We start from the raw sequence: 57,671 nt of genomic DNA, 5'->3' as shown, positions 1-57,671 counted from the left end.
CGTCCACCAGGTCCCGGACGGTCCGGTCGGCGAGCCGCACCCGCAGCGGGAGCGTGTTGATGAAGTTGCCCAGCATCCGTTCGATGCCGGGCACCGCCGCGAGGCGTCCCGACATCACGGTGCCGAACACGACGTCGTCCCGGCCGCCGGCCGCCGCGATGACGCGGGCGCACGCCGCGTGGTACAGCCACGCCGGGCTGAGGCCGAGCCGTCCGGACTCGGCCCGCAGCCGCCGGGTCAGCTCGGGGGACAGCGCGCGGCGCGGCTTGCGGGTGCGGCGGCCGTCGCCGCGCACGTTGGTCAGGCCGAACGGCACGGTCGGCTCGGTGACGTCGCCGAGGACGTCCCGGAAGTACGCCTCCGCGTCGCCCGTCCGCAGGTTGTGCAGGGTGTGGGCGACGAAGTCCCGGTAGGCGGGCGCCGGGCCGATCAGGTCGTCCCGGCCCGCCATGTGGGCCGCGAGTTCGTCGACGATCAGGCGCAGCGACGTCGCGTCCTCGATGAGGTGGTGGAAGTTGACCACCAGGAAGCGCCGTCCCGAGACCGGGTCGGGGACGAGGCGGACCTTCAGCATCGGCGGCCGGTCCGGCGGCAGGACGGCCGGGTCGGCGAGCAGCGCGCGGGCGTGCGCCTCGGCGTCCCCCACGGGCTCGATCCGCTCCACCGGCAGCGTCGCCGACCGGTACACGACCTGCACCGGCTCCGGGAGCCCGGCGGTGAGCACGGCCGTCCGCATCACGTCGTGGCGGTCGATGAGCGTCTGGAGCGCGTCCAGGAAGGCCGCGCACGCCGCCTCGTCGTCCGCGACGAACATGCCCGACATGACGTACGGGTCGTTCTCCGGGTCCATCAGGTGGTGGAACAGGATGCCGTCCTGCGAGGGCACCAGCGGATAGACGTCCTGGATGTTGGGCGCCCCGCCGGGGACGTGCGCCGCGATCGCGTCCAGGTACTCCTGGTCCAGCGCGACCAGCGGCAGCAGGTCGGGCGTCAGCCGCTCGCAGCCGTCGGGGACGAGGTTCGGCGGGACGACGGCCGCGCGTCCGGCCGGGGCGCCGTCGCCCGCGTCGATCAGGGCCGCGAGCGCCGCCAGGGTCGGGACGCTGAACAGGTCCCGCACGGTGAGGCCGGTGAGACCCTGCTCCCGCAGCCGGGCGGCGAGGACGGTGACGAGCAGCGAGTGCCCGCCGAGCGCGAAGAAGTTGTCCGCGACGCCGATCTGCCCGGCCGGGAACCCGAGCAGGTCGGCCCAGATGGCGGCGAGCGCCCGCTCGGTCGGGGTCGACGGCGCGACGTGCTCCCGTTCCTCCCGGTAGGAACCGATGTCGGGGACGGGCAGCGCGGCCGTGTCGAGCTTCCCGTTGGTGGTCAGCGGCAGCCGGTCCAGCAGGACGTAGGACGCGGGCCGCATGTAGTCGGGCAGCGACCGGCGCGCGAGGTCGTCCAGCTCCGCGCGCAGCCCCTCTGCGGCCTCGGCGGCGGGCACCACGTAGGCGACGAGCTGCCGCACGCCCGGCCGGTCCTCGCGGACCACGACCGCGCACCCGCCGACGCCGGGGTGGCGCCGCAGGGACGCCGAGATCTCGCCCGGCTCGATCCGGAAGCCGCGGATCTTCACCTGGTCGTCGTTGCGGCCGACGAACTCCAGCGACCCGTCGGCCCGGCGGCGGGCGAGGTCCCCGGTGCGGTACATCCGGGCGCCCGGGCGGAACGGGTCGTCCAGGAAGCGTTCGGCGGTCAGCTCCGGCCGGTTCAGGTAGCCGCGGGCCACGCCCGCGCCGCCCACGAACATCTCGCCGACGGCGCCCGGCGGCACCGGCGCGCCGTGGCCGTCGAGCACGTACACGTGCAGGTCGGGCAGGGGCGCGCCGATCGGGCTCGCGGAGCGCTCCGCGTCGGCCTCCGTGACGACCCGGCTGGTGACGTGCACGGTCGTCTCGGTGATGCCGTACATGTTCACCAAGGTCGTTGCGCGGTTGATGGGACGCGCGAACCAGGGGCGCAGCGCGGCAGTGTCCAGGGCCTCGCCGCCGAACACGACCGTCCGCAGCTTGTGCGGGCGGCCGTCGTCGCCCTGCGCGGCGGTGAGCTGGGCGAACGCGCTCGGCGTCTGGTTCAGGACGGTCACGCCCTCGGCGCGCAGCAGCGCGTAGAAGTCGGCGGCGCTGCGCGCGACCTCGTGCGGGACCACGACCAGCCGGCCGCCGTACAGCAGCGCGCCCCACATTTCCCAGACGGTGAAGTCGAACGCGAACGAGTGGAACAGCGTCCAGACGTCGTCTTTCCCGAAGCGGAACTGGTCCTCGGTGACGGTGAACAGCCGGGACGCCTGCCGGTGCTCGACCACCACGCCCTTCGGACGGCCCGTGGACCCGGACGTGTAGATCACGTAGGCGCTGTCGGACGCCGAGGCTCCGGGAAGCGGTTCCAGGTTCCCGTCCGGGCCGTCCCACGTCCCGGCCTCGACGTCGACCACGGTGACGTCGCCGACGTCCAGCCCGGCGGGCATGCCGCCCGCGACCAGCAGGACCTTCGGGGCGGAGTCCGTCAGGACGTGCCGGGCGCGCTCGGGCGGCGCCGCCGGGTCCAGCGGGACGTACGCGCCGCCCGCCTTCAGCACGGCCAGCGCGCACACGACCAGCCACTCGCTGCGCGGCAGGCACAGCGCCACCGGCGACTCGCGCTCGACGCCGAGCCCGCGCAGATGGCGGGCCAGCCGGTTCGCCCGCGCGTTCAGCTCGGCGTAGCTCAGCTCGCGGCCGTCGCACCGTACCGCCACCGCGTCGGCCCGGTCGCGCGCGACGTCCTCGAACCAGGCGTGCAGCGGCCGGGGAGGCGGCGCGGGGACGGCGGACGGCGCCGTCCACTCCCCGACGAGCCGGTCCGTCTCCGCCGCGTCCATCAGCTCCAGCCGGGAGACGCGCTCGCGCGGCCGGTCCGCGACGGCGGACAGGAGCGTGGTGAAGTGGCGGACGAAGCGCCGGATCGTCGCGCGGTCGTACAGGTCGGTGTTGTACTCGACCGCGCCCGTCAGGCCGTCGGGTGCCTCGCGCAGGTCCAGCGTGAGGTCGAACTTGGCGAGGTCGAAGGCGAAGTCGACCGGGTCGACCCGCAGGTCGCCGAGCCGCAGGTCGGGGTCCGCCTGGGCCTCTTGCAGGACGAGCACCGTCTGGAAGACCGGCGAGAGGCTGAGGCTCCGCTCGACCTGGAGGGCGTCCACGACGGCCTCGAACGGCACGTCCTGATGGTCGTAGGCGTGCAGGGCGGTCTGCTTCACCTGGGCGAGCAGGTCGGCGAACGTCGGGTCGCCCGCCAGGTCGTTGCGCATGACGAGCGTGTTGGCGAACAGGCCGATGAGCCCTTCGGTCTCGGCCCGGTTGCGGTTGGCCACGATGGTGCCGACGGCGATGTCCGTCCGCTGGGTGTAGCGGTGGAGCACGACGGAGTAGGCGGCCAGCAACGTCATGTAGAGGGTGGCGTCGTACCGTCCGCTCACCTGCCGGAGCCGTTCGAGCAGGTCGGCGGAGCACCGGAAGTGCTCCCGCGCGCCCGCGTGCCCCCGGACCGGCGGACGCGGACGGTCCGTCGGCAGCGTCAGCCCCGCCTCGGCCCCGGCGAGCCGGTCCTTCCAGTACTCGATCTGGCGGGTCTGGACGTCGCCGGTGAGCCATTGCCGCTGCCAGTGGGAGAAGTCCGCGTATTGCAGCGGCAGCGGGTCGAGCGCCGCGTCCCGGCCGTCGCGGGCCGCCTCGTACAGGGCGTTCAGCTCCCGGAACAGCACGCCGATCGACCAGCCGTCCGAGGCGATGTGGTGGATCGTCAGCACGAGCACGTGCTCGGTGTCGCTCCGCCGCAGCAGCAGCGCCCGGATCAGCGGGTCGCGGGCGAGGTCGAAGGGGTCCAGCGTCTCCCGGCGGCACAGCTCGGCGAGGTCGTCGGCGTCGGTCAGGTCCCGTTCGCGGACCGTGAAGTCGGACCCGTCGGCGACGCACTGGTACGGGACGCCGTCGCGGTCCTCGAACCGCGTGCGCAGCGCCTCGTGCCGGTCGACCAAGCCGGTCAGCGCGCGGCGCAGCGCGGCACGGTCGAGCTTGCCGTCCAGGCGGAGCGCGATCGGGACGTTGTACTGCGGGCTCGCCCCTTCGAGCTGGGCGAGGAACCAGAGCCGCTGCTGCGCGAACGACAGGGCGATCGGCTCGTCCCGGGGGACGCGCGGGATGAAGTCCAGCGCCGACACGTCGACGCCGCGCCTGCGCATGAGCGCGAGCACCGCGCTCTGCCGGTGCGCCGGCAGAGCCTGGAGTTTCCGGATCAGGTCGTGCCCACTGTCCGGCTGCGGTGTGCTCATCATCGCCTCTCTGCCTGGCTGTCGCTGTCGAGGAATGCGGTGTCGAGATCCAGGTCGCCGAGTTCCGCGTCGGTCAGGCTCTCGATGAGGCTGATGCTCTGGCTGAGCGCGTCCAGGTCCAGGTCGGGGTCCGGGCCGGACGTCTGGGACTCCACGACGGCCGCCAGGTCCGCCAGCCGGTGCGCGTCGAACACGGTCTGGACGCGCAGTTCGGCACCGGTCCGCTGCTTGACCATGTTGATCACGCGGGTGACCAGCAGGGAGTTGCCGCCGAGCGCGAAGAAGTCGCTCTCGGTGCTGAGCAGGGCCGGGTCGAGGTGGAGCAGGTCGGACCAGATCGCGGCGACGACGCGTTCGGCGTCGGTGCCGGGCGGCGTCTCGGGGCCGTCGGGCCGCCGCATCGCCTCGGGCTCGGGCAGCGCGCGCTGGTCGAGCTTCCCGTTGCCGGTCAGCGGCAGTTCGTGCAGCACCACGTACGCGGACGGCACCATGTACGGCGGCAGCGCCACGCGCAGGGCGGCGTCCAGCTCCGCCCGCAGGATCTGGTCGTCCGTCCACCGGGGCAGGCTGGTCGGACGCGGCGGCGGCGCGGCGCAGCCGGTGCGGCGGGCGTAAACGGTGTACCGGTCCGGGGCGTCGGCGTCGGGCTCGCTCGCGGCGTCGAAGCCGTGCTCCTTCAGCAGGGCCAGGACGGCGTCGTGGCGTCCCCCGTCGTCGCGGAGCCCGACGACCAGCCGTTCGACCACCGGCCCGGCCGACGCGACGGCGGAGCAGAGCACGTCGTGCCCGACGCGTTCGGCGTCCGCCAGGAGCAGGTCGATCCGGTCGGTTCCGGGCAGCTCCGCGCTGTCGAGGATCCCGACGTTCAGGCCGTACAGGGCGGCGTTGCGGCGGAGCGCGTCGCGGGCCTCCGGGTCGGGCTCGTAGGCGTGCACCGTGCCGTCCGGGCAGTGCAGCCCGGCGAAGAGAGCGCCGAGCCCGGAACCGGCGCCGAGGTCCACGACGCGGGCGTCCTCGGCGAGGGTGATGCCGTGGCGCAGCAGGTTCGCGTCGGTGAAGACCTTTTCCGAGCGGGTGTCGGCGCCGCGCTGGAACACCGGCAGGCCGTTGGGCAGTTCGCGCAGGTGCTCCAGCGCGTCGGGGTCGGTGACGGCGAGGCGCCGCAGTTCGCGCACCGGCCGCGCCGTCCGCGCCGAGGGCACCACGTAGGCGACCAGGCGGCGGTCGTCGCCGTCGCCGCGCACGACGACGCGGCTGTCCTCCACGGCCGGGTGGTCGTTGAGGCGCGCGGAGATCTCGCCGAGTTCGATGCGGTAGCCGCGGATCTTCACCTGGTCGTCGTTGCGGCCGAGGAATTCCAGCGACCCGTCCGGGAGCCTGCGGCCGAGGTCGCCGGTGCGGTACATCCGGGCGTCCGGGCCGTCCCGGAACGGGTCGGGCAGGAAGCGCTCGGCGGTCAGCTCCGGCCGGTTCAGGTACCCGCGTCCCACGGCGCCGCCCGCGATGACCAGCTCGCCCACGCCGCCGGTCGGCATGGGACGGCCGTTGCGGTCCAGCACGTACACGCCCAGCCCGGGCATCGGCGTGCCTATCGGACGGGTGGTCAGCCGGGTCTCGGACTCCTCGACCTCGCGGTAGTTGGTGACCACCGTCGTCTCGGTGGTCCCCCACATGTTCACCAGGGTCGTTTCGGCGTTCATCGGTCGCTCGAACCAGGGACGCAGCGCGGTCGCGTCGAGCGGTTCGCCGCCGAGCACGACGGTGCGGACCCGGTGGGGGCGTCCGCTCTCGTCCTGCGCCTCGATGAGCTGTCCGAAGCCCGTCGGCGTCTGGCCGAGCACGGTCACGCCCTCGTCGCACAGCAGCTCGTAGAAGGCGCGGGGGCTGCGCGCCACGTCCCGGGTGACGACCACGAGCAGGCCGCCGTGCAGCAGCGCGCCCCACATCTCCCAGACGGTGAAGTCGAACGCGAACGAGTGGAACAGCGTCCAGACGTCGCCCCGGCGGTAGCCGAACCACTCCTGGGCGGCGAGGAAGAACCGCGTCACGTGGCGGTGCTCGATCATCACGCCCTTGGGGAGCCCGGTCGAGCCGGACGTGTAGATCACGTACGCCAGGTCGGCGGCCGACGACTCCGCTTCCAGGTCACCGTCCGGGTGGTCCGTCCACTCCCTTGTCTCGACGTCGACCACGGCGGTGGCGTCGCCGACCGCCAGGCCGTCCGGGACGCCGCCGGCGACCAGCACGACCTTCGGGGCGGAGTCGCGGAGCACGTGGCCCGTCCGCTCGGCGGGGGCCGACGGGTCCACCGGCACGTACGCGCCGCCCGCCTTCGCGACCGCCAGCGCGCCCACCACCAGCCACTCGCTGCGCGGCAGGCACAGCGCGACTCTGGCTTCGCGTCCCACTCCGAGGTCGCGCAGGTGGCGGGCCAGGCGGTTGGCCCGTGCGTTCAGCTCGGCGTAGCTCAGCTCGCGGCCGTCGCACCGGACCGCGACCGCTCCGCCGCGCTCGCGGGCCACGTCCTCGAACCAGCGGTGCAGGGGACGGTCCGCGTCGCCCGCGTCCGCCACGGGCGTCCAGCCGTGCTCGACCAGTTCGCGGTGGAGCATCGCGTCGGACGTCACGGGCAGGTCGAGGGCTTGCCGGTCGGTGCCTTCCGCCAGGGCGTCGAGCAGCGAGGCCAGCGCGGTTTCGAGGCAGTCGATGACCGCGTCCGCGCTCTGCGCCCGGTGGATCTGCGCGTCGATCTCGAACGCGTCCCCGTGGTCGTCGACGGAGACGGTCACCGGGAAGTTGTTGCGCTGGATCGCCTCCGACAGCGGGGTGACGCCGACGCGGGCGAGGAGGCGGTCGATCCGCTCGTCGTCCGGGAGCTGCCGGTAGTTGAAGATGACGTTGAACAGGGGCGCCTCGGGGCCGGCCAGCCCGCTGTGGCTCCGGGCCTCGCCGAGCGGGACCTGCTCGTGGCGGACGAGGCCGTGCATCTGTTCCTCGGCGCGCGCCACCAGGTCCCGCGCGTTCAGTCCGGTCAGGTCGAAGCGCATCGGCAGCGTGTTGATGAACGTGCCGATCATCCGCTCGACCCCGGCCGGTCCGCGCATCCGGCCCGACATCACCGTGCCGAACACGATGTCGTCCCGGTTCGCGCAGGCCGCGACGACCAGCGCCCAGCCCGCGTGGAACAGGACAGCGGGGCTGGTGTGCAGCTCGGCCGCCACGGCTCTCACGCGTCGGCCCAGCGGCTCCTTGAGCGGGCGGCGCACGTCGAGGACCTGCCGTCCGTCGCCGTGGACATCCTGGAGGCCGAAGACGACGGTCGGCTCGTCCACGTCGCCGAGCAGGCCGGAGAAGAACGTCGCGGGGTCGAGGTCGGCGCGCTGGCGCAGCGTGTGGGCCACGAAGTCGCGGTAGGGCGGCGGTTCCGGCAGGGTCGCGGCCCGTCCCTCGGCGTGGGCGACGATCTCGCCGAACAGCAGGCCGAGGGAGGACGCGTCGTGGATGACGTGGTGCAGGCTCATCGCCGCGTGCCACGTCCCGGTGTCCGGGTGCCGTCCGACCCGCAGGCGGATCAGCGGCGCGCGGTCGAGGCGGATCGGCGGGGCCTCGGCGAGCAGTTCTTCGAGCTGGTCCGTGGCGGGACGTCCCGGGGTCAGTTCGATTTCTTCGACGGGGAGTTCCACGTCGCGCAGCACGACCTGCAGCGGGCGGTCGAGGCCCGCCGACAGGACCACGGTCCTCAGCGCGTCGTGCCGGGCGGTCACGGCCGCGAGCGCCGCGACGAACCGGTCCAGCGCGGCGCGGTCGGCGAAGGCGAACAGGCCGGACGAGACGTACGGGTCGTGCAGCCCCTCCTTGCTGTACAGGAGGTACATGCCCTCCTGCATCGGGGCGAGCGGGTAGGCGTCCTGGACGTTCTCCGCTCCGCCGGGGACGGCCGCCGCGACCGTCGCCCGCTCGTCCTCGGTGACGGACATCAGCGGGGCGTCCGCTTCGCCGGGCGATGTCTCCGGTGCGGCGGCGTCGGCGATGGCCTTGATCGAGCGGGCGCGGAGGACGTCGACCGGGTCGCAGTGGACGCCCCGGTCCCGCAGCCGCACGCTCAGCCGGTGCGCGAGCAGGGAGTGGCCGCCGAGGGCGAGGAAGTCGTCGGCGGCGGTGATCTCGTCCGGGCGGTAGCCGAGCACGTCGGCGACGGCCGCCAGGACGACGTCCCGCACCCCGTCGGCCTCTACGGTTTCGGGAGTTTCGACGGTTTCGGGGGCTTCGGGGGGCGGGGTTCGGTGCAGCCAGTAGGCGTTCCTTCGGAAGACGGTTCCCGGCAGGGGCAGCAGGCGTCGGCCCGGCGTGTGCAGTTCGTCCCAGGGGATCGTTACGCCGCGCACCCACAGGTCGGCGAGCCGGTCCAGGTCGCGGTCGGCGGCCAGCGCGGCGAGGAACGCCTCGCCGCGCGCGCCGTCGAGCATCGCGACGAGGGGGGCGGCGGCATCGTCGGCGGCGTCGCCGGTGCGCGGGACCGGGCCGGCGAACGCGGCGTCCTGTTCGTCCCCGGCCAGGTAGCGGGCGAGGCCGTCCCGGAGTTCCGCCACCGAGGCTGCGACGACGGCTAGCCGCGCCGGCATCGCTTCGCGGCCCCGTTGCAGGGTCGAGGCGACGTCCGCGAGGTCTGCGGTGTGGTCGTTGAGGTAGTCGTCCAGGCGTCGAGCGGCCGTCCGCAACCGGTCGGTGTCGGGGGCGGACAGGACCACGAGCTGGGGCCTCGTGTCCCGCTCCGCCTCCCGCGCGATCTCCGGCGGCGCCTCGACCACGAGGCTGACGTGGCTGCCGCCCGCCGCCACCGAGTTGATCAGGGCGCGCCGGGCCGTGCCGGAACGTTCCGCCCACGGCGTCAGCCGCTCGCAGAGCGTCAGCGGGCCGCCGTCCAGGCCGAGGTTGGGGTTGGGCGCGCCGATCTCCGTGAGCGGCGGCAGTTCCCGGTGCCGGAACTGGAGCGCGACCTTGGTGAGCTGCGCGACGCCCGACGCCGCCTCGGGATGCCCGAGGTTGGACTTGACGCTCCCGACCGCCACCGGCTCGGCGGCACGCGCGAACACCGTGCGCAGCGCGCTCAGCTCGATCTCGTCGGACATCGCGGTGCCGTTGGCCGACGACTCGACGTACCCGATCGTCTCCGGCGCGACGCCCGCGTTCTCCAGCGCGCGGCGCATGACCGCCTCCTGGGCCTTGCGGCTCGGCGCCAGGAACCCGTTGCCCCGGCCGCTGTGGGCCGACGCGGTGCCCTTGATGACGGCGTGGATCGTGTCGCCGTCGCGCAGGGCGGCGTCGAGCGGCTTGAGCAGCACCGCGCCGACGGCCTCGGCGGGCAGATAACCGTCGCCGTCGCGGAAGCTGCGGCTGCCCGCATGGCTGCCGAGCAGCCGCATCTCGGCGAGGCCCCGGAACTTGTCGGGGTGCGCCGCCAGGTTCACGCCCCCGGCGACGGCCAGTTCGGTTTCACCGCGCGCCAGGTCGGCGCAGGCGAGATGGATGGCCACGGTCGAGGACGTGCACATGCTGTCGACGGCCAGGCTCGGGCCCTCCAGCCCGAAGAAGTGCGAGACGCGGTTGGCGATGAGGTTGTAGGACGCGGTGGAGGTGAGCGCGGCCAGCGCGGGGTTCTCGGCGTCCGCGCGGTACAGCTGGTAGGCGGCGCCGACGTAGACGCCGACCCTCCGCTCGTACCGCCGTTGCAGGACGTCCTGGGTGACGCCGCAGGTCTCCAGCAGTTCCCAGACGGTCTCCAGGAACAGCCGCTGCTGCGGGTCCATCACCTCCGCCTCGCGGGGGGCGACGCCGAACAAGGCGGCGTCGAACTTGTCGATCCCGTCGAGGAAGCCGCCGAGCGAACCGGCTCCGGCGCGGCCGTCCCAGCGTCCGGCGGGCGGACCGGTCACGCAGTCCCGGCCGTCGCGGAGGACGCCCCAGAGCGCGTCCGGGTCCGCGGCCTGCGGATAGCGGCCGGCCATGCCGATCACGGCGACGTCCCCGGTCCCGCTTCGAGCCGCCCGTCCCGACGCGGCCGGTGCGGGCTCAGCGCGGACGACGCCGGGTGACGCGGACTGGGTGGGCTCGACGCGGACGACGGCGGGCGGGGCGGGCTCGGCGACGGCGGGCGGGGCGGGCTCGCCCACAAGGGTCCGCAGCGCGGGCGCGTGCTCGGCGACGAGGTATCCGGCCAGGTCCCGGAGCGTCGGCCACTCGAACAGCAGCGTCCGGGCGAGCGGGCCGAAGGCCTCTTCCAGGGAGGTGACCGTCTCGACGGCGAGGACGGAGTCCATGCCGTACCGCTCCAGCGGCGCGTCCGGGTGGATGCGCTCCGGCGCGATCTTCAGCACCCCGGCGAGCACCCGGCGGAGATGGGCGATCGTCCGCTCCTCCAACGCGGCGGAGGCACTGGTCGGCGGCGGCGCGGGGGCGGGGGGTGCGGTGAGGCGAGAGAGTGTCGCGCGGGTGCCGGAGAAGACGATCGTGCCGCCTTCGGCCGTGGCGTCGGCGTCGCTCATGATCCGGTGCAGGGCGGCCAGGCCGCGCGGGGTGTCGAGCGGGATGACGCCGAGGGCCCGGAGCCGGTCGGCGACCGCCGCGTCCGTTCCCATGCCGCCGTCCGCCCACAGCGGCCAGCCGACGGACACGCTCCGGCCGGTGCGCTCGCCCGCCGCGACCAGGCGTTCGCGGTGCGCGGTGTAGGCGTCGAGGAAGGCGTTGGCGGCGGCGTAGTCGGCCTGGCCCGGGTTGCCGAAGGCGCCGCTCGCCGAGGAGAGGCAGAGCAGGAAGTCCAGCGGCTCGTCGCGGCTCAGCTCGTCCAGGTGGACGAGCCCGGCGACCTTCGGGGCGAGGACGCGGTCCAGCTCGGCGGCCGACTTCGCCACGATGAGCCGGTCGTCGGTGACCCCGGCGCCGTGGACGATCCCGGTCAGCGGCCCGTGGTCGGCGCGGACGCCGGCCAGCAGCCGTTCGGTCGCGGCCCGGTCGGCGACGTCCGCGCGCCGGTGCTCGACGGTCAGCCCGGCGGCGCGCAGCGCGTCGAGCGCGGCGGCCTGTTCGACGGTGAGCGCGGACCGGCCGACGAGGACCACCGTCGCGTGCCGGACCGAGGCGGCGACGTCGGCGGCGATGATCCGGCCGAGCGCGCCGGCGCCCCCGGTGACGAGGTAGACGCCGTTCTCACGCCACGGCGCCGCAACCGGGCCGTCCGCGCCGAGTTCGTCCAGGACGGCCGTGTACCGGCGGCCGTCGCGGTACCGCACCTCGGGCTCGGCGTCGTCGGCCAGCCGGGCGGCCACCTCGGCGGCGGACGCGCCGTCGAGGCAGTCGAGCAGCTGGGTGCGCAGGCGCGGGTCCTCGAGGGACGCCGTCCGCAGCAGGCCGGTGAGTCCGCGCAGCCAGCCGAGCCCGCCCGGTTGCGGTCCGGTGAGCACTACTTGCAGGAGCGCCGGGCGCGGCCCGCCGTCCCGCAGCATCTCCTGGACGACGGCGAAGGTCTCCCGGACGGCCTCGGCGTACCGATCGGCGACGCTCCCGTCGGCGAGGTCGAAGAACCGGCATGTGGCGTCCGGCGGCAGCGCGGCCCGGAGCGTGTCGCGCTCGGCGGGGGCGAGCGCGCCGAACACGACCACGGCGCGGGCGGCGACCGCGTCGCCCGGCCGAGGGGCCTCGCGGGCGACCCAGCGGCGGCGCAACAGCACCACCTCGCCGGGCCTGTCCGCGCCGACCGTGACCGGCCCGTCGAGATCGACCCAGCAGCGTTCGCGGGCGAACGGGTAGCCCGGCAGCGGGACCCGGCGCGGCGGCCCGCCCTTGCGCACGGTCTCCCACGGCACCGTGGCGCCCGCCGCCCACAGCCGGAGCAGCGGCCCGGCGTCGTCTCGGGACCACGCGTCGACGGCCGCGGCGAGTTCGGCCTCGTCGGTGGCGACGTCCCGGTGGACGGAGCCGCGCGCCCAGTCGCCCGGCCGTCCCGGCGCGTCGGCGAACCGGGTCAGCAGCGCGCGGGCCTCGGCGATCGAGCCCGCCGCGAACGCGAGTCGCTCCTCCCGGACGAGCCGGCCGGTCTGGAGCGTCCAGGCCACGCCGGGAAGGTCGTCCTCGGTCAGCTCCCCGAGCCGGGCCGCCAGCCGCCGCGCCTGCTCGGCGAGCTGCGCCTCGCTCATCGCCGAGAGTACGAAGACCTGCGGCCCGCCCGGCGCGGGCGGCGGCGCGGGCTGCGCGTACTCGGCGACGACGACGTGCGCGTTCGCGCCGCCCGCGCCGAAACTCGACACGCCCGCGACGCGCGGGGCCCCGGCGGGACGCGGCCACGGCGCGAGGTCCTGCTGCACCCGCAGCGGGGTCCCGTCGAGGCCGAGGCGCGGGTTCAGGGTGGCGGAGTGCAGGCTCGGCGCGAGCTGCCCGTGCCGCAGCTGGAGCAGCACCTTGGTGAGACCCGCGATGCCCGCCGCGCTCTCGGCGTGGCCGATGTTGGACTTGACCGAGCCGATGGCGCACTGCTCCGGCGCGCCGTCCAGGGCCCGGAACGCCTTCGCCAGCCCGGCGATCTCGATCGGGTCGCCGAGCGAGGTCCCGGTGCCGTGCGCCTCCAGGTAGCCGACCGTCCGGGGGTCGACCCCGGCGTCCTGGATCGCCGCGACGATGACCTCGCTCTGCGCGGCGGGGCTCGGCACCGAGTAGCCGGTGGTGCGTCCGCCGTGGTTGACGGCCGTCCCCTTGATGACGGCGTGGACGTGGTCGCCGTCGCGGACGGCCTGTGCCAGCGGCTTGAGCAGCACCGCCCCGACGCCCTCGCCCGGGACGTAGCCGTCGCCGCCCGCGCCGAAGCTGCGGCACCGGCCGTCCGCGGCCAGGTAGTCGCGCTGCCCGAGCAGCAGGTACTTGCCGGGGTGGGACGTGAGGTTCACGCCGCCCGCGAGCGCGGCCCCGCACTGTCCGCTGCGGATCGCCTCGCAGGCCAAGTGGAGCGCGGTGAGCGAGGACGAGCACATGGTGTCGACGGTCATGCTCGGCCCGGTGAACCCATAGAAATAGGACACCCGGTTGGCCACCGACGCCGCGCTGGCCGACAGCGCGACGGGCAGCCCCCGCTCCTGGGCCTGCGCGCCGTAGAGCTGGTAGTCCTGGTACATCACACCGGTGAAGACGCCGACCGTGCCGCTGGTGCGGGTCAGCAGGTCGCCGGTGTATCCGGCGTCCTCCAGGACGTGGTGCGCGCATTCGAGGAACAGGCGCTCGTGCGGGTCGAGGTACTCGGCCTCGCGCTGGGAGATCTGGAAGAAGACCGGGTCGAACAGGTCGATGCCGTCCAGGAACCCGCCCCAGTGGTCCTCGCCGCCGGGCCAGCGGTCGGCGCGCGTCACGCAGTCCCGGCCGGAGCGCAGGTTCTCCCAGAACGCCACCAGGTCGTCGGCCTGTGGATAACGTCCCGCGACGCCGACGATCGCGATGTCGCCGTCCTCCGGCGCGGGGACCTCGGCGGGCGCGGCCGGCAGGGCGCGGGTGGCGAGGCCCGCCAGGTCCGCCGTGACGCGGCCGGTCGCGTCGAAGACGGTGACGTCCAGCAGCGGTTGCCGCGTGTCCGGGCCGTGGCCGTCGCGGTAGCGCGTCCAGGCGAACGCGCGGGCCGGGGTGGGGCCGTGCACGTCGATCCGTCCGACCGAGAACGGCAGGGCGGGGGCGGCGCCCTGTGGACGCAGGCCCGCCGTCGCCTGGAGCGCGCCGTCCAGGATCGCGGGGTGCAGGACGCATCCCGGCAGCGGGTCCGCCTCGCTGGGCAGGCTCAGCTCGGCGAGCGCCTGAGGATGGCCGGCCGCGTCGGTGCCGGTGCGCAGCGCGGTCAGGGACCGCTGGGCGGGACCGTAGGCGAGCCCGGCGCGGGCGTGGCCGTCGTAGACCTGCGCCACCGGGATCTCTTCGGTGCAGGCTTCGCGGGCCGCCGCGAGGCTCGCCTGGTCGCCGCCCGCCGCGAGGCTCGCCCGGCCGAGGCAGCAGGGGGCGCCGTCGTCGCCGGTGATCTCGAACTCGACGCGTCCGGCCGTGCCGCGCACGGCGACCCGCAGGTTCAGGCCGTCCGGGCCGGACGCGGCGGGCCGCAGCCAGGCGACGTCCTCCAGCCGCACCGCGTCCCCGGGTCCCGCGCCGAGCGCGGCGGCCGTCGCGGAACGTGCCAGCTCCAGGTGGACGACTCCGGGCAGCAGCGCGCGTCCGCCCACCCGGTGGTCCCGCAGGAACCCTTCGCTTCCGTCGAACCGCGCCTCGTGCACGACGCCGTCGCCGCTCTCCGTCCCGGCCCGCAGCATCGGATGCGCCGGGGCGCCGGGCAGCGCGGCGGCCAGTCCACCGGGCGTCGAGTGCGCGCCCGTCGGGACGGCCGGGGCACCATGCGGCGTCGCCGCGTGGTCAGCCAGTCCACCGGGCGTGGAGTGCGCGGGCGTCGGGACGGCCTGGGGACCTTGCAGCGCGGCCACGTGGTCGGCCAGTCCGCCCAGGGTCGGGTGCGCGGCGAGCACGGCGGGGGTGACCGCGAGGCCGTAGCGGTCGTTCAGCCACGTCACGAGGGCGGACCCGGCGGCGAGGTCGAGACCGATCTCGGTCAGGTCGGCGGCCTCGTCCAGTTCCGCTTCCGGCAGGCTCAGCAGCGCGGCCAGTTCGCCGCGCAGCTCGGCCAGGACGCGGTTCCCGGTCGGCGCGTCGCCCCGGAGGGTCGCCACGTGCGCGGCCAGTTCCGCGATCGTCGTGTACTCGAAGATGACCGTCGGCGACAGGGCGAGGGACAGCCGGTCTTCGAGCGCGGCCACCACGCCGACGAGGTCGGCGGAGGCGAGTCCGAGCTGGTAGTAGCCGACGTGGGCGCTCACGTCGGCGGGCCGCGTCCCGATGCGGGACGCCACGAGACCGCGCAGCAGCTCGACCAGGTCCGTGTCGTCCGCGTCGGTCGCGGGGGCCGGGACGGCGGGGGCGGGGGCCGGCGCGCTCCGGGTCCGCAGCGCCGAACCGGCCCGTACCCGCTTGGCGACGAACCGGTCGAGCCGGGCCACCGGCCGGCCCTCGGCGTCGAAGAACGTCAGCGGCATCCGGATCAGCTCGTCGTCCCGGTGCACCGCGTCGGCCGGGACCTCGACGTAGCACCGGTCGCCCAGCGGAGCCGTCGCCCGGAACGACTCGAACGCGAGCGGGAGGTAGAGCCCGCCGGGCTCGTCGGCGCCGTCGTACAGCATCCCGGCGGCGACGCCCGCGCCCAGCAGCCCCGCCTCGAACAAGGCCGGGTGGAAGAGGAACCGGTGCGCGCCGGAGCGCTGGTCCTCGGTCAGGCGCACCTCGGCGACCCAGCTTCCGGGGGTGCGACGCACCGTTCCGGTGGGTTTCATCATTCCGGAGTGGACCAGGTCGTGCTCGCGGCACCAGGCGTAGATCTCGTCCATCGGGATGTCCGCGGGGGCGTCCGCCGGCAGGTCGAGCCGCCCCGGCAGCGGCCCGGCGGTGCTCGGCTCGGCCACCGCGGTCGCGTGCAGCACCTCGGCGGCACCGGCGGCACGGCCCCGCACCTCGACCCGCACTCCGCCCGCGGGTGCGGGACTCCCCGCCAGCGTGACGGTGACGGGCGCGCCGGGCCGGACGACCAGCGGTTCCAGGATCACCAGGCTGCGCAGCCCCGCCTCGGCGAGCGGAAGGCCGTTGCGGGCGAGAACCTCCAGCACGAGTTCCACGTGGCCGACCCCCGGCAGAAAGGGCTCGCCGTAGACGACGTGCCCTCCCACCAGCGGATTCTCAGCGGTGATCTTGAAGGTCTCAACGAACATCCGTGGATCGGTCATCGGGTCCTTCCCGGGACGGCGTGCCGGCGCCGTCGAATCGCTGGAGATCGCCCGTCAACGAACACGCAAAAGTAGACCTCAGGCACTCTGCGTTATGGACCCAGTGATCGAATAACGCATTTCCCGAGGTCACCACACGTGCGAATGACGAATTAACACCATCGGCCATCGAGCAACCATTGGAAGTATCAATCACAGCCCTTTGCGCTTCAATGTGACATGGATCACTCGGCTTGTGATTGCGATTCTAGGTTATGGTGAGGCGCCAATTCGAGGTGGCAACCGGCCGCGATAGAAGTGAACAACAGGAGCATAACTTCCGTATTTATCGTGACCGACCGGCCGCGCCTTCGAAGCGGAACCCGATCCGAGGCGCCGCCGGCACCTCTCCTACGTGCACGAATCGGCTGCGCCACGGCCGGATGATCAATTGTTCGTCAAGACGGGCGCCGTGACCTGTAGCGATACCCGCGGTATTGACAGGGGGCTCGGCGACCCCCGAGAGGGAGGTTGCTCCACGTGCCGTTAACGGCCGTCCCGCCGGCGTCCCGTCCTCCGCCGACCCCTCAGGACCCACGCCGCGGGACCCTCCTCGCGGGCGCCGGGGCCGCCACGTCGGCCGATCTCGGCCGACCCGCCGCACGTGCAAGCACCCCATCCAAAGAAGGCCTGCCACTGCCATGTCACACAGCACGGCATCCGAGGTAATCGACGAGGTCAACCAGCTCCGGGAGAAGATCAAGGAGTCGCGCGCGTCCTTCCGCGACCCGGACTTCCTCGGCCGGCTCGCCCGGCAGATCGCGGACTCGCCCGCCCTGAGCCGCCAGCCGATCGCCCAGGCGCTGGTCGACGACCTGCGGAAACTCCCGTCAGAGCCGCGCCTGTCCGCGGTGAAGGCGCACATCAACGAGCGGCGGGACAACCATCTCTTCTCGCTGTTCGACGCCTCGTACTTCCCCGCCCTGTCGCTGGAGTACCTGACCTACGAGACGCTGCCGACCAATCCGCACCTGGCCGCCCGGTACGCGAGCAACACCATGCCCGTGACCATCGCGGAGTGCTCGGAGGGCTTCAAGTCCCGGGTGGTCGTCGCCCTCTTCCCGGAGAACCACGTCGACGGCCTCCAGGACGGCGACGACCTGATCTTCTACTTCATCGACAAGTTCGTAGAACGCCACAACCGCATCACCCGCAAGATGATCGACGCCGTTATGGCGGAGGGAAGCTTCCCCCTGCTGCGGGGCATCGACGACAAGACCGTCGAACAGGCGTCCTCCTGGTGGGTGCGGCTGCACGAGTACCACCACCGGCAGGGCGACATGCCGATCCCGGAGTTCCTTCCCTTCAAGAAGTTGAAACCTCTAGCAGGTCTGGAAGAACTGCGGGTGGACGTCTCGGGAATGCTGGCCTGCATGAACGACCCCGACCTGCCCGCCACCGAGGCGCAGCTGGCGTACGAGTACATCCTCTCCGAGCGGCTGCTCCGCTATTCGGTCGAGGGGATCCCGCGCCCGAACTACGACGCGGTGGCGTCCCAGCTCCTCTTCAACTACCTCTCCGAGCACGGCGGAATCGAACTCGACGGAGGTTTGATTCGTCTGCACCCCGAACTCCCCGCCGTACTGGCGGACTTCCTCGGGGAGATCGAACGCATCGAAAGCGAGATCCACGTGATCCCCGCCGAGGAGGTCCAGCAGAAGCTCCTCGCGTTCACCAACCGGTACACCGACTACGACCCCGAGGCCAAGGACTACCGGCACATCCCGTTCTTCGGCGAGATCAAGGCGCGCCTGGGCGTCTGACCAGCCCGCCCGGCCCGCCGCACGGCAGGCACGACCCCCAGGGCCGACCGGGCCGCCCCCGCAGCGGCCCAGGCCCCGGCGTCCACGCAAGGTGATGGACGCGGGGCCGCCCTGGAGCCGCCGACCGCCGCCAAACGCGACAAGGCGGCCGACACCGGCCGCCCAGGCGGCAGACCGTCACCCGCGCCATCACAGCGCCGGCAAACGACCGTCGGCGAACACCGCCCCGACGATGGCCGCACCTCACACCCGCGCTACCAGGCGACGGCCCGCCGCTCCCGACCTCGGCGAACGCGCCGTTCGACGGCGCGGCGGGCCACGTCAGCGCAGTAACCGACGGCCAGAACGGTCCTCAGGACCGACAGCGGCCCACCAGCGCTTCCCCTCACGGACCACGGCCGCCCCTCACCGGATCCTTCGCCCGCCGGGCGACCTCCCGACGCTTCCGGCCGTCCGCCACCGGCGCTCCACGCGCGAAACGTCGGATCTCTGTGCATCACCCACCCACCGGAACGGATCCGGAACCGGCCTGACCCACTGTGCTTACCGTTATCAACGCCCTGGCAAGGTTTATTCACGGGCCACCACCAATCGCCGTCCCTGCATGCATCGACGCGCTACAAACACCAGCAACCGGGCCATATTCGAACTCAACAACAGCACTTCTTCAGCCCGCGAGCACCAGTCCGAGCAACCGCCCATCGAAGGCGGGCCGACACAGCGACCGCCAAGCAACCAGACGAACTTCCGAGAGCCACCCACTGTCACGCTTACAGAAAAAGACACGACAGACATGCAATCACCATGACCACGCGACAGCCCTTACATGGCCAGAACCCGCACCAGATCCCCCGCCTCATTAGTGGCAACGAGCGGGCATTCACAGGCCACCTAACTGGGCACGTCTCCGCACGTCAGGCCGGTACGGACGGCGGTGACCATGATCGTTAGACATGGCGAGCACGTCGCGAGAACTCTTCACATCTGCAAAGATGACGCCTTCTACACCCAATCTGACCAGCCGAAACCACCGCTTTAGATTTTTTCCACAAGCGACAGTCCAGCCGTTCGCGATTGCAACCGAGCCTGGAACGCTCGACGAGGCGCCACCAGCGAGCCTTACTTCCCTTCCCCAAGCCCCGTCATCGCTTCGCGACGATCAACGCCAACCGCATCCCAGATGCCGACTCGAAGTGCGTCAGGTTCGAGGCTCACGCCAGGGCACACCGAAGACGCAACCCTTCTGAACCCGTCGCGGCTCGTCCTCGCCCCTCACAGCGACACCTTGGCCACGGTGAGGTCCACCGCGAAGAAGCACCCGATCCCCGCCCATATTCACTGTCACGCAACACTGAACCAGCACGCTCACCCAGCGTCCGCGCCCCACGAATCAGACCGACGTGCGCGAGTAAAATCCCCGGCACAGGAATCCACGAGCCGCCGATCAATAAGCGAAGGTTCGTACTACGTCCCCACGACCCTCACTCACTCCTCCGAACGAAGGCACAGCCTCCTCCCCGGCCCGAGACCCCGCACGAACCGCGCCGCGCGTCCCGGACCCCTGACGCCGCACGCCCCCTCCCGGGACGGCGACGTGGGTTGCCGGGAGGGGGCGGTGGGGTGGGGTCAGGTTGTTGATCTTCGGCGGCGGTACTCGTGGACGGGGAGGCCGCCGACTCCCCAGTCCTCCAGGGCTACCTCGTCGATGACGACGAAGGTTGCGGCCGGGTCCTTGGCGAGGACGCGTGCGAGCAGGTCGGTGACGCCTGCGATGATTTCGGCCTTCTGGTCGGGTGTGACGTCCTCGCGGGTGATCTTCACGTTCACGTAGGGCATGGGGGTCTTCTTTCGGGGGTCAGGGGCGGCCGGTGGTGTGGCCACCGTCCACGCGCAGGGCGTGGCCGGTGACGAACTCGGCGGTCGCCAGGTAGAGGACCGCGTCCGCGATTTCGGAGACTTCGCCTACGCGGTTGAGGAGTGCCAGGCCGCTGAAGGCGTCGACGTCCCAGGCCGCGTGGAGCGGGGTGCGGATCATGCCGGGGGCGACGAGGTTGACGCGGATGCCGTCCGTCGCGAGTTCGGCGGCGAGGCTCGTGGTGAGCGCGTGGACGCCGGCCTTGCTGATGATCGGCGCCGACGCGGTGATCCCCGCTACGGCGTGGTCGACCAGAACTGTGCCGATGTTGACGATGCTTCCGCCTCGGCCCTGTTCGCGCATCCGGCGGACGACGGCCTGGGTCGTCAGGTAGGTGCCCTTGAGGTTGGCCGTCAGGAAGCCGTCCACCTCGTCCTCCGTCACGTCGGTGAAGGGCTTCGTCGCGAACGTGCCGGCGTTGTTGACCAGGACGTCCACGCCGCCGAAGCGCTCCACGGCCGTCCGGACGAGGGCCGCGCCCGTCGCCGCGTCCCCGATGTCGCCCGCCACCTGCGCGACTTTTCCGCTCTGTCCGAGGTGGGCGGCGGCCTTGGCGAGACGGCCCGCGTCCCGTCCGTTGATCACGACGTCGGCGCCCCGGGCGAGGAACGCCTCCGCGATGGCCAGCCCGATCCCGCTCGACGCACCCGTCACTACGGCGGTGATGTTCTTCGGCACTTCGACCCGTCCTTCGTTCGCTGATTCCGACACCGGCGACGCTAGGACTGGCCGACGGATAACACCACGTCGAAGTTTGGAGCCTGCAATAAGGTGAAGTTATGGATGTGGACCTGCGCGACCTCGAACTGCTCGCCGCCACCGCCGAGTCCGGGTCGCTCACCGCGGCGGCCGAGCGGCTCTACGTCAGCCAGCCCGCGCTGAGCCAGCGGCTCACCCGCCTGGAGGACCGGCTCGGGATGCCGCTGTTCGACCGCGCCGGCCGCCGGCTCGTCCCCAACGCCGCCGGACGGCGCATGCTCGTCGCGGCCCACCAGGTTTTGAACGAGCTGCGGTCGGCGACCCGCGACGTCCGGGAGATCCGGGACGGCCGTGACCGCCGCGTCCGGTTCACCGCCGAGTGCAGCACCACGCTGCAGTGGCTGCCGCCGGTCATCCGCACCTTCCGCGAGCGGTGTCCCCGGGCGGAGGTGCGCATCGAGTCCGTCCCGGACGACGCGCCGGTCCCCGCGCTGCTCACCGACCACATCGACGTCGCGCTGATCACCAAGCCGCATCCGGAGATGGACCGGATCAGCCTGACCCGCCTCTTCGACGACGAGATGGTGGCCGTCGTCCCCGCCGACCACCCCTGGGCCGGACGCTCCCACCTCACCGCGCGCGACTTCACCGACGCCCATCTGATCCTGTACGACTCCTACGACCAGACCCGGATCCCGTCGATCCCCCTGCCGCTGCCGCCGCGCGCCCGTCCGGCCCGCATCACGACGATGCCCGTGGTCACCGAACTGCTCGTCGAGATGGTCGCCGCCGGCCAGGGGGCGACCGTCCTCCCCAACTGGGTCGCCGCGCCCTACGCCGGGTCGCACGGCCTGGCGCTCGTCCAGATCGGCGCCGTCCCGATGACCCGCACCTGGTATCTCGGCACCCGCCAGGGAACGCGTTCGCCGCTCCTGCAAACGTTCGTCGACGAACTCACCGCGCAGCTCGCGCGAAGCTGATCGGTGTTCCGGCCGGGAGCGCATTTTGTCGATCGGCCGGAAATCGACACGGAAAAGGGCCGCGTGATCGAAGAACAAAGGCGCGCGGAACTGATCCGGGACGGTCAGACGCGCGCCCCGCGGCGGATGCGGCGCAGCACCCGGCCGTTCGCGTGGTCGCCCGGACGGGCGGTCGCCGGAAGGGCGAACGCCACCTCGATGTCCAGCCCGCCGCCCGGACGCGGCCGGACGCGCAACGCCGCCCCGTGGGCCTTGACGATGGCCGCGACGATCGACAGGCCGAGCCCGAGACCGTCACTGTCGGTGCCCGTACGACCGGCGGCGAGGCGCTGGAAGGGCTGGAGCAGCCGGTCGATCTGTTCGGGGGGCACCACGGGGCCGGTGTTGGAGACCGTCAGGACGGCCTCGCCGTCCCGGACCCGGGTGGTGACCAGGACCTCGCCGCCCGCGACGTTGTGGCGCAGGCCGTTGTCCACCAGGTTGATCACGAGCCGTTCGGCGAGCCGCCGGTCCCCCGCCGCGGGCGCCGAGACGACGTCGGCGTCCAGCCGCAGCCCCTTGGCCTCCGCCAGCGGCTGCCGGGTCTGGAGCACGTTCGTCACGACGGCGGCGAGGTTGAACGGCTCCCGGTGGTCCAGGCCGCGCTGGCTGCGGGCCAGCGTGAGCAGCGCCTCGATCAGCCGTTCCTGCTGCCGTCCCACCTCCAGGACCTCTTCGCAGGTGGTCCGCAGGGACTCGACGGTCGCGTCCGGATCGGCCAGAGCCACCTCCAGCATGGCCTTCTCGGCCGCGAGCGGCGTGTGCAGCTCGTGGGACGCGTGCGCGACGAACCGCCGCTGCGCCTCGAACGCCTCCTCCATCCGGCCGAGGAGCCCGTCGATGGTGTCGGCGAGGTCCTTCAGCTCGTCGTTCGGCCCGCCCGCGTCCAGGCGCCGGTGCAGGTCGTCCTCGGAGATCTGCCGCGCGGTGGCGGTGACGACCCGCAGCGGACGCAGGATCCGCCCGGCGATCAGCCAGCCCAGCGCGACCGCGACGACCATCATCATCGCCAGCGCGATGCCGGACTCGACCATCAGCCGGTGCATGAACACGTCCTGCTGGTCGGCGACCTGGAGCTTGCCGGCGCCGCCGAGCCGGTCCACCTTGACGCTGATCGCGCCGCCCGTCCCGAGCGCGATGGGGGCGGGGTACCGCGCGTCGACCAGCACGTACGTGACGGTGAGCAGCGCGGCGCTCGCGGCGAGGAACACGCCGCCGTAGAGCAGCGTCAGGCGCAGCCGGACGGTCGGGCGGGGCAGCAGGCGTCGCGGGCTCATCGGATCTGGTACCCGGCCTGCGGGACGGTCGTGATCAGCGGGGGCTCGCCGAGCTTGCTGCGCAGCCGGTGGATCGTCGCCTTGACGGTGGTGGTGAACGGGTCCGCCATCTCGTCCCAGACCTTCTCCAGCAGTTCCTCGGCCGACACGACCCGGCCCCGTTCGGCGAGCAGCAGCTCCAGCACGGAGAACTCCTTGCGCGTCAGGTTGAGCTTGCGGCCCCCGCGGGTGGCCGTCCGGTGCGCCGAGTCGAGCCGCAGGTCGCCGTGGACGAGCTCGGGCGGCACCGGACGCCCGTTCCGGCGCCCGAGGGCGCGGATCCGCGCGACCAGCTCGGCGAACGCGAACGGCTTGGGGAGGTAGTCGTCGGCGCCGAGTTCGAAGCCGTCGACCCGGTCCACGATGGTTCCGGCGGCGGTGAGCATGAGGATCCGGCTCTCCAGCCCCTCGGCCGTCAGGATCCGGCAGACCTCGTCGCCGTGGACGACGGGCAGGTCGCGGTCGAGCACGATGACGCTGTAGTCGACGACGGTCGCGCGGTCGATGGCCTCCCGGCCGTCCCGGGCGACGTCCACCGCCATGCCCTCGCGGCGCAGCCCGGCCGCGACCGCGTCGGCGAGCTTCACATGGTCCTCGACGACCAGCACCCTCATGGTTCCCCTCCCGCTCGCGGCCCTTCCCTGGTGATGGTGCCCGATCGGCGGTCACACGGCGGTGACAGAGCGCGTGACGCCGGTGTGACCGGGGCTGATTTAGAACGGTCGTCCAGACGGACAACTAGACGGTACCCGGAGGTTCGATGTTCTTCCTGACGTACCTGCGGCGCGAACTCCGGCAGCGGACGCGCCAGGCGGTGTTCATCGCGCTCGGGCTGGCCGTCGGCGTCGGCCTGGTCATCACCGTCACGGCGGCGTCGGCCGGGGTGCGGCAGGCGCAGGCCAAGGTGCTGCACTCCCTCTACGGCATCGGGACGGACGTGACCGTGGCGGCCCCCGCGCCGAAGCGCCCGCCCAAGAAGGGGACGGGCGGGCTCTCGTTCAAACCGGGCGCCGCGACCCGCTACGAGGACATCCTCCAGCCGCCGACCGACCTCGGCGAGATGGACGCCGCGACGGTCGCCCGGATCGCCCGGCTGCACGGGGTCGCCGCGGCGGCGGGCGGGCTGAGCCTCGTGGACCAGCAGTTCACGGTGCCCTCCCGCGACCAGCTCAAGGGCAGGCCGCTGCCGCCGAGCGCCCTCATCCCGAACACGTTCGCGATCAACGGCGTGGACGTCGCCCACACGGGCCTCGGGCCGTACGGGTCGGGCACGCTCACGGCGGGCCGCTCGCTCGCCGCGTCCGACGCCGCCGCGAACGTCGCGGTGGTCGACGCCACGTACGCGGCGAACCACCGGCTCCAGGTCGGGTCGACGGTCTACGCGGGCGGCATGGCGTTCAAGGTCGTCGGGATCGTGCGGCAGCAGCAGGGGGGCGACGACGTCTACGTCCCGCTCGCCCGGGCGCAGGCCATGAGCGTGAACACGCCGTCCGACCTGCGCGGCAAGGTCAACCAGATCTATGTGGCGGCGGCCGGGGCGTCGTCCGTCCCGGCGCTGCGCGACGCGATCTCCGCGCTGCTGCCCGACTCGACGGTCACCACGTCCGGCAGCCTCGCGAGCGCGGTGAGCGGCTCCCTGGCCAACGCGAGCCGGCTGGCCGACGACCTCGGCCGGTGGACGGCGGTCGCCGCGCTGCTGGCCGCCTTCGGGGTCGCGGCACTGCTGACGATGGCGGCGGTGACCCGGCGCACGGCGGAGTTCGGCACCCTGCGGGCGCTCGGCTGGAGCGGACGGCGGGTGATCGCCCAGATCATGGGCGAATCGTTCGTCACCGGGGTCCTCGGCGCGGTCGCCGGGGTCGCGCTGGGCTTCGGCGGGGCGGGCCTGATCCGCCTGTTCGCCCCGTCGCTCTCCGCAACGGTCGCGCAGAACCCCGGATCGGCGCAAGGACCGGGGCTGGACGACCCCGCACGGACCGTGGACCTCCATCTGACCGCCCCGGTCACCCTGTCGGTGGTGCTGGTGTCGGTGGCCCTCGCCCTCGCGGGCGGGCTGCTCGCCGGGTCGCTCGGCGGCTGGCTGGCGACCCGGCTGCGTCCGGCCGAGGCGCTCCGCCGGGTGCGCTGAATTCTTTTACGCGCCGGACCGACCATTTTTGTCAGATGGACACCGCACGGGCGGCCGGATATTTTCGAACCCCAGATCCGGCCGCAGCGGACCCCATTTCCGCGCGCCAGGCCCGAGGAGGTCCAGTGGAGCAATTACCGGTGGCGCCGAACCGCCGAATCTCACTGTTCGACACGACGTTGCGCGACGGCGAGCAGGCGCCCGGAAACGCGATGCTGCCGGAGCAGAAGCTGCGGCTCGCGCTCACCCTCGAAGCCCTGGGCGTCGACGTCGTCGAGGCGGGCTTCCCCGCGTCCTCGCCGGACGACTTCACCGCCACGCGGCTGCTGACGACGCACCTCAGCACGAGCAAGGTCACGTCCTTCGCGCGGGCCTCCGTCGAGGACGTGGACACGGCGATCGAGGCCGGCGGCTGCGACGCCAACCACCAGGTGCAGATCCTCGCGACCGCCAGTGAACTGCACCTGGCGTACAAGCGCGGGATCGACCGGGCCGCCTCCGTGCGGGAGATCCGCCGGGCCGCCGAGCACGCCGCCGAGCGCGGGGTGCAGGACATCTCGATCGCCTTCGAGGACTCCAGCCGGGGCAGCGACGAACTGCTCCAGGAGTACGCCGAGACCGCCGGGGACGTCGGGGCCTCGACGGTCGTCGTCTGCGACACCTCCGGATCCCAGACCCCGGCGGAGTTCGGCGCGCTCGTCGCCCGGGTCCGGGGCTGGCTCCCCGAGCACGTGCGGATCTCGACGCACTGCCACAACGACATGGGGATGGCCGTCGCGAACGCGCTCGCCGGCATCCGCGCGGGCGCCGACCAGGTCCAGGTGACGCTGGCGGGGATCGGCGAGCGGGCGGGCAACACGGCGCTGGAGGAACTCGTCGCCGTGCTGGCGATGAAGGGCGACCTCTTCGGCGTCGACACGAACGTGCGCAGTGAGCTGCTGTTCGACGCCTACCACGTCCTCCAGGAGACGATCGGGCTCGTCATCGGCCGGAACAAGCCGCTGTTCGGGCAGAACGCCTTCGCGACGCAGGCCGGGATCCACCAGTCCGCGATCCTGCGCAACCCCGAGACGTACGAGTACCTGGACCCCGAGCGGTTCGGCCGCCGGCGGTCGCTGCTCGTCGGCCGCCACAGCGGACGCGCGGTCCTGCACCACCTGATCGGCGAGATGGGCCTGCCGTCCGACCCGGAGCTGGTGGACCGGCTCTACCAGGACCTCGTCGTCTCGCGCGGCAACGGCGAGTGCGACGACCTCGACACCCTGCGCGGCCGGATCCTCGATCACGGCCTGGTCCGGCGGGACGGGGCCGGGGACCCGAGCGCCATCGGCAGCCGGTGACCGCGCGCCGCGACGACGACCGAGCGGACGGGACCGGGGCGTCCAAGTGATCGAAAGAGTCGATTGGACGCCCCGGCGCCGCTCAGAACAGGGCGTGCAGGTCGACGGCCCGTCCCATGGCCTCGTAGCCGTCGCCGTTGGGGTGCAGGTGGTCGCCGGAGTCGTACGCGGGCAGCAGCCGGTGCGGGTCGGCCGGGTCGCGCAGCACCCGGTCGAAGTCGACGACCGCGTCGAACCCGTGGCCGTGCCTGATCCACGCGTTGACCGCCTGGCGCGTCCGCTCGTTCGCGGGGCTGTCGTAGTCGGAGCCCGCCAGCGGCGGGAGCGTGCCGCCGATGACCCGGATGCCGCGCGCGTGCGCCCGGGCGATGATCTGCCGGTAGCCGTCGATGAGCTGCCGAGCGGTGACCTCGGCGCGCGGCGCGAGGCAGGCGAAGTCGGGCAGGGCGGGGAAGCCGATGTCGCTGACGCCGTCCAGCACGATGAGCGAGCGGACGCCGGTCCGGTCGAAGACGTCGCTGTCCAGCCGGTCGAGCGCGCTGCGGCCGAAGCACGGCGAGCCGTTCAGCAGCCGGTTGCGCAGGATGCCCTCGTTCAGCACGCCCGCGGGCCGGCCGCGCTCGGCGAGCCGGCGGGCCAGCACGTCGGTCCAGCGGTTGTTGGTGGGCTCGGCGGCGGCCTGGACGCCGTCGGTGGTGCCGTCGCCGAGCGCGACGACCGCGGGCGTCCCGGGCGAGCGGACGTCGACCGACGACAGGAAGAACCAGTGGAGGACGGGCCGGAAGAAGGCGCCCCCGTCGGCCTCGCCGGTGTGGTCGCCGGGCTTGGAGATGTAGTTGATCTGGTTGGCGTAGCTGTGCTGCGTGGTCGGCCCGGTCGCCTCCGGCAGGAACAGGCTGACGGCGAGGTCGGTCAGCGGCGCCACCCGCAGCGGGACGGGATCGCTGACGATCTCCTTCCCGACCGGGATCGTCACGGTGTCGGCGCCCGCGAAGGTGATCTTCGCCGGGGGGCCGTCCAGCGCGGCCTCGCCCTTGTCGACGCCGACGGTCGCGTGGCCGATGACGAGGGGCTTGGTGCCGAAGGCGTTGGACAGGTGGATCCGCACGGCGGAACCGCCCGCGCTCGTATGGACGATCTCGCGCACCGTCTGGCCGTCGAACCCGGCGACCGTCGGATCGAACGGCGGGACGATCGTCGACGGCCACGGCGCCTGCGCGCTGGCCGACCAGGTGCCCACCCAGCCGTGCTCGAAGCGGCCGGGGGCCGGAGCGGCGGCGTTCGCGGACGGAAGAGGGGTCGTGAGCGCCAGGGGGAGAAGAAGGGACAGCCCGAGCGCGGCGCTACGCCGGTCAAAGCGGGGGAAACGGGTTAACGGCATACGTCCTCCTGCGTCCGTGGGGGCATACGGCATCGTGTGCCGAAATGTAGTTCTATCAGATGACGAGTTACTGGGGTATCGGACATGTTCCAGACGTTTGTGATCCTGACGCACGCCAGATCGGGAAGCAGCCTGCTGTCGGACATGCTGCGCCGCAATGGTTTCGGCGCACCGGAGGAGCACCTGAACGTACGTTTCCGCGACGACGCCGGAACATGGCACCCCGAGGGCGCTATCACGCGCGCTCGCAGGGCGGGCACCGGTGACCACTTCGGGTCAAAGGTGATGGCTCACTGGCTGGACGACCTGAAACGCTTCGCCGACCGGACGGAACTGTCCGACGACGGGTTCCTGCGCCATCTGTTCGGGGACCGTTTCGCCACGATCCATCTCTACCGGGAGGATTCCGTGGCCGCCGCCGTCTCGTTCACGATCGCCGAATTCTCCGACGAGTGGCACCGGGAGTCCGGCGCCGCGGCCCGGGAGTACGAACTGCCGCGCTGGGACGTCCTCAGTTCGCTCATCACCGACAACGTCGCGTGGTTCGACTGGTGCAAGAACCGGTTGCGCAGAGTCGCCTCCGCACTCGCCCCCGACGTCATCGAGATGAGTTATGAGGAACTGGCGCACGACCCGTCCGGCGAACTCGCCCGCGCCGTCGACCTGATCACCGGCGGGCGCGCGAAAGCGCACCGGCTCGTCGCCGCATCGGGATTGCGCAAACAGGGCGACGAGCGATCGGCCGAGATCTGCCGGCGGTGGCGGGCCGAGCACGGGAGCTACGCCGCCTACGGGTGAGCTAGCGGCGGCTCCGGTCGCCGAAGAAGCCGATGATCTGGGCGTTCACGGCGGCCGGGTCCTCCAGGTAGCCGTAGTGCCCGCAGCCGGGAAGCGTCACGAACGCGCTGCCGGGAATGGCGTCGGCCACTTCCCGGCACAGGTGCGGACGCACGATGAGGTCGTCCTCGAAGGCGACGACCAGGCACGGACATTTGATGCCGCGATAGACGTCCAGCCGGTTCGGGATCATTTCGAGGCCGAGCTGCGCGCGGACCGCGCCGGAACTCCCCGACGTCATCTCGAAAAGCTCCAGCCAGTCCCCGATCGCCTGCTCGTCGCTCAGCGTGCGCGGCGACAGGTAGTGCGTGGCGTGAATGGCCGCCGCGTAGCGCGGGGGCAACTCGATCCCGCTGCCGTGCAGTTCCGTCTCGCCCGCCGACATGGCGAGCGCCATGACGTCCGACCGGCCGCGGGTCGCCATGAGGACGGCGCGGCTCACGAGATCGGGACGCGCGGCCAGCAGTTCCTGGACGATCATTCCGCCCAGTGAGAACCCGACGATCCGGCACGGCGCCGCGTCGAGGAATTCGATCAGCCCGGCGATGTCGGCGACCATGTCGGCGAGCGTGAACGGCTCGGCCGCCTCGGTGGGCGGCACACCGCGATTGTCGACCGTGATGACGCGATATCCGGCGGCGGTGAGGGCGGGCACCTGGTGGGCCTGCCAGACGCGGCCGGGCGCCCCGGTCCCGGTGACCAGGACGAGCGGTTCACCGGCCCCGAATTCGGCGTAACCGAGCTTGATCCCGTTCACGGCGGCGATGGGCATCGGGCGTCCTCACATCAGTCGGGTGCCGAATTCGCGCGGCCTCCAGCATCGCTCAGCGGGCCTTTTCCGCACAAGGGCGGCGCTTTCTCCGGACACCGCGCAAACCCCGTCTCCCGGCGGTCCGTCCGTGTGACGACCGTGTGACCGCCTCCCCCCTACAAAGGTGACCAGGGACGCGGACCGCGCGGCCCGCCGAAGGCCGTCACCCAGGCGAGGAGACCGAGATGGACGAGATGGACAGGACCACGGCGCGCCCCCGGCGTCGGCGCGGCCGCTGGGCGGCGGTCGCGCTGGCCGGGCTGGCGCTGACCGTCACCGCCGCCTGTTCGGACGGGAACAAGCCGGCGGCGGGCGGCACGGACGGCGTGACGCCGCCGAAGCCCGCCGCGACGGGCAGCGGCCCCGTCACGATCGACAACGGCACCGGCGGCGGGGGCGACGGCGGCAGCCGAGGCGCGACCGGGACCTACTCGGCCGCGTTCGCCAAGTGCATGCGGGCGCACGGCGTGCCGAACTTCCCCGACTACAAGGCCGACGCCAACCCGTTCGCGCCGGGCAGCGGGATCAACCCGGCGTCCGCCGCGTTCAAGTCCGCCGTCGAGGGCCCCTGCAAGAAGGACGCGCCCGCGTGGCTCCAGTCCTCGGGGAAGGTCAGCCAGGGCGGCGGGCAGTGACCGTGCCACAGCGACCGTCCGCCCGGAGGCCCGCATGTTCTTCCTGACCTTCCTGCGCCGCGAACTCCTGCGGCGCATGCACCGCGCCGTCTTCGTGGCCCTCGGGCTGTCGGTCGGCGTGGGGCTCGTCGTCACCGTCACCGCCGCGTCCACCGGCGTCTCCAACGCGCAGACGAAGGTGCTGCACGCCCTGTACGGCATCGGCACGGACGTGACCGTCACCAAGGCCGCCTCGTCCAAGCGCGACGGGACGCTGTTCAGCTTCAGCCCCGGCAAGGTCCCGGTCCGGCACAACTACATGATCCCGCCGCCCGGCCTCGGCGTCATCGACGGCGCGGCGGTCGCGCGGGTGGCGAAGGTCCACGGCGTCATCGCGGCGGCGGGCGCGATGAGCCTGCTCGACACCGACATCACCGTCCCGTCGCAGAGCCAGCTCTCGGCGAGCGGGAAGCCGCCCGCCGGTTCCCTCGGGAACCACTTCACCGTCAACGGCGTGGACCTGGCGCACCTCAAGCTCGGCCCGTACGCGTCCGGGACGATCGGTTCGGGACGGAGCCTCGCCGCGTCCGACGCCCGGTCCGACGTCGCGGTGGCCGACGCGGGCTACGCGAACGCGCACGGCCTCAAGGTCGGGTCCACCATGAGCATCGCCGGGCACGACTTCAGGGTCGTCGGCGTCACCCGGCAGCCGCGCGGCGGCGGGTCGGCGGACTTCTACATCCCGCTGACCCGCGCGCAGGCGTACGCGTCGTCCCCGGAGACCAAGGCCGTCAGCGACAAGATCGACACGATCTACGTCGCGGTGACGAACACCGCCGCGATCCCGGCCGTGCGCACGGAGATCAACCGGCTGCTGCCCGGCACGACCGTCACCAGTTCGAGCAGCCTCGCCGACGACGTGACCGGGTCGCTCACCAGCGCGACGAGCCTCGCCACCGACCTCGGCCGCTGGCTGGCGATCGTCGCGCTCATCACCGCGTTCGCGGCGGCGAGCCTGCTCACCGCCGCGAACGTCGCCCGCCGGACGCGCGAGTTCGGCACCCTGCGGACGCTCGGCTGGCGGACCCGGCGCATCATCGGCCAGATCCTCGGCGAATCGGTCGTCACCGGGCTGGCCGGCGCGGTCGCGGGCATCGCGCTCGGCTTCCTCGGCGCCGCGCTCGTCGGCTGGCTGGCGCCCGAGCTGACGGCGACCGTGGCGCAGAACCCCGGCTCGCCGCCGAGCGAGAACATCACGCTCAACTCGTCCGGAATGCGCCGGTCCATCTCCCCGTACTCCACCCACACGATCAACGTCCATCTCGACGCGCAGGTCACGCTCGCCGCGATCGGCCTGGCCGTGGGCCTGGCGCTCATCGGCGGGATCATCGCCGGCCTGTACGGCGGCTGGCGCATCTCGCGGCTGCGTCCGGCCGAGGCGCTGCGCCGCGTCGAGTGAGCCTTCCACCGCCTTAGGAAAAGGAGTCCGATGTACACGCTCAGCGGAGTCGGCAAGACCTTTCGCAAGGGCGACGCCACCGTCGCCGCGCTGCAGGACGTCGACCTGACCATCGAGGACGGCGACTGGCTCACCATCCAGGGCCGCACCGGCCACGGCAAGAGCACGCTGCTCAACATCCTCGCCGGGCTGGACCGCCCGACCACCGGGACGGTAGAGCTGGACGGCCGCGACCTCGCCACGATGCGCGAGCGCGAGCTGACCGAGGTGCGCGCCACGTCGATCGGGTTCGTGTTCCAGAGCTTCAACCTGATCCCGACGCTGTCGGCGGCCGAGAACGTCGAGGCCGCGCTCGTCCCGCTCGGCGTCCCGACCGCCGAGCGGCGCACCCGGGCCGCCGAGGCGCTGGCGAGCGTCGGGCTCGGCGGCCGGGTGCAGCACCTGCCCTCGGAGATGTCGGGCGGTCAGCAGCAGCGCGTCGGCATCGCCCGCGCCCTGGTCAAGCGGCCCCGGGTGCTGCTCGCCGACGAGCCCAGCGGCAACCTCGACGAGGACACCCGCGACGAGATCATCCAGCTGCTCTCGACGCTGCGGGAGGAACGGAACCTCACGCTCGTCCTCGTCACGCACGACACGACGCTGGCCTACCGGGCGCCGCGCGTCGCGGTGATGCGGAACGGGCGCCTCATGATGCGCCGCGACAGCCGCACCGACAAGGCCGTGTCGGACTCATGACGGACGGGACGTCACTCCTCCCAGCCCACGGGCTCGGCCGCCTTCAGCCGGACGGGCAGGCTGCTGATGCCGGACAGGAAGCTGGAGTAGAGGCGGCGTTCCGTCCCGGCGGGCTCCATCCCGGCGACGAAGGTGCGCAGGCCGTCGAGCATGGCGTTGATCTCGACGCGGCCGAGGTGGGCGCCGATGCAGAAGTGGCGGCCGTAGCCGAGCGCGAGGTGCTTGTTCGGGGAGCGGGCCAGGTCGAACGTGTCGGGCGCGGCGAAGACCGACTCGTCCCGGTTGCCGGAGACGAGCCAGGTGGTGACCAGGTCGCCCGCCGCGATCGTCCGGCCGTCCAGCTCCACGTCCGCGACGGCCGCGCGCCCGAAGTGCATCGTCGGCGTCGTCCAGCGCAGGACCTCCTCGCCCGCGCTCTCGACGGTGACGGCCCGGTTCCGGAGCGCGGCCCACTGGTCGGGGTACGCCATGAACGCGTGGACGGCGCCGATCATCGCGAGCCGGCTGGTCTCGTCCCCGCCCATGATCAGGCTGTAGCAGTTGAGGACGATGTCGTCGTCGGAGAGCCGTCCGCCGGGCAGCTCGGCGGTCGCCATCAGGCTGATCGGGTCGGCGCCCGGCGACGCGCGGCGCTCCTTCACGAGGTCGGCGAAGTACAGCAGGATCTCGGCGCGCGCCAGGCGGTCCTCGCCCGCGTCGGGATCGGCGTAGTCCGAGGCCAGCGCCGACTTGGTGAGCGTCAGCAGCTCCCGCCGGTCGGCCTCGGGGACGTCGAGCAGGTCGCAGATCGTCGCCAGCGGGATGACCGAGGCGATGTCCCGGGCGAAGTCGCACTCACCGCGCTCGACCGCCTCGGTCAGCAGCAGCCGGGTCGCCCGGCGGACGCGGCGCGCGACGCCTTCGAGCGGGCGCGGCGCGAACGCGCGCAGCAGCAGCCGGCGCAGCTCGGTGTGGTGCGGCGGGTCGGTGACGGCGAGCATCCGGCCCGCGCCGGTGTCCCCGCCCGCGAGCATCGTGGCGAGGACGTTGCCCTTCTCGGAGGTGAACCGCGCGTCGTCGCGCAGCACCGCGCAGATGTCGGCGTACCGGCTGATCACCCAGAAGCCCGGGCCGCGCTCGGTCGCGGGGTGCCAGTGGACGGGGTCGTCGGCGCGGAACCGCCGCCAGACCTCGTCCATGTCGTTGTTCGCGTAGGTCCGCGGGTCGGTCAGGTCGAGGAGGTCAGGCACGGTCGGTCCCTTCGGGGTCACGGAGTTCTGCCGACAGCACGCGGCCGATCTCGCCGAACGCCGCCGGGCCGGTCAGCTCCCCGTGGGCGTGGTCGAGGAAGTGGCTCTCGATGCGTCCGTCGACGTACGGCGCCCATTCGGCCGGGGCCAGCTCGGCCGGCTTGGCCTCGGGGCGGCCCCGCGTCGACACGAACAGCAGCACGTCGCCCCGGAAGGAGGCGGGCGCGTGGTCGCCGCCGATGCGCCGGGAGTTGACGAGCGTGTCGCGGATCGCCGTCGCGATGTCGCCGGTGACGCGCGGGCGGCCGTCCGCGCCTCGCGACAGCTCGACGACGTCGCGGACCATCTGCTCCAGCTGGGCGTCCAGGTCGTGGGCGGGGCCGCTGTGGGCGACCACCTCGCCGCCTTCGGCGGGCTCGGCCGCGTCGGGGCGGCGGAAGCTCGGGTAGCCGTCGAGGATGGCCAGCATCCCGACCTCCTCGCCCTGCGCCTGGAGGTGCGTCGCGACGGCGTGGGCGATGACCCCGCCGAGCGACCAGCCGAGCAGGTGGTACGGCCCGGCGGGCTGGACGGTGCGCAGCTGCCGGACGTAGTCGGCGACCATCTCGTCCATCGTGTCCGGACGCGGCTCGCCGCCCGCGAGGCCGCGCGCCTGGAGGGCGTAGACGGGGTGGCCCGGCGGGAGGTGCTCGACCAGCCCGGCGTACCGCCAGCCGATGCCCTCGACCGGGTGGAGGCAGAACACCGGCGGGCGGTCGCCCTTGGCGCGCAGCGGCAGCAGGACGTCGAAGTCGTCGGCCGTGCGGTGGGTGCCGAGGGCGGCGGCGACCCCGGCGGGGGTGGGGGCGGTGAACAGGGCGCGGATCGGCAGGTCGGTGTCCAGGACGGTCCGGATCCTGGCGATCAGCCGCATCGCCAGCAGCGAGTCGCCGCCGAGGGCGAAGAAGCTGTCGTCCACGCCGACGCGGTCCAAGCCCAGGACCTCGCCGAACAGGTCGCACAGCGTCTCCTCGGCGGGAGTGCTCGGGCCGCGGTCGGTGACGGCGTAGTCGGGGGCGGGCAGGGCGGCCTTGTCGAGCTTTCCGCTCGGCGTGAGGGGGATCGCGTCGACGGGGACGAGCGCGGCGGGGACCATGTGCTGCGGGAGGACGCCCGTCGCGTAGGTCCGGACGTCGGCCGGGTCTGTGTTCGGCGCGACGATGTAGCCGATGAGGCGGCGGTCGCCGGGCTGGTCCTCGCGGACGATCACGGCCGCTTGGGCGACGTCGTCGTGGCCGAGCAGCGCGGTCTCGATCTCCGCCGGTTCGATGCGGAAGCCTCGGATCTTCACCTGGGCGTCGGCCCGGCCCGCGTAGACCAGGTTGCCGTCGCGGGTCCATCGGCCGAGGTCGCCGGTTCGGTACATGCGTTCGCCGTGGCCGTACGGGCAGGCGACGAACCGTTCGCCCGTCAATCCCGGCCGGTTCAGGTATCCGCGCGCCAGCCCGGTCCCGGCGACGTACAGTTCGCCGGTCACGCCCGCCGGGACGGGCTGCAGGAACCGGTCCAGGACGAAGACCCGGGTGTTGTCCAGCGGGGTTCCGATCACGCTGCTCGACCCTGCGGCGGCTTTCTCCCGATCGAGGCCGTGGTGGGTGACGTGGACGGTGGTCTCGGTGATCCCGTACATGTTCACCAGGACGCCCGCGTCGTGGCGGGCGTACCAGCCGTCCAACCGTGCCGGATCGAGCGCTTCACCGCCGAACACGACGTACCTGATGCTCAGTTCGGTGCCCGGGTTCTCCTGGTCGGCCTGCATGAGTTGGTAGAACGCCGACGGCGTCTGGCTGAGCACGGTCACGCCGGTGTCGGCCGCGAGGGTGAGGAAGTCGCGCGGGGAGCGCGTCGTCTCGAACGGGACGACCACCAGACGGCCGCCCAGCAGGAGCGCGCCCCACATTTCCCACACCGAAAAGTCGAACGCGTAGGAGTGGAAGAGACTCCACACATCGTCGCGGCCCAGGCCGAAGCGCTCTCCGGCTGCGGTGATGAGGGAGACGACGTTCCGGTGCGGGACGACGACGCCCTTCGGCTTTCCGGTGGAACCCGACGTGTAGATGACGTACGCCGGGTGGTCGGGCCGGGCACGCTCACCCAGATCGTCGGAACGACCCTCGGTCACGTCCTCCAGCACGACGACCGGTCCGGACGCCTGACCTCGCGTTTCCGCAGTGCACACCACGATCGCCGGGCTCGCGTCGGCCAGGGTGTAGGCGATCCGCGCTTCCGGGTAGTCCGGGTCCACGGGAACGTAGGCGGCGCCGGTTTTCACGACGGCCAGGACGGCGATCACCATTTCGGGCGAGCGGGGAAGCAGGAGCGCGACGCGCTGTTCCGGGCCGACGCCGTGATCCGCCAGGTGCCAGGCGAGGCGATTCGCCGCCGCGTTCACCGACGCGTACGACCATTCCTCGTCGCCGGAAACGATGGCGATCGCTTCCGGGTTTTCGGCCACCCGCGCCTCGAACAGGCCCGCCAGCGAAGCGGACGGCACCGGAACGGCGGTGTCATTCCATTCCTCGACCATCCGCGACCGCTCGTCCGGGCCGACGACCGAAACGCCGCTCACCGGAACGGAAGGGTCGGCGGTGACCTGGTCGAGCACGTCCACCAGGGCCGTCGCCATCATCTGCGCGGTCTCCCGATCGAACAGGTCGAGCGCGAAACCGACGCTTCCGCTCAGGCCCGCCGCCGACCCGTCCTCGGCCCGCCGCTCCTGGAGCGTGACCGACAGGTCGAACTTGGCGGCGGGCGCGCCGCCGGCCTGGGCGGGCCGCACCGACACGCCGGGCAGCCCCCATTCGCCCTTCTCCGCCGGGGCGTTCTGGAGGATGAGCATGACCTGGAACAGCGGGTGCCGGGCCATCGACCGGTCGGGGCTGAGGTCGTCCACCAGGCGCTCGAACGGGATGTCCTGGTGGGAGTAGGCGGCCAGGTCGGTGTCGCGGACGCGGCCCAGGATGTCGGTGAAGGCGGGATCTCCGCTGACGTCGGTGCGCAGGACCAGGGTGTTGAGGAAGAAGCCGACCAGCTCGTCCAGCGCCGCGTCCCCGCGTCCCGCCACCGACGTGCCGATCGGGATGTCCTCGCCCGCGCCCAGTCGGGAGAGCACGACCGCGAGCGCGGCCTGCACGACCATGAACACGGTCGTCCGGCTCTCGTGGGCCAGGTCCAGCAGCCGCGCGTGCGTCTCCGCGCCGACGCGGACGGGCACGACGCCGCCGCGATGGGACGCCAGCGCGGGACGCGGCCGGTCCGCGGGCAGCGGCAGCTCCGGCGGCAGTTCCGCCAAAGCCGCGCGCCAGTAGGCGAGCTGGCCGGAGACGACGCTGTCCGGGTCGTCCTCGGTGCCCAGCTCCGCGCGCTGCCACAGCGCGAAGTCGGCGTACTGCACCGGCAGCGGCGCCCAGCCGGGCGCGCGGCCCGCGCGGCGCGCCGCGTACGCCGCCGCCAGGTCGCGGATCAGCACGCCCATCGACCAGCCGTCGCCCGCGATGTGGTGCAGCACCAACAGCAGCACGTGGTCGTCCGGGCCGAGCGTGAACAGGTGGGCCCGCCACGGCAGTTCGCGGGCGACGTCGAAGCCGCGTCCCATCGCCGCGTCCAGCGTCCGGCCGAGGTCCGCCTCGGCGACCGGGGCGGTGATCAGGCGCGGACGGCCCGCCGCGCCGTGCACGATCTCCTGCACGGGCACGCCGTCCACGTCGGGGAACATCGTGCGCAGGCTCTCGTGCCGGTCCGCGACGTCGCCGAGCGCGGCGGCGAGCGCCGTCCGGTCCAGGTCGCCCGACAGCCGCACGGCCCACGGCATGTTGTAGACCGCGCCCGCGCCCTCGAACCGGTTGAGGAACCACATCCGCGCCTGCCCGAACGACAGGGGGATCGCGGCGGGCCGGTCGGCGGGGACGAGCGCCGCCCGGTCGGCGCCCGTGCGGTCGCGCTCGACGAACGCGGCCACCCCGGCGGGCGTCGGCGTGCCGAACAGCGCGCGGATGCCGACCTCGACGTCCAGCACCGCGCGGATGCGCGTGATCAGCCGGACGCCCATCAGCGAGTCGCCGCCGAGCGCGAAGAAGTCGTCCTCGGCCCCGACGCGCGCCACCCCGAGGATCTCGGCGAACAGGCCGCACAGGATCTCCTCGACGGCCGTGCGCGGGTCGCGGGTCGCGCCCGGGCCGGTGAAGTCGGGGTCGGGCAGCGCGGCCCGGTCCACCTTGCCGCTCGGCGTGAGCGGCAGGGCGTCCAGCACGGCGACCACGGCGGGCACCATGTGGTCGGGCAGCGTCGCGGCCACGTGCTCGCGCAGCTCCCGGCCGTCCGGCGCGGCGCCCTCGGCCGGGACGGCGTAGGCGACCAGCCGCCGGTCGTCGTCCGGACCGGCCCAGACGATCACGGTCGCCTGCGCCACGGCCGGATGCCCGGCGAGCACGGACTCGATCTCGGCGGGCTCGATCCGGAACCCGCGGAGCTTGACCTGCCCGTCGGCGCGGCCGAGGAAGACCAGCTGCCCGTCCGGACGCCGCCGGACCAGGTCGCCCGTCCGGTACATCCGCTCGCCGGGCGTGCCGTACGGGCACGCTACGAACCGCTCGGCGGTCAGGGCGACCCGGCCTAAGTAGCCGCGCGCCAGCGCCTCGCCGGTGACGTACAGCTCCCCGGCGACGCCCGCGGGCACCGGCTGGAGGAATCCGTCCAGGACGTACGCGCGGGCATTGGCCAGGGGACGGCCGATCGGGACCTCCCCGGCGGTCTCGCCGGTCAGCGGGTCGGTCATCGTGGAGCAGATCGTGCCCTCGGTCGGGCCGTAGGCGTTGATCATCCGCCGGCCCGACGACCAGCGACGGACCAGCTCGGGGGTGCACTGCTCACCGGCCAGGACGAGCGTTGCGACGCCGTCCAGCGCGCCGTCGGGCAGCGCGGCGACGACGGCGGGCGGCAGCGTCGCGTGCGTCACGCCGTGCTCGGCCGTCAGTGCGGGCAGCGCCTCCTGGAGGGCCAGCCGGTCGGTGCCCGCGACCACGAGGCCCGCGCCCGACAGCAGCGCCATGACGATCTCCCACACGGCCGCGTCGAAGCTCAGCGACGCGAACTGGAGCACCCGCGAGTCCGCGTCCAGGCCCAGCGCGTTCCGCTGGCTGAGCGCCAGGCTCTCGATGCCGGTGTGGGAGACGACGACGCCCTTCGGGGTGCCGGTGGACCCGGACGTGTAGATCACGTACGCCGGGTGGTGGGCCCGCAGCGGGAGGATTCTTTCGGCGTCGCCGGGGTCGGTGCCGGGGCGGTCCGCCAGGTCCGCGACGACGTCGGGGGCGTCCAGGACGATCCGGGGCGTCCCGTCGTCGGCCAGCGCGGCGGTCTTCACGGTGCACAGCAGCAGCGCGGGCCGGGCGTCGCCGAGCATGAACCCGACGCGCGCGGCCGGATACTGCGGGTCGACCGGGAGGTAGGCGGCGCCGGCCTTCAGCACGGCCAGCACCGCGACGACCATCTGCGCCGACCTCGGCACCATCAGCGCGACGGTCCGCTCGGGACCGGCGCCGCGCGCGATGAGGTGCCGGGCGAGCCGGTTGGCGGCCGTGTTCAGCTCGGCGTAGGTCCACGTGGCGTGGTCGTCCAGCAGCGCGACGGCGTCCGGGGCGGCGGCGACCCGCTCGGCGAACAGGTCGGTGAACGTGCGCCGGCGGACCTCTGCGGTCGTGGCGTTCCAGTCTTCGAGCACTTGTCGGCGCTCGTCGGCGTCCAGGACGTCGACCGCGCCGAGGCGCCGGTCCGGGTCTTCGGTGACCTGGTCGAGGACGCGCACCAGGCGGTCCGCGAGCGCCTGGGCGGTCGTCTCGTCGAACAGGTCCGCCGCGAACTCCAGATCGCCTTCGATGCCGGTCGGGGCGCCGTCGTCGCTCCTTAGCTCGCGCAGCCGGAACGCCAGGTCGAACCGGACGGCGCCGGTGCCGCCCGCGCGGACGGGCCGGGCGGACAGGCCGGGCAGGTTCCAGCCGCCCTCCCGCTTGGCGTTCTGGAATTCCAGCGACACCTGGAACAGGGGGTGGCGCGCGTTGGACCGGGCCGGGCTGAGGTCGTCCACCAGGCGCTCGAAGGGGACGTCCTGGTGGGAGTAGGCGGCCAGGTCGGTGTCGCGGACCCGTGCCAGGGCCTCGGCGAAGGTCGGGTCGCCGGTGAGGTCGGTGCGCAGGACGAGGGTGTTGAGGAAGAAGCCGATGAGGTCGTCCAGGGCGGCGTCGGAGCGTCCGGCGGTGGCGGTGCCGATCGGGATGTCCTCGCCCGCGCCGAGCCTGGACAGCAGCACCGCCACGGCCGCCTGCATCGCCATGAAGACCGTCGCCCGGCCGTCGCGGGCCACTTCGGCGAGCCGCGCGTGGACGTCGGCCGGGACCCTGACCTTGGCCCGGCCGCCGCGCAGGGTGGGCGTCGCCGGGCGCGGCCGGTCGACGGGGAGGTTCAGCTCGGGCGGCAGTTCCGCGAGGGTGCGGCGCCAGTGGGTGAGCTGCGCGGAGATCGGGCTGTCCGGGTCGTCCTCGGTGCCGAGGACGTTGCGCTGCCAGAGGGCGAAGTCGGCGTACTGGACGGGCAGCGGCGCCCAGTCCGGGGCGTGGCCGTTGCGGCGGGCGGTGTAGGCCGTCGACAGGTCACGGGCCAGGACGCCCATCGACCAGCCGTCGCCCGCGATGTGGTGGACGACGAGCGACAGGACGTACTCGTTCTCGCCGAGGATGAACAGGTGCGTCCGCCACGGGAGTTCCCGGCCGACGTCGAACTTGCGCCGCGCGACCTCGGCCATCGCCCCGCGCAGGTCCGGCTCGGCGACCGATGCGACCACCAGCTCGGGATGCCCGTCCGGTCCGTCGAGGACGTGCTGGACGGGGACGCCGTCCACGTCGGGGAAGATCGTGCGCAGCGTCTCGTGCCGGTCCGCCAGGTCGGCGAGGGCCGCGTGCAGGGCCGCTTGGTCCAGGTCGCCGGTCAGGTGCATCGACCACGGCATGTTGTAGGCGGCGTTCTTCTCTTCCAGGCGGTTGAGGAACCACATCCGCGCCTGGCCGAACGACAGCGGCACCTGCTCGGGGCGTTCCGCGACCGTCAGCGCGGGCCGTCCGCCCGACCGGCGGTCCGCCACGAACGCCGCGATCCCGGCCGGGGTCGGGTTCGCGAACAGCGTCCGGATCGGGACCTCGACGTCGAGCGCGGCGCGGACGCGGGCGATCAGCCGCATCGCCAGCAGCGAGTCGCCGCCGAGGGAGAAGAAGTTGTCCTCGGCGCCCGCGCGTTCGAGGGTGAGGACGTCGGCGAACAGGCCGCAGACGATCTCCTCGGTGATGGTGCGCGGCTCCCGGCCGCCCGCCGCTCCGGCGAAGTCGGGGGCCGGGAGCGCCGCGCGGTCGAGTTTGCCGCTGGCGCTCAGCGGCCATTCCTCCACCGGGACGACGGCGGCGGGGACCATGTACTCGGGCAGGACGCTCGCCGCGTGCGCGCGGATCGCGGCGGGGTCGGCGGGGCGGGCGGGGATCACGTAGGCGACCAGGCGGACGTCTCCGGGACGGTCCTCGCGGACCACGACGGCGGCCTGCGCCACGTCGTCGTGGGTGAGGATCGCGGCTTCGATCTCGCCGGGTTCGATGCGGAAGCCGCGAATCTTCACCTGGTCGTCGGCGCGGCCGAGATAGACCAGTTGGCCGTCCGTCGTCCACCGGCCGATGTCGCCGGTGCGGTACATCCGCTCGCCCGCTGCGAAGGGGGACGCGACGAAGCGTTCCGCCGAGAGGCCGGGGCGTCCGAGGTAGCCGCGCGCCAGCTGGACGCCCTGAAGGTAGACCTCGCCCGGGACGCCCGGCGGCACCGGGCGTAGGAATCCGTCCAGGACGAAGATCTCGGTGTTCCATACCGGGCGGCCGATCGGGACGACGTCCAGGCTCGTCTGCGGGCATTCCCACCACGTGACGTCGACCGACGCTTCGGTCGGGCCATAGAGGTTGAACAGCGGGACGTCCAGGCGGGAGTAGAACTGCTCCACCAGATCGGGCGGCAATGCTTCACCGCTGCAGATCACGCGCCGCAGGCCCGCGCAATCCGCCACCGACGGCTCGTCCACGAAAACCCGCAGCATCGACGGCACGAAATGCGCCGTCGTGACCCTCGCGTCGCGGATCAACTCGGCGAGATACGCCGGGTCGCGGTGGCCGCCCGGACGGGCCAGAACGAGCCCCGCGCCGGTGATGAGCGGCCACAGCAGCTCCCACATCGACACGTCGAACCCGACGGACGTCTTGTGCAGCACCCGGTCCTCGGCGGTCAGGCCGAACTGATCCTGCATCCACAGCAGACGGTTCACGATGCCCGCCTGGTGCACCACCACGCCCTTGGGGCGCCCGGTCGAACCCGATGTGTAGATCAGATATGCGGCACTGTCCGCCCACACCCGTGTTCTGGGATTTTCGGCAGGCCGTTCCGCGAGGTCCCGCGCCAATTCCGGGCCGTCGACCACGACGGTCGGCACATCGTCGCCGACCATGCTCGCGGTCTCGCTGGAGCACAGGACCACGGCCGGAGAGCAGTCTTCCAGGACGAAAGTCACCCGGCCGGACGGCCATTCAGCGTCCAGCGGGACGTAGACACCGCCCGCCTTCAGGACGGCCAGCATCGACACGACCGACCACACCGACCGCTCGACCAGGACGCCGACGCGCGTCTCCGCGCCGACGCCCCGCTCCGCCAAGTACCACGCCAGCCGGTTCACCTGGGCGTTCAGATCGCCGTACGACCATTCCGCGTCCCCGTCCACCACCGCGACCGCGTTCGCGTCGCGCGCCACGCGGGCCTCGAACAGATCGACCGGCGACGCGTCCGGGACGGTCGCCGCCGTGGCGTTCCAGCCGTCCAGCAGGGCCGCTTCGCGGTCGTTCATCACGTCGACCCGGCTGAGGCGCCGACGGGGGTCGGCGGCCACCTGGTCGAGGACGCGGGTCAGCCGGGCGGCCAGCGTCTCGGCCGTCGCCCGGTCGAACAGGTCCGTGGCGTAGCCGATCGTGCCGCCGATGCCCGCCGGGCCGCCGTCCTCGGTCCGCCGTTCCTGGAGGGTGAACGACAGGTCGAACTTGGCGGCCGGCTCGCCGCCGCCCGACCGCACCGGGCCGGTGGACATGCCGGACAGCTCCCAGTGGCCGCCGTCCGTCGGGGCGTTCTGGAACACGAGCATGACCTGGAACAACGGGTGCCGGGCCAGAGACCGGACGGGGCTGAGGTCTTCGACCAGCCGCTCGAACGGGACGTCCTGGTGGGAGTAGGCGGCCAGGTCCGTTTCGCGGACGCGGCGCAGGACGTCCGTGAAGGCCGGGTCGCCGGTGAGGTCGGTGCGCAGGACCAGGGTGTTGAGGAAGAAGCCGACCAGGTCGTCCAGCGCGGCGTCCGAGCGCCCGGCCACGGGCGTGCCGATCGGGATGTCCTCGCCCGCGCCGAGCCGCGACAGCAGCACCGCGAGCGCCGCCTGCGCGACCATGAACACCGTCGCCTGTCCGGCCCGCGCCACCTCGACCAGGCGGGCGTGCGTCTCGGCGGACACCCGGATCGGCACCGATCCGCCCCGGTGGCTCGCCACGGCGGGACGCGGCCGGTCGGTCGGCAGCGTGAGTTCGGGCGGCAGCTCGGCCAGGGCGTCGCGCCAGTAGGCGAGCTGGCCGGAGATCACGCTGTCCGGGTCGTCCTCGGTGCCCAGCACCGCGCGCTGCCAGAGCGCGAAGTCGGCGTACTGGACGGGCAGCGGCGCCCAGTCTGGGGCGCGGCCTGCGTGGCGGGCCGCGTACGCGGTCGACACGTCGCGGGCCAGGACGCCCATCGACCATCCGTCGCTCGCGATGTGGTGCACGACCAGCATGAGGACGTACTCGTCCGGGCCGAGGACGAACAGGTGCGCCCGCCACGGCAGCTCCCGCGCGACGTCGAACCCGCGTCCGGCCGCTGCGGTCAGGGCCTCGCCGAGGCCGTCCTCGGTGACCGGCGTGACGGCCAGCTCCGGGTGCGCGCCCGCGCGGATCCGCTGGACGGGAACGCCGTCGTTCGCCGGGTAGACCGTGCGCAGGCTCTCGTGCCGGTCGGCGACGTCGTCCAGCGCCGCCTGGAGCGCCGCCCGGTCCAGCTCGCCCGACAGGCGCATGGCCCACGGCATGTTGTAGACCGCGCCCGTGTCCTCAAGCCGGTTCAGGAACCACATCCGGGCCTGGCCGAACGACAGCGGGACGACGTCGGGCCGCTCCACGGCCGCGAGCGCCGCCCGCGTGCCGCCCGACCGGTGCGCGGCGACGAGCGCCGCCATCCCGGCCGGGGTGGGGGCGCCGAAGATCGCCCGGACGGGGACGTCCACGTCGAGGACGGCCCGGACGCGCGCGATCAGCCGCATCGCCAGCAGCGAGTCGCCGCCGAGGTCGAAGAAGTCGTCGTCGGCGCCGACCCGTTCCAGGCCGAGGATCTCGCCGAACAGGCCGCACAGGATCTCCTCGGTCGCGGTGCGCGGCGCGCGGGCGCCCACCGCGCCCGCGAAGTCCGGGGCGGGCAGGGCGGCGCGGTCGAGCTTGCCGCTGCGCGTCAGGGGAAATTCGGGGACGGTGACCACGGCGGCCGGGATCATGTAGTCCGGCAGCACCGTGCCGGTGAAGGTGCGCAGCGCGGCGGTGTCCACGGCGCCGTTGGCCGGGACGACGTACGCCACCAGGCGTTTGTCCCCCGGCTGGTCCTCCCAGGCGATCACCGCCGCCCGCGCCACCTGCTCGTGCCGGGCCAGGACGGTTTCGATCTCAGCGGGTTCGATCCGGAAGCCGCGGATCTTCACCTGGGTGTCCGCGCGTCCGACGAACACCAGCTGCCCGTCGGCGTCCCAGCGGACCAGGTCGCCGGTGCGGTACATCCGCTCGCCCTCGCCGTACGGGCACGCGACGAACCGCTCCGCGCTGAGCGCCGCCCGGTCGAGGTATCCCTGCGCGAGGCCGGACCCGGCGACGTACAGCTCGCCCGCCACCCCGATCGGGGCGGGGCGCAAGAAGCCGTCCAGGACGAACGCGCGCGTGTTGTCACGCGGGCGACCGATCGGCAACACCGACGGAACCTCGACACCCGCCGCGAACCGGTGGGTCGTCGCGCACAGCGTGACCTCGGTCGGGCCGTACAGATGCCGGACGGCCACGCCGGGACACGCCGCCATCACCGCCGCGACGGCGCCGGGACTCACCACGTCACCGCCGGTCAGCACCTCGTCCAGCCCGGCGAAACAGTCCGGCGCCTCCTGCGCGAGCGCGCCCAGCAGACCCGCCGTGGCATGGACGGCCGTCAACCCGAACTCAGCGATCAGCCCGCGCAAGACTCCCGCGTCCACCGGACCCGGCGGGGCCACAACGATCTGGCCCCCCGACAGCAGCGGCACCCAGATCTCATAGGTCGAAGCGTCGAACGCAACCGGCGCGTGCAGCAGGACGCGGCTGCCCGGCCCCACGCCCCACGCACTGTCGAGGGCCAGGCCGGAGACGCCGCGATGCGTCGCCGCGACGCCCTTGGGGACGCCGGTCGAACCTGACGTGTACATCACGTACGCCAGATCGTCCGGGTCGACCGGAGCGTCCGTTCCGGGAGCCGAGGACATCAGCGCGTCCACCGTCACCCACGCGAGGCCGTCAGGAATTAGAGAAGCCAAGCCGGACTCGGTGACCACCACGTCCGCTCCGGCCTCGGACAGCACCCGCTGGATCCGCGCCGCAGGCCAGCCCGGGTCGACCGGGACGTACGCCGCGCCGGCCTTCACCGTGCCGACGAGCGCGGCCACCAGCGACGCCGACCGCTCCAGCACCACGCCCACGCGCCGCACCCCGGCCAGGCCGGAAGCGATACGGCTCGCCGCCGCGTCCAACTCGGCGTACGTCCACGACACGTCACCGGCCACCGCCACCGCACCCGGCGACCGCTCCACCTGCGCCGCGAACCCCTCCACCAGCGTCGCGCACCGCGCGGGAACCGCCGTCGCATTCCACGACGACAACAGCTCGCGCTCACGCGCGTCCACGACGCCGATCCGCCCGACCGGCGCGTCCGGGTCGGCCACGATCCGCTCCAGGACGCCCACCAGCCGGGCCAGCATCGCGTGCGCGGCCGGCTCGGCGAACAGGTCGGGCCGGTGCGTCAGCCGCAGCCCCAGCCGGTCGCCCAAGGGGTTCACCGCGAGGCTCAGCGGATAGTGCGTCGCGTCGCGTCCGCCCACCGCCGGGGTGACCTTCAGCCCCTGCGTCTCGCCGCCCCGCCCGCCGCCCGGCCCCTGCGGGAAGTTCTCCCAGGCGACCAGCGTGTCGAACCCCGCGCCCGGCCCCGCGAGCCGCTGGATCTCCGCCAAGCCGAGATAGTGGCAGCCGAGCAGCGCCGACTGACGGGCCTGGAGGCCCGCCAGCAGCGCCCCCGCCGACTGCTCCGGGTCCAGCTCGACCCGCACCGGGATCGTGTTGATGAACAGGCCGAGCATGTCCTCGGCCCCGGGCAGTTCGGGCGGCCGTCCGGCCACGACCGCGCCGAACACCACGTCCCGGCGCCCCGCCATCTGGCCGACGACCATCGCCCACGCGGCCTGGAGGACGGTGTTCAGCGTGATCCCGCGCTCGCGGGCGAAGGTGCGCAGCGCCGCCGTCAGGTCCTCGGTCGTCTGCACCGCGATGCGTCCCGGATAGACCGGTTCGCGGTTCGGGTCGGCGGGGGCGACGAGGGTGGGCTCGTCGAGACCGGCCAGTTCGTTCCGCCAGGCCGTCCGCGCCTCCTCGCGGTCCTGCTCGGCGAGCCACGCCAGGTAGTGCCGGTAGTCCGGGACGGGCGGCAGCCCCGCGTCCTCGACCCGGCCCCCCGCCGCGTTCACCGCGAACAGCTCGCGGAACAGGATCGGCAGCGACCAGCCGTCGACCAGGATGTGGTGGATCGTCATCACCAGGCGGTGCCGGTCGTCCCCGAACCGGATCAGCAGGCACCGCAGCAGCGGCGGGACGGCCGGATCGAACCGCCGTTCCTGTTCGGCGACGGCTAATCGCTCCGCCTCCGCGAGCGCCGCCGCGCCGTCCAGGTGGGAGAGGTCCGCCTCGCGCCAGGGCAGGACGACGCGCCGGGGGACGAGCTGCACGGCGTCGCCCGACCGGCGGCGCTGGAACCCGGCCCGCAGGTTGTCGTGGCGGTCCAGCAGGGCCTCGGCCGACGCCCGCAGCGCGGCGGCGTCCAGCGGCCCGTCCAGGTCGAAGACGCCCTGCCCGGCGTAGAAGTCGATGGCGTCCTCGTCGTACAGGACGTGGAAGAGCAGCCCTTCCTGCAACGGCGACAGGGGCCACACGTGGGCCAGTGCGGAACGCTTCACGACTGAAGTCCCTTCTCGATCTCCGTTGCCATGTCCTCGAACTCGTCGATCTCGTCCTGGGTGAGGGTCGCGAGCGGGAAATCCGAGGGGGTGTGCCCGCCGGCGTCCGGGTCGTCGGCGTGGGCGGCGAGGCCGGTCAGCATCGCCGTCCATTCGGCCGCCAGGCGTTCCACGGCCGGTCGGTCGAGCAGGCTCTCGACCCAGGACAGCGACAGGCGCAGGTCGGGGCCGTCCGGCCGGTCGCGGATCACACCGCCGGCCTCCAGCACGTGCGCGGCGGGCATCGACGGATCGACGTCCCCGCCCAGGCCCGCGTTCCGCCACCCGGCGCCGGGCTCGCCCGCGGCGGCGGTGAAGCGGCCGAGGTAGTTGAAGCCGATCTCCGGGACGGGCAGCGCCGCCAGCTCCGCGCCGGTCTCCGGGTTCAGGTGGCGCAGCATCCCGTAGCCGAGGCCGTCCGCCGGGACGGCCCGTACCTGTTCCTTGACGGCCTTCAGCAGCGCACCGGCCGCCGGGCCGCCCGACCGGACGTCCGCGAGATCCGCCGAGCCCGTGTCCAGACGCACCGGGTGGACGTTGGTGAACCAGCCGACCGTCCGGGACAGGTCCATCTCGTCCGTGAGGGCTTCCCGGCCGTGGCCTTCCACGTCCACGAGCACCGGGCCGCCCCGCGTGCCGCGCCACGACGCGACCGCCGCCGCCAGGGCCGCCAGCAGCACGTCGTTCATCCCGGCGTTGAACGCCTGCGCGGCGCGGGTCAGCAGCGTCTCGGTCACGTCCGCCGGAACCGGCACGGACAGTTGCCGCGCTCCGGCCGCCGTGTCGCGCTTCGGGTCCAGACCGCGGTCGGCCAGGCCCGGGCCCGGGTCGGTCAGCATCTCCCGCCACACGGGCAGCTCGGCGGTACGGTCCGCGCCGACGGCCTGCTCCGCGAGCACGCGGCTCCAGCGGCGGAAGGACGTCCCGGACGGCTCCAGCGCCGGTTCCCGCCCCGCCGCGACCGCCTCGTACGCCGTCTCCAGATCGGGCAGCAGCACGCGCCACGACACGCCGTCGACCACCAGGTGATGCGCGACCACCACGAGGCGGCCCGGCAGCGGACCGCGATCCAGCCACACCGCCTGGACCATCGCGCCCGCGCCGGGGTCGAGCCGCCCGCTCGCCGCGCGGGCCTCGGCGGTGGTCAGGTCCTCCCACGCGACGCCGTCCGCGCCGACGGCGTCGATCCGCGTGACCTGCCCGTCGGGGTCGCCCGGCTCCAGGTGCCAGGAGTCCCCGGCGCGCACCAGGCGGGTGTGCAGGACCTCGTGGTGATCGAGCACCGCCCGCAGCGCGGCGCGCAGCGCGTCCAAGTCCAGACCGGCCGGTACCTCGACCGTCGTCCACTGGGAGAACCGTGCGACGGGGCCCGCCTGCTCGACGGTCGCCCGCATCACCGGCGTCAGCGCGATCGGGCCCGTGCCGTCCTCTTCGCGGCGCACCTCGCGGTCTTCCGCGATCAACGCCAGCGCCGCCGGGGTGCGGTGCTCGAACACCTGACGCGGCGTGATGACGACCCCGGCGCTCCGGGCGCGGGCGACGAGCTGCATCGACATGATCGAGTCGCCGCCCAGGTCGAAGAACCCGTCGTCGGCGCCCACCCGCTCCAGGCCGAGGACGTCGGCGAACAGGCCGCACAGGATCTCCTCGGTCGCGGTGCGCGGTGCGCGGCCCTTGACGAGCCCGGCGAAGTCGGGGGCGGGCAGCGCCGCCCGGTCCAGCTTGCCGTTGACCGTGATGGGCAGCGCGTCCACCGGGACGACGGCGGCGGGGACCATGAACTCCGGCAGCACCGTCCCGGTGAAGGTCCGCAGGTCGGCGGTGTCCACGGCGCCGTTGGCCGGGACGACGTAGGCGACGAGCCGCTTGTCCCCCGGCTGGTCCTCGCGGGCGATCACGGCGGCCTGCGCCACGCTCGCGTGGCCCGACAGGACGGCCTCGATCTCGGCGGGCTCGATCCGGAACCCGCGCACCTTCACCTGCGTGTCCGCGCGGCCGACGAACACCAGCTGCCCGTCGGCGTTCCACCGGACCAGGTCGCCCGTCCGGTACATCCGCTCGTCGTCGCCGTACGGGCACGCCACGAACCGCTCGGCGGTCAAGCCCGGACGGCCCAGGTAGCCCCGCGCCACACCGGACCCCGCGACGTAAAGCTCGCCCGCGACGCCCACCGGCACCGGCTGGAGGAAGGCGTCCAGCACCAGGGCGCGGGAGTTGTCCATCGGCACGCCGATCGGGACCGTCGCGGGGACCGCGTCCCCGGCGCGGAACGCGAGCTGGGTGGTGAACGCGGTGGTCTCGGTCGGCCCGTACGTCGTCCGCACGACGAGGTCGGGGTGGGTCTCCAGCAGCATCCGGACGGCGTGGGCCGACACGACGTCCCCGCCCGTCGAAACCTCCCGCACGCCCGCGAAGATCTCCGGGCTCCGCTCGCCCAGCACGCGGAACAGGCCCGCCGTGGCGTGGACGTTCGTCACGCCCTCGGCGGCGATCAGCCGCCCCCGCTCCACCGCGTCCACCTCGCCCGGCGGGACGACGACGAGCCGCCCGCCGCGCAGCAGCGGAACCCAGATCTCGTAGGTCGAGCCGTCGAACGCGTGGTTGGCCTGGACGAGGACGCGCTCGGCGACGTCGTCCCGCCAGGACGCGTCACGGCAGAAGTCGATCACGTTGCCGTGCGTGACCGCGACGCCCTTCGGCACGCCCGTGGAGCCCGAGGTGTACATGACGTACGCCAGGTTCTCCCGGCGCACGGGCCGGCGGGCCGCGCGGTCGCCGCCGGGCTCGGCCCGGACCACGGGGACGCCGTCGAGCGCCGCGTGCCCGGACAGGGCGTCGTCCACCAGCGCCAGCGCCACGCCCGACTCGGCGACGACCGCCCGCAGCCGGTCGACGGGGTCGTCGGCGTTCAGCGGCACGTACACGCCGCCGGACTTCACCACCGCGACGAGCGCCGCCACCAGGTCCGCGGACCGCCGCATGAGGACGGCCACCCGGACCTCCGGGCCGGCCCCGGCCGCGATGAGGCGCGCCGCGAGGCCGTCCGCCCGGTCGTCCAGCTCCGCGTACGTCCACCGCTCGTCGCCCGCCACCACGGCGATCTCGGTCGGGCACTGTGCAGCCCGGGCCTCGAACAGGTCGGCCAGCGAGCCGTCCGGCGTCGGCACGGCCCGGCCGCGCCACGTCGCGGGCCACTCGTCGGGGCCGGTGGCCGCCAGCCGCGCGACGGGCAGGTCCGGTGCGGCGGCCATCCGTTCGAGGATGCCCACCAGCCGGGCCGTGACCGACCGCGCGGTCTCGTGGTCGAACAGGTCGGGACGGTAGTCGAGCTGGAGGCCGAGCCGGTCGCCGAACGGGCTCACGCCGAGGATGAACGTGTAGTGGGCGGCCTCCCGTCCGCCGAGGGTGGTGACGCGCAGGCCGCCGCCGTCCCCGGGGCCCGCCGCGTCGGGCTCCCGGTGGGGGAAGTTCTCGTAGACGACGATGGTGTCGAACGTGGCGGCCGGGCCGGTGCGGCGCTGGATCTCGGCGAGGCCCACCTGCTGGTGGGACAGCAGGGCGGTCTGGCGGTCCTGGAGGTCGGTGACCAGGCCGGTGACGGTCTGCGCGGGGTCGAGCGGCACCCGGACGGGCAGCGTGTTGATGAACAGCCCGAGCATCTGTTCCACCCCGGGCAGTTCGGGGGGCCGGCCCGCCACGACGGCGCCGAACACGACGTCGCGGCGTCCGGTCAGCTTGCCGAGCAGCACGCCCCACGCCGCCTGGACGAGCGTGTTCAGCGTGATCTCGTTGCGGCGCGCCAGCTCGCGGAGGCTCCGGGTCAGCGGCTCGGGGACCTCTTCGCGCACCAGCTCCGGGAGGACCGGTTCGCGGCTCGGGTCCGGGTCCGCGACCAGCGTCGGTTCGTCCAGACCGGCGAGTTCTTCCTCCCACGCGCGCCGCGCTTCCGCGCCGTCCTGGCGGCCGAGCCAGGCCAGGTAGGCGCGGTAGGGCGGTGCGGGCGGGAGGGCGTCGGTGCTGCCTCCCGCGCCGTAGACGGTGAACAGTTCGTGCAGCAGGATCGGCTGCGACCAGCCGTCCAGCAGGATGTGGTGGTTGGTGATCACCAGCCGGTGGTGTTCGGGGGCCAGGCGGATCAGCAGGAACCGCAGCAGCGGGGGCTCGGCCGGGTCGAAGCGGCGGCCCAGTTCGTCGGCGGCGGCGCGGTCGGCCGCGGCGATCTGAGCCTGTCCGTCCAGGTGCGTGAGATCCAGCGACCGCCACGGCAGTGGGACGTGGCGCGCGATCGTCTGGACGGGCTGCTCCGCGCCCGCAGGCTGGTGGAACCCGGCCCGCAGGTTGGGGTGCCGGTCCAGCAGGGCCTGGCCGGACGCCCGCAGCGTCTCGGGGTCGAGCGGCCCGTCCAGCCGGAGGACGTTCTGACCGCCGTAGACGTCCACGGCCTCCTGGTCGTAGAGGGCGTGGAACAGCAGGCCCTCCTGGAGCGGGGACAGCGGCCACACGTCGGCCAGGTCGGCGCGGCGGCGCTCCAGTTCCGCGATCTGGTCCTGGCCGAGCGTCACGAGCGGGAAGTCGGACGGGGTGTGCCCGCCCGCGTCCGGGGCTTCGGCGTGCGCGGCGAGGCCGGTCAGCATGGCCGCCCAGTCCTTGGCCAGGCGCGCGACGGCGTCCTCCGGCAGCAGGTCGTCCGGCCACAGCAGCGACAGCCGCAGCACCGGGCCGGACGGGCCGTCCTCCACCACGCCGCCCACGTCGAGGACGTGCGCCGCCGGCAGGTCCGGATCGGCGTCCCCGCCGAGGCCGAGCGGCGCCCAGGCGCCCGGCTCTCCCTGCTCGCCGCCGCTGAAGCGGCCCATGTAGTTGAAGCCGATCTCCGGGACGGGCAGCGCCGCCAGCTCCGGGCCGGTCTCCGGGTTCAGGTGGCGCAGCATCCCGTAGCCGAGACCGTCGGCCGGGACGGCGCGCACCTGCTCCTTGACGGCCTTCAGCAGCTCGCCCGCCGCCGGGCCGCCCGACCGAACGTCCGCCAGGTCCGTCGCGCCCGCGTCCAGACGCACCGGGTACGCGCTGGTGAACCAGCCGATCGTCCGGGACAGGTCCATCCCGTCCGCCAGGGCCTCGCGGCCGTGGCCCTCGACGTTCACCACGACCGGGCCGGCGCCCCGCCATTCCGCGACGGCCGCCGCCAGGCCCGCCAGCAGCACGTCGTTCATCCCGGCGTTGAACGCCTGCGGGACGCGGGTCAGCAGCGTCCGCGTCACCTCGACCGGCACCGGGACGACCATCCGGCGGGTGCTGCCCGTCGTGTCCCGCTTCGGGTCCAGCGGCCGGGGCGCCAGCGGCGGGCCCGCGTCGGCCAGCGTCTCCCGCCAGTGCGGCAGCTCCGTCGTGCGGGCGGGGCCGCGCGCCTGGTCGGCGAGCGTCCCCAGCCAGTCCCGGAAGGACGTCCCGACCGGTTCCAGCACCGGCCGCTCTCCGCCCGCCGCGACCGCGTAGGCGGCGGCCAGGTCGGGCACGAGGATCCGCCAGGACACGCCGTCCACCACCAGGTGGTGCGCGACGATCACCAGCCGTCCCGGCAGCGGTCCCCGGTCCAGCCACACGACCTGCGCCATCACTCCGGCGCTCGGGTCCAGCCGGGCCGTCGCCGCCAGGCCGTGCGCCGTCGCCGCCTCCGTCAGGGCCTCTTCGTCGGCCGCCGCCGCGTCCACCCGGGTCACCCAGGCGGCGGTGTCGACGGACGCGACGGTCTCCAGCCGCCACGCGTCCGCCGTGGCGCCGTCGGGGCGCACCAGCCGGGACCGCAGCGCGTCATGGTGCTCCACGACCGCGCGCACCGCGCGGCGCAGCGCGTCCAGCTCCAGGCCGGGCGGGACGGCCACCGCCGTCCACTGGGAGAAGCGGCCGGGGAGGCCGGTGCGGCGCGCCGCGTCCTGCATCACCGGCGTCAGCGGCAGCGGTCCGGAGCGCTCGGCGGTGGGCCGGGCCGCCGGGCCGGACGCGGGGCGGGCGTCGGCGCGGGCGGCCAGGGCTTCGGGGGTCTTGGCCTCGAAGACCTCGCTCGCGCTGATCACCACCCCGGCGCCCCGGGCGCGGGCGACGAGCTGCATCGACATGATCGAGTCGCCGCCGAGGTCGAAGAAGCCGTCGTCCACGCCGACCCGCTCCAGGCCGAGGACGTCGGCGAACAGACGGCACAACGTCTCCTCGGTCGCGGTGCGCGGTGCGCGGCCCCGGACGAGCCCGGCGAAGTCCGGCGCGGGCAGCGCCGCCCGGTCGAGCTTGCCGCTGGGGGTGAGCGGAAAGGCTTCCAGCGCGACGACGGCGGTGGGGACCATGTAGTCCGGTAAGACGGTTCCGGTGAAGGTCCGCAGGTCGGCGGTGTCCACGGCGCCGTTGGCCGGGACGACGTACGCGACGAGACGCTTGTCCCCTTGGTCCTCGCGCGCGATCACCGCCGCCCGCGCCACCTGCTCATGCCGGGCCAGCACCGTTTCGATCTCGGCGGGCTCGATCCGGAAGCCACGGATCTTCACCTGCGTGTCCGCGCGACCGACGAACACCAGACGTCCGTCGGTGTTCCACCGGACCAGGTCGCCCGTGCGGTACATCCGCTCGCCCTCGCCGGACGGGCACGCGACGAATCGCTCCGCGCTGAGCCCCGCCCGGTCGAGATATCCCCGTGCCAGACCGGTGCCCGCCACATAAAGCTCACCCGCGACGCCGACCGGCACCGGCTGCAAGAACGCGTCCAGGACCAGCGCGCGCATGTTGTCGCGCGGACGGCCGATCGGCAGGACGGACGGAACCTCGGCTCCGGCCGCAAGCCGGTGGGTCGTCGCGCACAGCGTGACCTCAGTGGGGCCGTACATATGACGGATGGTCACGCCGGGGCACGCCGCCATCACAGCGGCGACAGCATCGCGGCTCACCACGTCGCCGCCGGTCAGGACCTCGTCCAGCCCGGCGAAACAGTCCGGCGATTCCTGCGCGAGCGCACCCAGCAGGCCCGCTGTGACATGGACGGCCGTCAGCTCAAATTCCGCGATCAGCCCCCGCAGCACCTCAGCGTCCAGCGAGCCCGGCGGAGCCACCACGACCTGACCGCCCGCCAGCAGCGGCACCCAGATCTCGTAGGTCGAAGCGTCGAACGCAACGGGCGCGTGGAACAGGACCCGGCTTCCCGGCCCCACGCCCCAACCCCTGTCGAGCGCCAGACCGCAGACACCGCGATGCGTCGCCGCCACGCCCTTCGGCACGCCCGTCGAACCCGACGTGTACATGACGTACGCCAGGTCGTCCGGACGGACGCTCACCGGCGGAGCGTCCCCCTCGCCCAGGGTCTCGACCAGGACCGCCGAGGCCCCAGCGGGCACCTGGTCCACCAGATCGGGTTCGGTCACCACGACGTCGACCCCGGCTTCGGTCAGCACCCGCTCGATCCGCGCAGCGGGCCAGCCGGGATCCACCGGGACGTACGCCGCACCCGCCTTCACCGAACCGACCAGCGCCGCCACCAGCCACGCCGACCGCTCCAGCAGCACACCGACCCGCCCAACGCCCGCCAGGCCGGAAGCGATACGACAAGCCACCGCGTCCAGCTCGGCGTACGTCCAGGACACGTCACCGGCCACGGCCACAGCCTCGGGCGACCGCTCCACCTGCGCCGCGAACGCCTCCGCCAGCGTCTCGTATCGGGCGGGAGCGGCCGTGGCGTTCCACGACGCCACCAGCTCACGTTCGTCGGCGCCGACCACGCCGATCCGCCCGACCAGGCCGTCGGGGTCGGCCGCCATCCGCTCCAGCACGCCCAGCAGCCGCGTCGCCAGCGCCTCGGCCGCCGCCGCGTCGAACAGGTCGGTCCGGTAGGTCAGCCGGAGCCGCACGCGATCGCCGCTGGGGTCGAGGGACAGGCTCAGCGGGTAGTGCGTCATGTCCCGGCTCTCGCCGCGCCGGACCCGCAGGCCCTCGCCGCTGGAGCTGCGCGACGCGAGGGGCGCGGCGGGGAAGTTCTCGAACGCGATCAGCGTGTCGAACGCGGCGCCGGGCCCGGCGAGCCGCTGCACCTCCGCCAGCCCGAGGTAGTGGTACCCGAGCAGCGCCGACTGACGGGCCTGGACGTCTGCCAGCAGCGCCCGGACCGACTGCGCCGCGTCCAGCTCGACCCGCACCGGGATCGTGTTGATGAACAGCCCGAGCATGTCCTCGGCCCCGGGCAGTTCCGGCGGACGGCCCGCGACCATCGCGCCGAACACCACGTCCGTGCGCCCGGAGAGGCGGCTGAGCACCATCGCCCACGCGCTCTGCACCACGGTGTTCAACGTGACCTTGCACTGGCGGGCCAGGTCGCGCAGCCCGGTCGTCAGGTCCGGCGACGCCTCCTGCCGGATGCTGTCCGGCGCCACCGCCTCGCGCGCCGGAGCGGCCTTCGCCACCAGCGTGGGTTCGTCCAGGCCGGCGAGTTCGTTCCGCCAGGCCGTCCGCGCCGCCTCGCGGTCCTGCTTCGCCAGCCACGCCAGGTAGTTCCGGTACGGGGTGACCGGCGGCAGGTCGGCCGCCGCGACCCGGCCGCCCGCCGTGTAGAGCGCGAACAGCTCGCGCATCAGGATCGGCAGCGACCAGCCGTCCAGCAGGATGTGGTGGATGGTCATCACCAGGCGGTGCCGGTCGTCCCCGAAGCGGATCAGCAGGAACCGCAGCAGGGGCGGCACGCCGGGGTCGAACCGCGCCTGGTCCTCCCGGATCGCGTCCTCGGCCAGGTCGGCGGCGGCCGGGCCCGCGTCCGCGAGGTCGACCAGGCGCCACGGCAGCTCCAGCCGCTCGCCGATCATCTGGACCCGGCGGCCGGACTCCAGCTGCAGGAAACCCGCCCGCAGGCTCGCGTGCCGGTCCAGCAGCGCCTGACCGGACGCCCGCAGCGCCTCGGCGTCCAGCGGCCCTTCGAGGTGCAGGACGTGCTGCCCGGCGTAGAAGTCCATGGCCTGGTCGTCGTAGAGGGCGTGGAACAGGAAGCCCTCCTGCAACGGCGACAGGGGCCACACGTCAGTGAACTTGGAACCGCTCACGTCTGAGTCCTCCAGTGGTTTTCCAGCTCACCGAGATCGTCCTGACTGATGTCCAGCAGCGGGAAGTCCGACGGGGTGTGGCCGCCGGCGTCGTCGGCCTGGGCGGCGAGGCCGGTGAGCATCGCCGTCCATTCGGCCGCCAGGCGTTCCACTGCCGCCTGGTCGAGCAGGCCGTCGACCCACGACAGCGACAGGCGCAGATCGGGGCCGTCCGGCCGGTCGCGGACCACGCCGCCGACCTCCAGCACGTGGGTCGCGGGCATGTCCGGATCGACGTCCCCGCCGAGCCCCACCGCCTGCCACTCCGCCGGGCCGTCTTTCGCGGCAGGCGTCTGGGCGACGCGGCCGAGGTAGTTGAAGCCGATCTCCGGGACGGGCAGCGCCGCCAGCTCCGCGCCGGTCTCCGGATTCAGGTGGCGCAACATGCCGAACCCGAGACCGTCCGCCGGGACGGCCCGTACCTGCTCCTTGACGGCCTTCAGCAGCGCACCGGCCGCCGGGCCGCCCGACCGGACGTCCGCCAGGTCCGCCGCACCCGCGTCCAGACGCACCGGGTAGACGGTGGTGAACCAGCCGACCGTCCGGGACAGGTCCATCTCGTCCGTGAGGGCTTCGCGGCCGTGGCCCTCCACGTCCACCACGACCGGGCCGGCGCCCCGCCAGGACGCGACGGCCGCCGCCAGGCCCGCCAGCAGCATGTCGTTCATCCCGGCGTGGAACGCCTGCGCGACGCGCGTCAGCAGCGCCTCGGTCACCGCGACCGGGACCGGTACCGACAGCCGCCGCATCCCGCCCGCGGTGTCCCGGGCCGGGTCCAGGTCGCGGGCCGCCAGGGTCGCGCCCGGATCGGCGAGCATGGCCCGCCACACCGGCAGCTCGGCAGTGCGGTCCGCGCTCGCGGCCTGGCCTTCCAGGACGCTCGCCCAGCGCCGGAACGACGTCCCGATCGCGTCGAGCACCGGCTCGTGCCCGGCCGCGATCGTCTCGTACGCCGTGTGCAGGTCGGGAAGGAGGACCTGCCAGGACACGCCGTCGACCACCAGGTGATGCGCGACGACCAGCAGGCGGCCCTGGCGCGTCCCCCGGTCCAGCCATACCGCCTGCATCGTCACTCCGGCGCGGGGGTCCAGCCGTCCGCTCGCCTCCCGGCCCTGCTCGCCGGCGAGTTCTTCCAGCTCGGCGCCGTCGCGTGCGGAGGCGGCGTCGACGCGGGTCACCCAGGCGCCGACGTCCACCGGTTCACCGGCGGTCTCCAGCACCCACGCGCCCGGACGGTCCGCTTCCACGGGCACCAGGCGGGCGCGCAGGACGTCGTGGTGATCGACCACCGCCGTCAGCGCGGCGCGCAGCGTGTCCAGGTCCAGATCGGCCGGGACGGCGACCGTCATCCACTGCGAGAACCGTCGCACCGGACCCGCCTGCCCGACCGTCGCGCGCATCACCGGCGTCAGCGCGATCGGGCCCGCGGTCTCCTCTTCGCGGCGGACCTCGCGGTCCTCCGCGACCAGCGCCAGCCCCGCCGGGGTGCGGAACTCGAACACCTGATGCGGCGTGATCACCACGCCCGCCTTGCGCGCCCGCGCCACCAGCTGCATCGACATGATCGAGTCGCCGCCGAGGTCGAAGAAGCCGTCGTCCACGCCGACCCGCTCCAGGCCGAGGACGTCGGCGAACAGG

General features: G+C 73.3%; 20 protein-coding genes (1 of these 20 running past the window's edge). 8 read left to right on the top strand and 12 right to left on the bottom strand.

The window, feature by feature from the left end:
- A protein-coding gene (locus GQ466_RS16145) for a non-ribosomal peptide synthetase (protein ID WP_161103640.1) crosses the window boundary here: on the bottom strand, positions 1-4,348 show its beginning. Its footprint begins 4,847 nt before the window's first position; only the first 4,348 of its 9,195 coding nucleotides appear in the window; the start codon lies at positions 4,346-4,348; its stop codon lies beyond the left edge, outside the window.
- Positions 4,348-16,191 (bottom strand): non-ribosomal peptide synthetase, encoded by an 11,844-nt coding sequence (locus GQ466_RS16140; RefSeq protein ID WP_161103639.1) that lies wholly within the window; start codon positions 16,189-16,191, stop codon positions 4,348-4,350. The genes GQ466_RS16145 and GQ466_RS16140 overlap by 1 nt, the downstream gene beginning before the upstream one ends.
- Positions 16,192-16,871: 680 nt before the next feature.
- Here GQ466_RS16140 and GQ466_RS16135 point away from each other — a divergent pair.
- Complete coding sequence (locus GQ466_RS16135; RefSeq protein ID WP_161103638.1) at positions 16,872-17,993, top strand: DUF6421 family protein; 1,122 nt, start codon at positions 16,872-16,874, stop codon at positions 17,991-17,993.
- A gap of 1,626 nt (positions 17,994-19,619) precedes the next feature.
- Here GQ466_RS16135 and GQ466_RS16130 read toward each other — a convergent pair.
- Both GQ466_RS16130 and GQ466_RS16125 read right to left on the bottom strand, forming a co-directional pair.
- Complete coding sequence (locus GQ466_RS16130) at positions 19,620-19,829, bottom strand: tautomerase family protein (RefSeq protein ID WP_161103637.1); 210 nt, start codon at positions 19,827-19,829, stop codon at positions 19,620-19,622.
- 19 nt (positions 19,830-19,848) lie between these two features.
- Positions 19,849-20,586, bottom strand: coding sequence for an SDR family oxidoreductase (locus tag GQ466_RS16125; protein WP_161103636.1), 738 nt, complete (start codon positions 20,584-20,586; stop codon positions 19,849-19,851).
- 101 nt (positions 20,587-20,687) lie between these two features.
- On the opposite strand from GQ466_RS16125, the gene GQ466_RS16120 reads away from it, so the two are divergent.
- On the top strand, positions 20,688-21,587 hold the full coding sequence (locus GQ466_RS16120) for a LysR family transcriptional regulator (protein ID WP_161103635.1): 900 nt from the start codon (positions 20,688-20,690) through the stop codon (positions 21,585-21,587).
- A gap of 104 nt (positions 21,588-21,691) precedes the next feature.
- On the opposite strand, the gene GQ466_RS16115 is transcribed toward GQ466_RS16120, so the two are convergent.
- Both GQ466_RS16115 and GQ466_RS16110 read right to left on the bottom strand, forming a co-directional pair.
- Positions 21,692-22,903: a sensor histidine kinase gene (locus GQ466_RS16115; protein WP_161103634.1), complete on the bottom strand. Its 1,212-nt coding sequence runs from the start codon at positions 22,901-22,903 to the stop codon at positions 21,692-21,694.
- A complete protein-coding gene (locus GQ466_RS16110) occupies positions 22,900-23,556 on the bottom strand; it encodes a response regulator transcription factor (RefSeq protein WP_161103633.1) in 657 nt (218 codons plus the stop codon). The genes GQ466_RS16115 and GQ466_RS16110 overlap by 4 nt, the downstream gene beginning before the upstream one ends.
- A gap of 146 nt (positions 23,557-23,702) precedes the next feature.
- On the opposite strand from GQ466_RS16110, the gene GQ466_RS16105 reads away from it, so the two are divergent.
- Both GQ466_RS16105 and GQ466_RS16100 read left to right on the top strand, forming a co-directional pair.
- A complete protein-coding gene (locus GQ466_RS16105; protein WP_161103632.1) occupies positions 23,703-25,070 on the top strand; it encodes an ABC transporter permease in 1,368 nt (455 codons plus the stop codon).
- 125 nt (positions 25,071-25,195) lie between these two features.
- The gene (locus GQ466_RS16100) at positions 25,196-26,410 is read left to right on the top strand and encodes a homocitrate synthase/isopropylmalate synthase family protein (protein ID WP_202420456.1); all 1,215 of its coding nucleotides are present in this window, start codon (positions 25,196-25,198) and stop codon (positions 26,408-26,410) included.
- Between the two features lie 82 nt (positions 26,411-26,492).
- On the opposite strand, the gene GQ466_RS16095 is transcribed toward GQ466_RS16100, so the two are convergent.
- A complete protein-coding gene (locus GQ466_RS16095; RefSeq protein ID WP_161103630.1) occupies positions 26,493-27,791 on the bottom strand; it encodes an SGNH/GDSL hydrolase family protein in 1,299 nt (432 codons plus the stop codon).
- A gap of 84 nt (positions 27,792-27,875) precedes the next feature.
- Between GQ466_RS16095 and GQ466_RS16090 the strand changes: the two genes are divergently transcribed.
- On the top strand, positions 27,876-28,589 hold the full coding sequence (locus GQ466_RS16090; RefSeq protein WP_161103629.1) for a Stf0 family sulfotransferase: 714 nt from the start codon (positions 27,876-27,878) through the stop codon (positions 28,587-28,589).
- A gap of 1 nt (position 28,590) precedes the next feature.
- Here GQ466_RS16090 and GQ466_RS16085 read toward each other — a convergent pair whose 3' ends face one another.
- Positions 28,591-29,400, bottom strand: a complete 810-nt coding sequence (locus GQ466_RS16085; RefSeq protein ID WP_161103628.1) for an alpha/beta fold hydrolase — start codon at positions 29,398-29,400, stop codon at positions 28,591-28,593.
- Between the two features lie 224 nt (positions 29,401-29,624).
- Between GQ466_RS16085 and GQ466_RS16080 the strand changes: the two genes are divergently transcribed.
- Genes GQ466_RS16080 through GQ466_RS16070 form a run of 3 tightly spaced genes read left to right on the top strand, consistent with a single transcriptional unit; the run spans position 29,625 to position 32,247 of the window.
- The gene (locus GQ466_RS16080) at positions 29,625-30,074 is read left to right on the top strand and encodes a hypothetical protein (RefSeq protein WP_161103627.1); all 450 of its coding nucleotides are present in this window, start codon (positions 29,625-29,627) and stop codon (positions 30,072-30,074) included.
- Positions 30,075-30,108: 34 nt separating this feature from the next.
- Positions 30,109-31,512 carry an ABC transporter permease gene (locus tag GQ466_RS16075; RefSeq protein WP_161103626.1) on the top strand — a complete coding sequence of 468 codons (1,404 nt, stop codon included), beginning with the start codon at positions 30,109-30,111 and terminating at the stop codon, positions 31,510-31,512.
- Between the two features lie 30 nt (positions 31,513-31,542).
- Positions 31,543-32,247, top strand: coding sequence for an ABC transporter ATP-binding protein (locus GQ466_RS16070; RefSeq protein ID WP_161103625.1), 705 nt, complete (start codon positions 31,543-31,545; stop codon positions 32,245-32,247).
- An 11-nt stretch (positions 32,248-32,258) separates the two neighbouring features.
- Here GQ466_RS16070 and GQ466_RS32805 read toward each other — a convergent pair whose 3' ends face one another.
- From GQ466_RS32805 to GQ466_RS16050, 4 genes are all read right to left on the bottom strand, one after another.
- Entirely contained in the window at positions 32,259-33,476 is a 1,218-nt protein-coding gene (locus GQ466_RS32805) for a cytochrome P450 (RefSeq protein ID WP_202420455.1), read from the bottom strand.
- Positions 33,469-46,890 (bottom strand): amino acid adenylation domain-containing protein, encoded by a 13,422-nt coding sequence (locus tag GQ466_RS16060; RefSeq protein ID WP_161103624.1) that lies wholly within the window; start codon positions 46,888-46,890, stop codon positions 33,469-33,471. The genes GQ466_RS32805 and GQ466_RS16060 overlap by 8 nt, the downstream gene beginning before the upstream one ends.
- Positions 46,887-55,994, bottom strand: coding sequence for a non-ribosomal peptide synthetase (locus tag GQ466_RS16055; RefSeq protein WP_161103623.1), 9,108 nt, complete (start codon positions 55,992-55,994; stop codon positions 46,887-46,889). Before GQ466_RS16055 ends, GQ466_RS16060 begins: the two co-directional genes overlap by 4 nt.
- A partial coding sequence (locus GQ466_RS16050) for a condensation domain-containing protein (RefSeq protein WP_237417883.1) occupies positions 55,991-57,671 on the bottom strand: 1,681 nt, incomplete at its 5' end. The genes GQ466_RS16055 and GQ466_RS16050, both read right to left, overlap by 4 nt.

This window comes from Actinomadura rayongensis (genome assembly GCF_009831215.1).
Lineage (GTDB): Bacteria > Actinomycetota > Actinomycetes > Streptosporangiales > Streptosporangiaceae > Spirillospora > Spirillospora rayongensis.
Note: the sequence above shows the minus strand (reverse complement) of the source record. Positions and strands in the feature narration are given on the sequence as shown.

Bases quoted from the DNA above. Each gene is read 5' to 3' on its own strand.
- GQ466_RS16090 (WP_161103629.1), top strand. From the start codon at position 27,876: ATGTTCCAGACGTTTGTGATCCTGACGCACGCCAGATCGGGAAGCAGC.
- GQ466_RS16120 (WP_161103635.1), top strand. From the start codon at position 20,688: ATGGATGTGGACCTGCGCGACCTCGAACTGCTCGCCGCCACCGCCGAG.
- GQ466_RS16070 (WP_161103625.1), top strand. From the start codon at position 31,543: ATGTACACGCTCAGCGGAGTCGGCAAGACCTTTCGCAAGGGCGACGCC.
- GQ466_RS16095 (WP_161103630.1), bottom strand. From the start codon at position 27,791: ATGCCGTTAACCCGTTTCCCCCGCTTTGACCGGCGTAGCGCCGCGCTC.
- GQ466_RS16130 (WP_161103637.1), bottom strand. From the start codon at position 19,829: ATGCCCTACGTGAACGTGAAGATCACCCGCGAGGACGTCACACCCGAC.
- GQ466_RS16135 (WP_161103638.1), top strand. From the start codon at position 16,872: ATGTCACACAGCACGGCATCCGAGGTAATCGACGAGGTCAACCAGCTC.
- GQ466_RS16115 (WP_161103634.1), bottom strand. From the start codon at position 22,903: ATGAGCCCGCGACGCCTGCTGCCCCGCCCGACCGTCCGGCTGCGCCTG.
- GQ466_RS16080 (WP_161103627.1), top strand. From the start codon at position 29,625: ATGGACGAGATGGACAGGACCACGGCGCGCCCCCGGCGTCGGCGCGGC.
- GQ466_RS16085 (WP_161103628.1), bottom strand. From the start codon at position 29,400: ATGCCCATCGCCGCCGTGAACGGGATCAAGCTCGGTTACGCCGAATTC.
- GQ466_RS16110 (WP_161103633.1), bottom strand. From the start codon at position 23,556: ATGAGGGTGCTGGTCGTCGAGGACCATGTGAAGCTCGCCGACGCGGTC.
- GQ466_RS16140 (WP_161103639.1), bottom strand. From the start codon at position 16,191: ATGACCGATCCACGGATGTTCGTTGAGACCTTCAAGATCACCGCTGAG.
- GQ466_RS16105 (WP_161103632.1), top strand. From the start codon at position 23,703: ATGTTCTTCCTGACGTACCTGCGGCGCGAACTCCGGCAGCGGACGCGC.
- GQ466_RS16075 (WP_161103626.1), top strand. From the start codon at position 30,109: ATGTTCTTCCTGACCTTCCTGCGCCGCGAACTCCTGCGGCGCATGCAC.